Source organism: Acinetobacter sp. G11, assembly GCF_049808495.1.
GTDB lineage: Bacteria > Pseudomonadota > Gammaproteobacteria > Pseudomonadales > Moraxellaceae > Acinetobacter > Acinetobacter kookii.
In genome coordinates this window covers 1-57,671 of record NZ_JBNCAT010000010.1, presented here as the reverse complement: position 1 = coordinate 57,671, position 57,671 = coordinate 1, and the positions used below count along the sequence as shown (strand labels likewise).

Annotated in this window: 53 protein-coding genes and 1 rRNA gene (1 of these 54 running past the window's edge); 22 read left to right on the top strand and 32 right to left on the bottom strand. The window is 44.4% G+C overall.

Annotated features, from left to right (window positions below; genetic code table 11):
- The 17 genes from ACPUEY_RS06100 to tviB form a co-directional block, all read right to left on the bottom strand.
- Positions 1-250, bottom strand: partial view of an O-antigen ligase family protein gene (locus tag ACPUEY_RS06100; RefSeq protein ID WP_425121515.1) — the 5' end (the start) only. Its footprint begins 899 nt before the window's first position; only the first 250 of its 1,149 coding nucleotides appear in the window; the start codon lies at positions 248-250; the stop codon falls past the left edge of the window.
- 1 nt (position 251) lies between these two features.
- Positions 252-1,205, bottom strand: a complete 954-nt coding sequence (locus tag ACPUEY_RS06095) for a polysaccharide pyruvyl transferase family protein (protein WP_425121514.1) — start codon at positions 1,203-1,205, stop codon at positions 252-254.
- Positions 1,198-2,328, bottom strand: coding sequence for a hypothetical protein (locus ACPUEY_RS06090; protein ID WP_425121513.1), 1,131 nt, complete (start codon positions 2,326-2,328; stop codon positions 1,198-1,200). The genes ACPUEY_RS06095 and ACPUEY_RS06090 overlap by 8 nt, the downstream gene beginning before the upstream one ends.
- Positions 2,325-3,572 (bottom strand): UDP-N-acetyl-D-mannosamine dehydrogenase, encoded by a 1,248-nt coding sequence (gene wecC / locus ACPUEY_RS06085; RefSeq protein WP_425121512.1) that lies wholly within the window; start codon positions 3,570-3,572, stop codon positions 2,325-2,327. Before wecC ends, ACPUEY_RS06090 begins: the two co-directional genes overlap by 4 nt.
- An 18-nt stretch (positions 3,573-3,590) precedes the next feature.
- The gene (gene wecB, locus ACPUEY_RS06080) at positions 3,591-4,715 is read right to left on the bottom strand and encodes a non-hydrolyzing UDP-N-acetylglucosamine 2-epimerase (RefSeq protein WP_425121511.1); all 1,125 of its coding nucleotides are present in this window, start codon (positions 4,713-4,715) and stop codon (positions 3,591-3,593) included.
- A 179-nt stretch (positions 4,716-4,894) separates the two neighbouring features.
- On the bottom strand, positions 4,895-6,742 hold the full coding sequence (locus tag ACPUEY_RS06075) for a polysaccharide biosynthesis protein (RefSeq protein ID WP_425121510.1): 1,848 nt from the start codon (positions 6,740-6,742) through the stop codon (positions 4,895-4,897).
- Between the two features lie 63 nt (positions 6,743-6,805).
- Positions 6,806-7,975 (bottom strand): DegT/DnrJ/EryC1/StrS family aminotransferase, encoded by a 1,170-nt coding sequence (locus ACPUEY_RS06070; RefSeq protein WP_425121509.1) that lies wholly within the window; start codon positions 7,973-7,975, stop codon positions 6,806-6,808.
- Positions 7,976-7,997: 22 nt separating this feature from the next.
- The gene (locus tag ACPUEY_RS06065; protein WP_092820086.1) at positions 7,998-8,654 is read right to left on the bottom strand and encodes a NeuD/PglB/VioB family sugar acetyltransferase; all 657 of its coding nucleotides are present in this window, start codon (positions 8,652-8,654) and stop codon (positions 7,998-8,000) included.
- Positions 8,647-9,255, bottom strand: coding sequence for a sugar transferase (locus ACPUEY_RS06060; protein WP_425121508.1), 609 nt, complete (start codon positions 9,253-9,255; stop codon positions 8,647-8,649). The genes ACPUEY_RS06065 and ACPUEY_RS06060 overlap by 8 nt, the downstream gene beginning before the upstream one ends.
- On the bottom strand, positions 9,255-10,394 hold the full coding sequence (locus tag ACPUEY_RS06055) for a glycosyltransferase family 4 protein (protein ID WP_425121507.1): 1,140 nt from the start codon (positions 10,392-10,394) through the stop codon (positions 9,255-9,257). Before ACPUEY_RS06055 ends, ACPUEY_RS06060 begins: the two co-directional genes overlap by 1 nt.
- Positions 10,391-11,491 (bottom strand): glycosyltransferase, encoded by a 1,101-nt coding sequence (locus ACPUEY_RS06050; protein WP_425121506.1) that lies wholly within the window; start codon positions 11,489-11,491, stop codon positions 10,391-10,393. The genes ACPUEY_RS06055 and ACPUEY_RS06050 overlap by 4 nt, the downstream gene beginning before the upstream one ends.
- A complete protein-coding gene (locus tag ACPUEY_RS06045) occupies positions 11,488-12,606 on the bottom strand; it encodes a glycosyltransferase (RefSeq protein WP_425121505.1) in 1,119 nt (372 codons plus the stop codon). Before ACPUEY_RS06045 ends, ACPUEY_RS06050 begins: the two co-directional genes overlap by 4 nt.
- A gap of 24 nt (positions 12,607-12,630) precedes the next feature.
- Complete coding sequence (locus ACPUEY_RS06040) at positions 12,631-13,179, bottom strand: acyltransferase (RefSeq protein ID WP_092820092.1); 549 nt, start codon at positions 13,177-13,179, stop codon at positions 12,631-12,633.
- Positions 13,180-13,272: 93 nt separating this feature from the next.
- A complete protein-coding gene (locus ACPUEY_RS06035; RefSeq protein ID WP_425121528.1) occupies positions 13,273-13,860 on the bottom strand; it encodes an acyltransferase in 588 nt (195 codons plus the stop codon).
- Positions 13,860-15,032 carry a lipopolysaccharide biosynthesis protein gene (locus ACPUEY_RS06030; RefSeq protein WP_425121504.1) on the bottom strand — a complete coding sequence of 391 codons (1,173 nt, stop codon included), beginning with the start codon at positions 15,030-15,032 and terminating at the stop codon, positions 13,860-13,862. Before ACPUEY_RS06030 ends, ACPUEY_RS06035 begins: the two co-directional genes overlap by 1 nt.
- Positions 15,029-16,054, bottom strand: a complete 1,026-nt coding sequence (locus ACPUEY_RS06025; protein ID WP_425121503.1) for an NAD-dependent epimerase/dehydratase family protein — start codon at positions 16,052-16,054, stop codon at positions 15,029-15,031. Before ACPUEY_RS06025 ends, ACPUEY_RS06030 begins: the two co-directional genes overlap by 4 nt.
- A 20-nt stretch (positions 16,055-16,074) precedes the next feature.
- Positions 16,075-17,352 carry a Vi polysaccharide biosynthesis UDP-N-acetylglucosamine C-6 dehydrogenase TviB gene (gene tviB / locus ACPUEY_RS06020; protein ID WP_425121502.1) on the bottom strand — a complete coding sequence of 426 codons (1,278 nt, stop codon included), beginning with the start codon at positions 17,350-17,352 and terminating at the stop codon, positions 16,075-16,077.
- Between the two features lie 412 nt (positions 17,353-17,764).
- Between tviB and ACPUEY_RS06015 the strand changes: the two genes are divergently transcribed.
- The 12 genes from ACPUEY_RS06015 to ahr all read left to right on the top strand — a co-directional run bounded on the left by ACPUEY_RS06015 (position 17,765) and on the right by ahr (position 28,407).
- On the top strand, positions 17,765-18,844 hold the full coding sequence (locus ACPUEY_RS06015) for a polysaccharide biosynthesis/export family protein (RefSeq protein WP_425121527.1): 1,080 nt from the start codon (positions 17,765-17,767) through the stop codon (positions 18,842-18,844).
- Entirely contained in the window at positions 18,844-19,272 is a 429-nt protein-coding gene (locus ACPUEY_RS06010) for a low molecular weight protein-tyrosine-phosphatase (RefSeq protein WP_425121501.1), read from the top strand. Before ACPUEY_RS06015 ends, ACPUEY_RS06010 begins: the two co-directional genes overlap by 1 nt.
- A gap of 18 nt (positions 19,273-19,290) precedes the next feature.
- Positions 19,291-21,477, top strand: coding sequence for a polysaccharide biosynthesis tyrosine autokinase (locus ACPUEY_RS06005; RefSeq protein ID WP_425121500.1), 2,187 nt, complete (start codon positions 19,291-19,293; stop codon positions 21,475-21,477).
- Between the two features lie 271 nt (positions 21,478-21,748).
- Positions 21,749-22,453, top strand: coding sequence for an FKBP-type peptidyl-prolyl cis-trans isomerase (locus ACPUEY_RS06000; RefSeq protein WP_092820100.1), 705 nt, complete (start codon positions 21,749-21,751; stop codon positions 22,451-22,453).
- A 49-nt stretch (positions 22,454-22,502) separates the two neighbouring features.
- Positions 22,503-23,204, top strand: coding sequence for an FKBP-type peptidyl-prolyl cis-trans isomerase (locus ACPUEY_RS05995; RefSeq protein ID WP_092820101.1), 702 nt, complete (start codon positions 22,503-22,505; stop codon positions 23,202-23,204).
- A 362-nt stretch (positions 23,205-23,566) separates the two neighbouring features.
- Positions 23,567-24,307 carry a dienelactone hydrolase family protein gene (locus tag ACPUEY_RS05990; protein ID WP_425121499.1) on the top strand — a complete coding sequence of 247 codons (741 nt, stop codon included), beginning with the start codon at positions 23,567-23,569 and terminating at the stop codon, positions 24,305-24,307.
- Between the two features lie 69 nt (positions 24,308-24,376).
- The gene (locus ACPUEY_RS05985) at positions 24,377-24,739 is read left to right on the top strand and encodes an HIT family protein (protein ID WP_092820103.1); all 363 of its coding nucleotides are present in this window, start codon (positions 24,377-24,379) and stop codon (positions 24,737-24,739) included.
- A gap of 123 nt (positions 24,740-24,862) precedes the next feature.
- Positions 24,863-25,897 carry an A/G-specific adenine glycosylase gene (gene mutY, locus ACPUEY_RS05980; protein WP_425121498.1) on the top strand — a complete coding sequence of 345 codons (1,035 nt, stop codon included), beginning with the start codon at positions 24,863-24,865 and terminating at the stop codon, positions 25,895-25,897.
- A 61-nt stretch (positions 25,898-25,958) separates the two neighbouring features.
- Positions 25,959-26,498 (top strand): M23 family metallopeptidase, encoded by a 540-nt coding sequence (locus ACPUEY_RS05975; protein WP_425121497.1) that lies wholly within the window; start codon positions 25,959-25,961, stop codon positions 26,496-26,498.
- 17 nt (positions 26,499-26,515) lie between these two features.
- Positions 26,516-26,761: a hypothetical protein gene (locus ACPUEY_RS05970; protein ID WP_092820106.1), complete on the top strand. Its 246-nt coding sequence runs from the start codon at positions 26,516-26,518 to the stop codon at positions 26,759-26,761.
- A 20-nt stretch (positions 26,762-26,781) separates the two neighbouring features.
- Positions 26,782-27,366, top strand: coding sequence for a DNA-3-methyladenine glycosylase I (locus tag ACPUEY_RS05965; RefSeq protein WP_425121496.1), 585 nt, complete (start codon positions 26,782-26,784; stop codon positions 27,364-27,366).
- A gap of 18 nt (positions 27,367-27,384) precedes the next feature.
- Positions 27,385-28,407 (top strand): NADPH-dependent aldehyde reductase Ahr, encoded by a 1,023-nt coding sequence (ahr, locus tag ACPUEY_RS05960; protein ID WP_425121494.1) that lies wholly within the window; start codon positions 27,385-27,387, stop codon positions 28,405-28,407.
- Positions 28,408-28,505: 98 nt separating this feature from the next.
- Here the strand turns inward: ahr and ACPUEY_RS05955 are convergent, their stop codons facing one another.
- The 3 genes from ACPUEY_RS05955 to dapB form a co-directional block, all read right to left on the bottom strand.
- Entirely contained in the window at positions 28,506-29,396 is an 891-nt protein-coding gene (locus ACPUEY_RS05955) for a LysR substrate-binding domain-containing protein (RefSeq protein ID WP_425121492.1), read from the bottom strand.
- Positions 29,397-29,662: 266 nt separating this feature from the next.
- Positions 29,663-30,307 carry an START domain-containing protein gene (locus ACPUEY_RS05950; protein WP_425121491.1) on the bottom strand — a complete coding sequence of 215 codons (645 nt, stop codon included), beginning with the start codon at positions 30,305-30,307 and terminating at the stop codon, positions 29,663-29,665.
- Positions 30,308-30,367: 60 nt separating this feature from the next.
- Positions 30,368-31,189: a 4-hydroxy-tetrahydrodipicolinate reductase gene (dapB, locus tag ACPUEY_RS05945; RefSeq protein ID WP_425121490.1), complete on the bottom strand. Its 822-nt coding sequence runs from the start codon at positions 31,187-31,189 to the stop codon at positions 30,368-30,370.
- Between the two features lie 280 nt (positions 31,190-31,469).
- On the opposite strand from dapB, the gene ACPUEY_RS05940 reads away from it, so the two are divergent.
- Positions 31,470-31,718 (top strand): hypothetical protein, encoded by a 249-nt coding sequence (locus ACPUEY_RS05940; RefSeq protein ID WP_425121489.1) that lies wholly within the window; start codon positions 31,470-31,472, stop codon positions 31,716-31,718.
- A gap of 68 nt (positions 31,719-31,786) precedes the next feature.
- Here the strand turns inward: ACPUEY_RS05940 and dnaJ are convergent, their stop codons facing one another.
- From dnaJ to ACPUEY_RS05920, 4 genes are all read right to left on the bottom strand, one after another.
- Entirely contained in the window at positions 31,787-32,899 is a 1,113-nt protein-coding gene (gene dnaJ, locus ACPUEY_RS05935) for a molecular chaperone DnaJ (RefSeq protein ID WP_425121488.1), read from the bottom strand.
- Positions 32,900-33,006: 107 nt separating this feature from the next.
- Positions 33,007-33,384, bottom strand: a complete 378-nt coding sequence (locus ACPUEY_RS05930; RefSeq protein ID WP_092820114.1) for a hypothetical protein — start codon at positions 33,382-33,384, stop codon at positions 33,007-33,009.
- 133 nt (positions 33,385-33,517) lie between these two features.
- Positions 33,518-36,667 carry an efflux RND transporter permease subunit gene (locus ACPUEY_RS05925; protein WP_425121487.1) on the bottom strand — a complete coding sequence of 1,050 codons (3,150 nt, stop codon included), beginning with the start codon at positions 36,665-36,667 and terminating at the stop codon, positions 33,518-33,520.
- Positions 36,664-37,782: an efflux RND transporter periplasmic adaptor subunit gene (locus tag ACPUEY_RS05920; RefSeq protein ID WP_425121486.1), complete on the bottom strand. Its 1,119-nt coding sequence runs from the start codon at positions 37,780-37,782 to the stop codon at positions 36,664-36,666. The genes ACPUEY_RS05925 and ACPUEY_RS05920 overlap by 4 nt, the downstream gene beginning before the upstream one ends.
- Positions 37,783-37,928: 146 nt before the next feature.
- On the opposite strand from ACPUEY_RS05920, the gene ACPUEY_RS05915 reads away from it, so the two are divergent.
- The 4 genes from ACPUEY_RS05915 (at position 37,929) to ACPUEY_RS05900 (ending at position 43,991) form a co-directional block, all read left to right on the top strand.
- Positions 37,929-38,576 carry a TetR/AcrR family transcriptional regulator gene (locus ACPUEY_RS05915; RefSeq protein WP_425121485.1) on the top strand — a complete coding sequence of 216 codons (648 nt, stop codon included), beginning with the start codon at positions 37,929-37,931 and terminating at the stop codon, positions 38,574-38,576.
- Between the two features lie 124 nt (positions 38,577-38,700).
- A complete protein-coding gene (gene ppc, locus ACPUEY_RS05910; protein WP_425121484.1) occupies positions 38,701-41,385 on the top strand; it encodes a phosphoenolpyruvate carboxylase in 2,685 nt (894 codons plus the stop codon).
- Positions 41,386-41,682: 297 nt separating this feature from the next.
- Complete coding sequence (locus ACPUEY_RS05905; RefSeq protein WP_092820117.1) at positions 41,683-42,984, top strand: solute carrier family 23 protein; 1,302 nt, start codon at positions 41,683-41,685, stop codon at positions 42,982-42,984.
- A gap of 104 nt (positions 42,985-43,088) precedes the next feature.
- Positions 43,089-43,991: a LysR family transcriptional regulator gene (locus tag ACPUEY_RS05900; protein WP_425121483.1), complete on the top strand. Its 903-nt coding sequence runs from the start codon at positions 43,089-43,091 to the stop codon at positions 43,989-43,991.
- A 32-nt stretch (positions 43,992-44,023) separates the two neighbouring features.
- Here ACPUEY_RS05900 and ACPUEY_RS05895 read toward each other — a convergent pair whose 3' ends face one another.
- On the bottom strand, positions 44,024-44,761 hold the full coding sequence (locus tag ACPUEY_RS05895) for a sulfite exporter TauE/SafE family protein (protein WP_425121482.1): 738 nt from the start codon (positions 44,759-44,761) through the stop codon (positions 44,024-44,026).
- A gap of 530 nt (positions 44,762-45,291) precedes the next feature.
- Here ACPUEY_RS05895 and ACPUEY_RS05890 point away from each other — a divergent pair.
- Positions 45,292-45,753, top strand: a complete 462-nt coding sequence (locus ACPUEY_RS05890; RefSeq protein ID WP_425121481.1) for a hypothetical protein — start codon at positions 45,292-45,294, stop codon at positions 45,751-45,753.
- A gap of 67 nt (positions 45,754-45,820) precedes the next feature.
- On the opposite strand, the gene ACPUEY_RS05885 is transcribed toward ACPUEY_RS05890, so the two are convergent.
- The 4 genes from ACPUEY_RS05885 to ilvD (ACPUEY_RS05870) form a co-directional block, all read right to left on the bottom strand.
- Positions 45,821-46,108, bottom strand: coding sequence for a chorismate mutase (locus tag ACPUEY_RS05885; RefSeq protein WP_092820121.1), 288 nt, complete (start codon positions 46,106-46,108; stop codon positions 45,821-45,823).
- Positions 46,089-47,399 (bottom strand): hypothetical protein, encoded by a 1,311-nt coding sequence (locus ACPUEY_RS05880; RefSeq protein WP_425121480.1) that lies wholly within the window; start codon positions 47,397-47,399, stop codon positions 46,089-46,091. The genes ACPUEY_RS05885 and ACPUEY_RS05880 overlap by 20 nt, the downstream gene beginning before the upstream one ends.
- Positions 47,400-47,468: 69 nt before the next feature.
- Positions 47,469-49,154, bottom strand: coding sequence for a dihydroxy-acid dehydratase (gene ilvD / locus ACPUEY_RS05875; protein ID WP_131273555.1), 1,686 nt, complete (start codon positions 49,152-49,154; stop codon positions 47,469-47,471).
- A gap of 367 nt (positions 49,155-49,521) precedes the next feature.
- Positions 49,522-51,351 carry a dihydroxy-acid dehydratase gene (gene ilvD / locus ACPUEY_RS05870; protein WP_425121479.1) on the bottom strand — a complete coding sequence of 610 codons (1,830 nt, stop codon included), beginning with the start codon at positions 51,349-51,351 and terminating at the stop codon, positions 49,522-49,524.
- 383 nt (positions 51,352-51,734) lie between these two features.
- Between ilvD (ACPUEY_RS05870) and fmt the strand changes: the two genes are divergently transcribed.
- The 3 genes from fmt to ACPUEY_RS05855 are packed head-to-tail and all read left to right on the top strand — an operon-like array spanning position 51,735 to position 54,135.
- Entirely contained in the window at positions 51,735-52,694 is a 960-nt protein-coding gene (gene fmt, locus ACPUEY_RS05865; protein WP_425121478.1) for a methionyl-tRNA formyltransferase, read from the top strand.
- Entirely contained in the window at positions 52,694-54,001 is a 1,308-nt protein-coding gene (rsmB, locus tag ACPUEY_RS05860; protein WP_425121477.1) for a 16S rRNA (cytosine(967)-C(5))-methyltransferase RsmB, read from the top strand. Before fmt ends, rsmB begins: the two co-directional genes overlap by 1 nt.
- Entirely contained in the window at positions 53,977-54,135 is a 159-nt protein-coding gene (locus ACPUEY_RS05855) for a hypothetical protein (RefSeq protein WP_165493287.1), read from the top strand. The genes rsmB and ACPUEY_RS05855 overlap by 25 nt, the downstream gene beginning before the upstream one ends.
- A 72-nt stretch (positions 54,136-54,207) precedes the next feature.
- Here the strand turns inward: ACPUEY_RS05855 and ACPUEY_RS05850 are convergent, their stop codons facing one another.
- Both ACPUEY_RS05850 and ACPUEY_RS05845 read right to left on the bottom strand, forming a co-directional pair.
- A complete protein-coding gene (locus ACPUEY_RS05850) occupies positions 54,208-54,351 on the bottom strand; it encodes a methionine/alanine import family NSS transporter small subunit (protein WP_086197760.1) in 144 nt (47 codons plus the stop codon).
- Between the two features lie 10 nt (positions 54,352-54,361).
- The gene (locus ACPUEY_RS05845; RefSeq protein ID WP_131273558.1) at positions 54,362-55,840 is read right to left on the bottom strand and encodes a sodium-dependent transporter; all 1,479 of its coding nucleotides are present in this window, start codon (positions 55,838-55,840) and stop codon (positions 54,362-54,364) included.
- A gap of 616 nt (positions 55,841-56,456) precedes the next feature.
- On the opposite strand from ACPUEY_RS05845, the gene ACPUEY_RS05840 reads away from it, so the two are divergent.
- Entirely contained in the window at positions 56,457-57,149 is a 693-nt protein-coding gene (locus ACPUEY_RS05840; RefSeq protein WP_425121476.1) for a TIGR04219 family outer membrane beta-barrel protein, read from the top strand.
- 419 nt (positions 57,150-57,568) lie between these two features.
- Here the strand turns inward: ACPUEY_RS05840 and rrf are convergent.
- Positions 57,569-57,671 (bottom strand): 5S ribosomal RNA (gene rrf / locus ACPUEY_RS05835); the annotation flags it as partial.

The following is a 57,671-nucleotide window of genomic DNA, read 5'->3' as shown; positions in this document are numbered from 1 at the left end:
ATAATAATGCAATAATCCATTCTTTTGTTAAATTGACTCCGCTTAGTACAAATATAAAAATAATATAGCAGAATAATAAAAAACTTTCTTTATCATATTTTATTTTAAAATTATTTTTTATAGCTTCAATAAAAACTATACCAAACATAATAAAACTTAAAATATGATATAAGTATAAACCACTTGTAAAACCTCCTACCTGAATCAAAGGCAAGGGTACTAAGAGAGCTATAAAAATAAGATGCAACATATTAAATTTCAAATATTTCATTAATTTGCAAAGTCATATTATCTGAAAAAATATCATAAATAATATTTTTATTGATTAATTGTGGCTTTACATTTCCCACATTAGATAGTTTAAACTTTGTTACCATAATATCATCTAAAATAGTTGTTCTAGAATCATCATTGCCAAAATAGATAATTTTTTTGTTAAAAGCTATACTAGGTAATAAACCATGTAAACGACCAGTAACTACCATCTCTGCATTTAAAAAATAAGATAGATATTTTTGAATATCCCCATCATAATCAACTAATGGGAAATTCCATCCTAGACTTTTTATAATGTTATAATCTTTAATTTCATGACAAATTCCTACAATCCTATATCTTTTGGATAACTGGTGAGCTACTTTTATTTGTTCTTTAATATTTTCTCTTGAAAATGAAAACAAACAGTAATCATCATTCTGATTACTATATTTGATATCAGATTCATCTAAAAAAAGAGTTGGACATCCAACATATCTTGCTTGAATATTATTTTTTACTAATTGTTTAAATGTAAAGGAATCTCTACACCCCACGCTTCCTATCATTTTTTTTACAATTGTAAGATCTGCTTTAGCTTTTTTATTGGTATTTAAAACCTTACCAAAATAAATTTTTTTATAATCAAAAAAAACATCATTCCAAATTGATCCGGCTAAACCTTTTATTATAACTTTGTCATTAAGTTTGTTTAAAATCTTATTTTGGCCATTTGTATACATAGTGCAACCTGGCACCAATACAAAATCATATTCAATAGAATTTAACTTTGAATTAATATCATGTTCATAGTAAAAACTATCAAACCTATATACTTCTTCATATTTATCTTTAATTAACTTTTGTGTAGCAAATTCAATAATATGATTTCCATAATTTTGACATTTTTCATTAAAATCTGCATATATAACTTTTTTTTTGTTAATCATTACTAACTCCTTTCTTTAAAAGATAATTTACTAAATAAACACGAACAAGCATTGAAAATATATAAGTTAATAACGTATATGATATACTTTCAATAAAAGTTAATTCTATAAAAAAGCCTACAAATGAAAATATTAGGAAAATTATTGCCGCATAAAAACTTAAAACATTCATGTTATAAATATTTTGCATATTTCCAATTATTAATATTAAAACATACACAATATTAATAAACACAATTAGACAGAATGCCATAACATTATAAGGCAAATAACTATACAAAAATATAGAAATATTTGCTATAAAAATTAAAAATATCGATATAAATATTATACCAATTATTTTAGTATAATATTTACTGTACTTAATCATAATTTTTTGAAAATTAGTTACTAAAAAAATAATTAACCCCCTCAATGAGTTGATTACTTGTGAAAATAAACCTAAATAACCAGCTGATGAAGTAGTCATTATTTTTGATAAATCTAATTGCAAATTACTTGATACAAATATAAAAGGCATCGATCCGATAGCTATGAAAAATAATTCTTTTAATCTTATAATTATATTCGATAAATTAATCTTTTTTAATTCCAATTTTATTGTAGATTTTTTATATATATAAAGCTGCTCGATCAATTGTAAAATAAAAAACAAATAAACCTTTCTATAAAAAATAAGTAATAAAAAAAAGGTAATCATTTTTATGATATTAGCTTTCACCAAAATATTGGTACTTTCTTTTATTTTATCTAAATTAATCATTAACCCCTGATAAAAAGAGTTTAAATTAGTAATTAATATCAAGACTAAGCTAATAATTAAAATAAGATTATTATCAATATTTTTTAATACCGAGTACACATATATATAAATTATTGTTATAATGTTTATAATAACCATAGAAAAGTAATTTATTGTAATATCATATTTATCTTTACTTAAACTTGATTTACTTTTTATACCTGAACCAAGCAGTAACCCCATCATATTTAAGGAAAGATATGTTAAAATTATTGCCCACTCTTCGGCTCCAACAATAAAAAACAAAATTAAACTTACAAAAAGGTTGGAAAATAACATCCAACCTTTTTTTAATAATAATTTTACAATTATATTAATCATACAAATTTCAAAATAAATTTATCATTCTTTAATTCAATTTTTGAGAACTCACGATGTTTAACCAAAATCAAATGAATATCTGCATTCTCACGCTCATTAAAATCAATTAATTTTACATTAGTTGGTAATTTTGCTGGCAACTCAGAAATATTCGGTTCAATCGCTAAAATATTTAAACCTTGTTCAGCCAATTTCTTCGTAATTTCTAAAGCAGGGCTTTCACGCAGGTCATCAATATCTGGTTTAAACGCCAGTCCATAACAAGCAACGGTTACATCTTTAATGGTTTTTTCCGGGTTTTCCTGTAAAAACTCGGCAATTTTAATTTTCACCTGATTAATCACCCATTCAGGCTTCGAATCATTTACTTCACGGGCAGTACGAATCAAACGTGCCTGTTCAGGGGTTTTCGCTACAATAAACCAAGGATCAACTGCAATACAGTGCCCGCCTACACCCGGACCCGGCTGTAAAATATTGACACGTGGGTGACGGTTTGCCAAAGCAATCAGCTCCCACACATTAATATCGAGCTTGTCACAAATCACCGATAATTCATTGGCAAAGGCAATGTTTACATCACGGAAAGAGTTTTCTGTGAGCTTACACATTTCAGCTGTACGTGCATTGGTTTCAATGCAACCGCCTTGCACAAATGTTTTATATAAATTACTTGCTGCTGTTGAACTCAGCTGATTCATGCCGCCAATAATTCGGTCATTACTAATCAGCTCTTGTAAAACTTTACCTGGCAGCACACGTTCAGGACAGTGCGCTACTAAAATATCTGCTGCTTCACCTGCCTGCTCAGGGAATGTTAGGTCAGGACGTGCTTCAGCCAACCATGCCGCCATTTGTTCGGTTGCACCTACCGGTGAAGTTGACTCGAGAATAACTAAATTACCCGGTTTTAAATAAGGTGCTAAGGCTTTAGAAGCTGCTTCAATATATTTAAGATCGGGCTGATAATCATCTTTAAACGGTGTCGGTACAGCAACAATATAAGCATCTGCTTCAACCGGTTTTGTGCGTGCAGATAACATGCCTTTTGCAACAACCACTTTCACCAACGCATCCAAATCTGGCTCAACAATATGTACCTTACCTTGGTTAATCATATCGACAGCATGCTGATTGACATCTACACCTGTAACTTTAATGCCATGCGCAGCAAAAGTCGCTGCTGTAGGCAGACCAATATACCCTAAGCCAATAACACAAATATGTTTAAATTGATTATTCATAATACTTCTTACACTTACTCAATTATTTTCTAAAAATTCAATAATTTGCTGACATGCAGTTCCATCACCATAGGGGTTGTGGGCTTCTGCCATTTGTTTATACAGTTCGGTATTTACTAATAAATCCGTTACAGATTTTTCAATTAGGTCTGCATCCGTTCCTACCAGTTTAACCGTACCCGCCTCTACAGCTTCAGGACGTTCAGTGGTATCTCGCATAACCAATACCGGCTTGCCTAATGAAGGTGCTTCTTCCTGAATACCGCCAGAGTCGGTCAAAATTAAATAACTGCGATTCATTAAATATACAAATGGCAGATAATCCTGCGGTGCAATTAAATGAATATTTGAAATCCCGGATAGAAGCTCGTTTACAGGCTTTTGCACATTTGGATTTAAATGCACCGGATATACAATCTGTACATCTGAATATTTTTGAGCAATATTTGCCAATGCCTGACAAATATTCAAGAAACCTTGACCAAAGTTTTCGCGACGGTGGCCGGTAACTAAAATCAATTTTTTGCTTTCATCTAAAAAGCTGAATTGGGCTTTAAAATCAGCAATAATTTTGTGATCAGTTTCTACTTTTTCTTTCACCTTTAATAAAGCATCAATTACAGTATTTCCTGTAATTGTTATATTTTCCGGATTAATATTTTCTTTTATTAAATTATTATAAGAGGACTGTGTAGGTGCAAAATGATAATTTGCCAATGCTCCCGTTAACTTACGGTTTGCTTCTTCCGGCCACGGCGAATAAATATCGCCAGTGCGTAATCCGGCTTCAACATGACCAATCTTCACCTTATGATAATAAGCAGCCAGGGATGCTGCAAATGTGGTTGCGGTGTCGCCATGCACCAGTACTACATCTGGTAACCATTCTTCAAAAACTGCTTCCAAACCCTTTAGAACACCAGAAGTCACATCGGAAAGCGTTTGGCCCGGTTTCATTAAGTTTAAATCAAAATCGGGAGTTAAATTAAATAGTTCAAGAACTTGATCCAACATTTGACGATGTTGGCCCGTTACACAAACCTTTGTTTCGAAGCTTTCATTATTTTCTTTTAACTGCAACGCCAAAGGCGCCATTTTAATTGCTTCGGGCCGTGTACCAAAAACAAGTAGAACTTTTTTCACGTAAAATCCCTATCTAAATTATAGTAAAAATAAGATTTAATTAAGGTCAACATTCTAGCAATATTAATGATTATTTTAAATAAAAGATTTTGTTTACTTTTTTTACCACGACTTTATTTATGGGACTACGGGACTAAAAAATATAATGATGCCCAGCACTAAAATAACCGCATTCATACTTAGCGATTAAAACCAGCAACATATTTATTTAATAACGTATATAGCAATTTTGTTTCAGCATTTTCTCTACTAAGCATATTCAAATGATCAAAAACGTTTAAAATCTCTTGCCATGAATAATATTTTTCATATGATTTTAAAATCCGCTCATGATCGGTCTTTTCTACATTTTCCTGATCAATCAACAACTCTTCATACAACTTCTCGCCCGGACGCAATCCGGTAAACTGAATTTCAATATCACCCAGGCCATTTTCATCGATGGGACGGAAACCGCTTAAACGAATCATCTGTTTGGCCAAATCGACAATTTTTACCGGCTCTCCCATATCCAGCAAAAATACGTCACCACCCGTACCCATCGCCCCTGCCTGAATCACCAGCTGGGCTGCTTCAGGAATGGTCATAAAGTAACGGGTCACCTCCGGATGGGTCACCGTGACCGGTCCGCCTTGGGCAATCTGCTTTTTAAACAAGGGAACCACTGAACCCGATGAGCCCAATACATTGCCAAAACGTACTATACTGATTTGTGTTTGCGGTTTTGTTGCGGCCAAACCCTGACAGTACAGTTCTGCCATCCGTTTAGACGCCCCCATGACATTGGTCGGGCGCACGGCTTTATCGGTGGAAATTAAAACAAAGGTTTCCACACCCTGCTTCACGGCTGCATCGACACTGCGTGCAGTACCAATCGAGGTGTTATAAATGCCTTCAAACGGATTGGCTTCCACCAATGGCACATGCTTATAGGCTGCGGCATGATAAACCGTTTGTACCTGATACTCGGCAATAATGCGTTCTAATTTGGCCTGATTGGTGACAGAACCCAGAACAGGAACAACCTGGATACCCGAATTTTGCAGTTCACGGTCAATCGAATACAGGGCAAACTCTGACATTTCAAACAAAACAAGAAGCTTGGGCTGATGTTTGACAATCTGACGGCACAGTTCCGAACCAATCGAGCCCCCTGCCCCGGTCACCATCACCACCTTGTTTTTAATGTTTTTTTCTAGAAGTTCCGGCTTTGGCGGTACAGGATCACGACCCAGCAAGTCGATAATATCTACCTCACGGATATCGGAAACCTGCACCTGCCCCCCGACCAGTTGGGTCACGCCCGGCAATTCCATGATTTTGACATCAGCCAGCTCAAAGAATTCAATCATCTCTTTTTTACGCGCCCGGCTGACCGAAGGCATAGCCAGCAAGATTTCTTCAATATGAAATTTGCCTAATTTACCCAAGGCTTTTTTTGGCGCATAAATTTTTAAACCGCTGAGTGACTGACCATGCAGCGAGGCTTTATCATCAATAAAACAAATCGGCAGATAATCATCCGATCGATGCAGGGCAGCCGCGATCTGTTGACCTGCAAGCCCTGCGCCATAAATGGCCACCCGCTTACGGTTCTGTTTTTTGGCAAAAGTGCGCAGCGTGGCATAACGAATCACCGCGCGGCTCCACCACATGTAAGAGAACAGCACAAAGCCGTACATGAGTGGAATACTCATGGGAATAAATGCCAGATTGAGTTTTTTTATGGCATATAAACCCACAATCTGGATAAAGGTCGCAATGGATAGACGCAGCAAATAGTCTTCGTTAAAGGAACGGACAATGGCGCTATAAATACCCAATAAGGTAAAAATCAGAACACCAAAAACGCCGACATAGACATACCAGAAATCAAGCCCCTGCATGACTGCAACGTTTGGTGTTGCCAAACGGATGGCATAGACCAGCCACATGATCACAGGCAAAACACAGATATCCATCGCCACCAACACAATTTGTTTTTGGCGACGCGGCAAAGATGCTAAATATCGGATGATGTCTTTCACTAAGGGCTCTAAATCGCTAAAAGTCAGAAAACTGAATGGCGCATATTATACGCCCATTCCGCTTTAAATATCTGCCATCACCGTCTGAATTGCAGCCACGGTTTTTTGCATGCTCTGTTCAGACAAGGTGGGGTGTACCAGGAACATCAGGCTGCTTTCACCCAAAGCTTGCGCATTGTGCAAACGCTGTTCAGGACGCCAAGGTGTATGCTCAAATGCCTTTTCCAAATACACTTCCGAACATGAACCGCTAAAACACGGCACACCCAAGGCATTAATTTCCGCCATGATACGGTCTCGTGACCAGCCTTCAGGCAATGCATCGGTATTCACTTGCACATAACATTTATAAGCGGCATGCACATAGTCACTTGACGGTTGAGCAACGGTGAAATAGGGACTATTGGCAAATGCATTTTGAATTTTATGCATATTTTCAAGGCGTTTGGCTGTCCATTCCGGCATCTGTTTCAGCTGGAGTCGTCCAATGACCGCCTGCATTTCCATCATGCGCCAGTTGGTGCCAAAGGAGTCATGCAACCAGCGGAATCCCGGTGGATGCTGCGTGTTGTAAACACTGTCAAAGTTTTTGCCGTGATCTTTATAGGACCACATTTTTTTCCAAAGTGCTTCATCATTGGTGGTGACCATACCACCTTCACCGCCCGTGGTCATGATCTTGTCCTGACAGAAGGACCATGCGCCAATATGGCCAATCGAGCCTGCTGATTTGCCTTTATACATTGCACCATGCGCCTGGGCACAGTCTTCAATAACATAAAGGCCTTTTTCCTCGGCCAATTGCATGATCGGGTCCATATCGCACATCCAGCCGGCCAAATGTACACAGATAATGGCTTTAGTGTTTGGTGTAAGAACGGCTTCAATGCTACGGCGTGAAATGTTTTGCGAGTCCAGTTCAACATCGGCAAAAACCGGATTGGCCCCGGCTGTCACAATTGAACTTGCCGAAGCTAAAAAGGTGCGTGAGGTGACAATCACATCATCACCCTGACCAATGCCCAGTGCTTTTAAAGCCAGATCCAGCGCTACGGTGCCATTCGCCACAGCCACGGCATAATCCGTTCCGGCAAATTGTGCAAATTCCTTCTCAAATTCACGACATTCCTGACCGGTCCAGTAATTCACTTTATTGGACAAAAGGACTTTTGAAACCGCATCTGCCTCTGCTTGCGTGAAACTTGGCCACGGCTCAAATGCACTGTTTAACATGGAATTTTCCTAGCTTTAAATTCTATCTGGATTCAACGATACGTGCCGGATTACCCACCACGGTAACGCCAGCCGGTACACTTTTGGTCACCACGGCGCCCATACCAACAATCGCACCACGACCGATAACCAGAGGTTGTTCAGGTGTGCCCTGCTTGATCATGGCACCCGCACCAATGTAGGCGTGGTCTTGAATATGAATATTGCCGTTGCATTTTACCCCTGGCGCAAAGGTAACGAAATCCCCAATCACGCAATCATGCTCGACATAGCTGTATAAATTGGCGTGGAAGCATTTTCCAATTTTAATATTCGAGGTAATAGTCACAAATGGACTCAGGGCTGCACCAGCTGCAATCTGGGCATCATCCATCAGCACCACATTATCTGCCATAACTGACCAGAGCTGAATACCATCCGCTTCCAGGCGATTGGCGATTTTTTCACGCACCTGGCTATTGGCAATGGCAATCAGCACCTGTTTCTGCGCAGCAGGTTCAGCCAGAAAGCTGGCATAGTTCATGGCACGATGAGCATTGACCGTGGTGATGGCAGTCTGTGCATCATCAATAAACACAATTTCAGATGGGTCCTGTTCACGGGCCAGTTGCTGCCGCGCCACCGGCATCAGGCTACGCCCACAGCCCGAAGCCCCATATATGGCATAGAGTTTAGTCATTTTTCTGTTCCCGTGTGCCGGTAAATTTTGTCATGGTTGCCTCGCCTTCGGCACTGATGTCATCCTTGGCCAGCACTTTTTTTACGGTTTTCAGCATAATTTTAAAGTCCAGCCACAGCGACTGATTTTCCACATACCAGGTATCCAGCTTGAATTTTTCTTCCCAGCTGATGGCATTACGCCCATTCACCTGTGCATGTCCGGTCATGCCGGGACGCACATTATGGCGCTTGGCCTGCTGGCTATTGTATAAAGGCAGATATTCCATTAACAGTGGCCGTGGTCCAACGATACTCATCTCACCTTTAATCACATTCCACAGTTCCGGCATTTCATCCAGACTGGTGGCACGCAGCATTTGACCAAAGGGCGTTAAACGTTCACTGTCGGGTAATGGATTTTCGTTTTCATCCACTGCATCTTTCATGCTGCGAAACTTGATCATTTCAAAGGGTTTGCCATGCAGACCCGGACGCACCTGACGGAACAGCACCGGTGAGCCTAAGTTTTTACGCACCTTATAGGCCACAAACAGATATAACGGAGACAGCAGCAGCAAGGCCGTCGAGGCAATCACAATATCTAAAGCGCGTTTTAGCATCAGATCAGCTCCATTTCCGTCATCATGTGTTTATTCACTTGATGCACATCATATTTATTGAGTGCCATTTCACGGGAACGCTGTCCCATATAGGCAATCAGCTGGGGATCTTCAATAAAGTACTGCATGCTCTGCACCAGATCATCGACCGATTTGACCGCCACCAGATAGCCATTTACGCCATTGCTCACCGTTTCACGGCAGCCCGGAGCATCGGTGGTAATAATGGCTCGACCCATCGCCATGGCTTCCAGCACGGTACGCGGGGTTCCTTCCCGGTAAGAAGGCAATACATAGACCGAACTTGCCGCGATGGCCGGACGGACATCACTCAGTTTACCCCAAAACTTGAGGGTATGATCCGCTACCCAGCGATCCAGCTCGGCTTGTGAAATTGCAGAAGGATTGTCATCAATCCAGCCGACCAGATGAAATTCCGTTTCAGGATATTTCGCTTTGACAATGCGCGCCGCTTCGGCATATTCACGCACACCTTTATCACCGAGCAAACGGGCAATCAGCAAGAAAGAAGCTTTCACCTGCCCGTCTTCATTGCGCGGTAAAGGCATGAGCTCAAAATCCTGTACATTCACCCCTGAACCATTGACCACTACAGTCGGCTTGCTTGAATCCAGCAAATGCATCTGCTGAAACAGCTTTAAATCGTCCGGATTCTGGAAAAACACTTTATGGGCATGTTTTAAAGCCTGGGCATACAAGCCATGCACCAGTTTTTGAAAAAAGCTGCGTTTGCCCGATTCTATATTTTGAAAGGCATAACCCAATCCGGTAATCAAGGCAAAACGCTGCGGCACCCGTGCCAGCCATGCCGCCAAGGTGCCGTAAATCACAGGTTTAATGGTATAGCTCAGTACCATATCCGGCTGAATCTGGCGGATCATCTGATACAGGGTTTGCAGCAGCTTAAGATCGGCCAGTGGATTGGTGCCTGCGCGCTGCATGGGAATGCCATGCACCTGATAGCCCAACTGCTGCAACTGCTTTAATTCATCGGGAAAATCCGTCAGGTCCGGTGAAAACACATGAATTTCATAACCCTGAGCATGGATCGCTTCCAACAGTTTGCCCCTAAAATTCAAGGCTGAAGGCAGATAGCTACAAATCATCAAAAACTTCATGCACCTTGTCTCCACATGTCCAGATACTGCTGACTCACGCTTTCAATACTAAAATGTTGTTCCACCCGTGCACGGCTGGCTTGTTTCAACTGTAATTTTTCCGCCTGGCTGGAATGGACATAATCCAAAATGGCATTGGCCAACGCCTCCGGATCACGTGGCGGCACAATGGCACCCAGCTCATCAACTATATATTTAGCATCGCCGACATCGGTACTGATACAGGGCAGACCGGATGCCATCGCTTCGACCAGCACATTGGGAAAGCCTTCGGTAATCGAGGTCATCAAAAAGGCATCCACCGACTGATAAAATGCCGGCATGTCGGAAACCTGATCGAGCAGATGCACTTTGTTTTTATCTAGCCCAAATTGCTCAAACAGGGCTTTGACTTCGGGATTCTCTAAGCTTGCCCCACTGCCGGCAATTTTAAAAATAATCGGCTGATCTTTCAGTTTTGCCAGAGTCGCAAATAAATAGGGATAGCCTTTTGCGGTGTGATAACGCCCTGCAAAACCAATCACCAACGGCTCATGTAAATCAGGATTGGGCTGAAACTTATCTAAAAACACACCATTGGCAATCACTTGGGCATTGTTATTTTTCAGGCCAAAGCGTTGATGCTGTTGCAAAGATGAATGCGCGCAATAAATCACGCCTTGGGGCTGCGCGGCCAGAACTTTGCTCATGACCAGGGCGACTTTGGTACTCAGCGATTCTTCTTTGGGAGAGGCCAGCGAATGATGAATGCCCCAAAAAATCTCGGGTTTTGAACTGAGACCGATGCAACTTAAACTGGTCAATACATTGGCATGGTACATCCAGCATTGCACCGTTTTTGGCGCAATGGACTTGAGCAAATGCCGCAGCTTAGCAATCGTCCCCAGTGTATTCAGCCCGTTCCAGCCCAATGCATAATAAGACTGGCATTGCGCCAGGGTTTCGGCATACACCTCCGATGTTTTCATCAGTGCGATAATCACATGCGCATACTGGTCGCGGGTCTGCTGAATCAGGCGTGCCAGCATCATCTCTGCCCCGCCCACTCCGGCAAAATTGGTAATCACATGTACCATGACTGGTTTCGGCTGATTCATGCGGAGCGCTCCATCAGCTGCAGATAACGCTGTTGCACGGTATGTTTATGGAATTGCAGACAATGTGCAGCTAATTCAGTGTCATCATACGTGACATATTTACCGAAAATCGCCTGCTGCATCGCCGCAGTCATGCCCGCCTGATCATTACATTCCACCAGCAAGCCAAATTTAGCCTCCGCCAAAATTTCCTTTGGACCGCTCGGGCAATTGGTGCTCACCACTTTAATTTTCGAGGCCAAAGCCTGAATCAGCACCCCGGGCAAGCCTTCCCAATTAGAACTCAAGACAAACAGTTCCGCATATTTAAAATAGGCATAGGGATTAGGATCAAAGCCGGGCAGGTCGACCACAACGCTTAGGCTTAAGTCATGAATCAATTGCTCTAGTTCACCGCGTAATTCCCCTTCTCCCAGAATAATCAAGCGGGTTTCCGGGTGCTGTTGATACAAGGCATGGAAAGAACGAATCAAAAAACCAAAATTTTTTGCTTCGGTTAAACGCCCGACTGCCAGAATGACTTTATGTTCTGGCTGAAAGAAACGATGCTCAACCGCGACCTGCAATTTTTCAGCATAGGTCTCGTCAATCACCGGGTTATAAATGGTGACTAAATTGTTCTTGGAATAGGCATAATATTCACGAAAATCATCCAGCACGCCATTGGACACACAGACCACCTGACTGGCAGCTGGATAGGTCATTTTGACCAGGGTTTTCAGCAGCCACTTTGCCAAGCCCTGCAATTTCAAATTTTTTGAAGGGGTGGAAACCTCGCGTAAAATCAACCGGACCTGACTTTTGGCTAAACGTCTGGCCAGGGCAGCAATAATATTCGTATGGGTCTGGGTCGCCACCAGCACATCATAATCCACCGCCTGCAACAGTTTTTTCAGTGGGAAAATGGCATTGGCAACACGGCCACAGTTTAAATCAATCAATTGAATCTGCGGATCAACCTCGGGCAGGAGTTTACCTTTTACTCCGCTGATGTCACAGACCACCACATCCACTTTGCGTCCCTGCTGGACCAGGTTGTTGGCCAACTGAATCACGGTACGTTCTGCCCCACCACCCCCTAAGCTCGGCAAAAAAAACATGATTTTATTGAGCATAACAATACCTAAAAATGGAAGAAATTAATCGGTGCTTTTAGAAGCTTGCAGAGCCATTGCACGTTGCACACGCTGCTGATAATCATGGATGCCGGCCAGTTCTGAATCGCTGGCACAGCTGGCTTGAATCTTGGCAGCGTAGTCCGCAAAACTTGAAACCACCTTGGCGGGCACACCTATCGCCACACTGTTGTCCGGAATATCTTTGGTCACTACCGAACCGGCACCAATCACCACATTGGAACCAATCTTCACCCCCGGCATAACAATCGTATTGACCCCGATAAACACATGCGAACCGACCTGAATCGGGGCAAAGCGTTGATAGCGTTTGCCGTGCTGGTCTTTGACCAGACAGGTACTGCCATCATGAGTGATGAATTTCACCCCGGAAGTTACCGTAACATGATCGCCAATAGCAATCAGAAAGGGTTCCGAGCCCCAGCTTTTAATATAAATTCGGCAATGTTCACCTACGCTGACCCCTTTTTTCCGCGCATAAGCCACACTGCCTTTGGCCATAAAATAGACCAGGTCAAAGAGTGTATTGAAGACGGATTTTATCAATGCCATGCGCATGACCTTTAGAGCAGCAAAACAAAAAATGCGAGAAGTGGGCTATTTTACGCCTAAATTGGCTTCAGGCATATAATTGCATTGCCAGGCTTATTTGATTTTTCTGGCAGGAATGCCGACATATATTCCCGGCTCGGCAAGCGTTTTGGAAACCAGACTGCACGCTCCAATTACACTGTTGTCCGGAATATTGACGCCATCCAGAACCGTCACCCGGGCACCCAGCCAGATATTTTCACCCAGACTGACCCCCTGCTTGGTAATCTGGTCTTTCACCAAGATATCCGGATCATCAAATTTATGGTTACTGGCAATAATGATACTTTGCGTGCCAATACGGGTATTGTCGCCAATGCTGACTCCACCGCAGCCATTGATAAATGACTTGGAATTGATGCTGACATCCTGACCAATACTGATATTGCCACCAAAACATTTGATATAACAACTTTCACCAATAAAGCTGTTGTCGGCAATGCTGAGCGTTGCGCCTGGTTCCACAATCAGGCTGACCTGATCGCCGATATAGACGTTTTTACCCATACGCACCTGACCTGCAATTTCAAGCGTAGTGCCTTTGCCAAAATATTTAAACCGGGTAGCAAAGGCCTGATTATAAAGCACTTTGCGGCATTGTGCAGTGAACCAGTTCATGAGTTTTAAAGCTTTAAAAAACATCACTTTTTGCTACTCCACACAGAGAATAAAATGGCAAAGTTATAAAAAATCAGGGCAACCGGTACGGCAAGCAGCATATAGATTTTATTTTCTACCAGTAGATACAGGCCGAAAAATAAAACGAATTTAATCAATAACTCAATAATCTGCAATCTAAACAGCACATGGCTACTACGCTGTGCTATCAGGAAGGCCGAACTGGGCGGATTACAAAAAATGGCCCAATAGCCCAAGGCCAAAACCTGGAAATAGGTAGAGATGCCGACCCAGTCTTGGCCAAATACCCATAAATACAGGGATTCTGGCAGCACAAAAAACACGGCAAACAGCGGCAGAGACAGCAGACTCAGCAGTACACTGCTTTTCAGGGCTTCCTGAGTATTTTCCAGATATTTAAATTTGCGGATAAAAAACTGGCGAATGGTTTGCGACATTAAATTAATCGGCACCCGCAAAGTCCGCTCCACAATGGCATAGAAGCCCATCGCCTGCACACCGACAAAATGCGAAACCACATAATAAGGCAAGTTATGCGAAAAGCTGTTCAGCAAGGCATGTGGCGTATTGGAATAAATAAAATCCTGATAGTGCTTAAATGCCTGCCAACTGACCTGATAAAGCTGATTTTTTACAATATAAATCAATATAAACAGCAGCATCAGCACTGAACTGACACTGTAACTGTTGACCAGGCTGATGCTCATCAACAAGGGCAAGCCCAGCTGTACCAGCACCACAATCAGGCTACGCAAAATATTCAGTCCGGCACAGAAATATTCGGCATGCGCGGCAAATTTATAATTATAGATAGTTTGAATCAGGGTATTGGCCAACACACCGCTACAAATGGCAACCACCACAGCCGCATTAAAAATAAAACTTAAGATGATGGCACTGACCGCCACAATAGCTGTGGAGAACATCGTCCCTTCAAAGATCAGGCTTTTTTTGTCCTGCTCTTCCGCGACCAGTAAGGCTTGATCGAGACGCAAATTGGCAATGGTCGATAAAACGCTGACCACAGCCAATGCGATGCCATATTCACCAAAATCCTGCACCGAATAAAGACGCGTTAAAAAAGGAAGTGCGATAAATGTAATTATCGCACCTACCAATAAACTCGACGTGATTAAGCCAATCGACTGATATTTGGCGAAAATACGCGCAATCATGTCAGATTTTTAACGTACCAGCGCATGGCCAGCTGAATACCGGCATCAATTCGAAACTCAGGTGCATAACCCAGGGCTTGTTCAATTTTGGCAATGCTGGCTTGGGAGTGACGTACATCTCCGGCACGGAAGTCACGGTATACGGCATCTTTCGTATAGTTCACGCCGTTTTCAGCCAATGCAGCCTGAATCGCACGATACAAGTCATTCAAGGTGGTACGGTCACCCACTGCGACGTTATAGACCTGATTTTTTGCGGCATCATCGGCTGTGGTCGCTGCCAGAATGTTGGCTTGGACCGTATTATCGATAAAGCAGAAATCACGGCTGGTTTCGCCATCACCATTAATGAATACATCATCACCGGCAATCATGGCTGCGGTCCATTTCGGAATCACCGCCGCATAGGCTCCGTTCGGATCCTGACGCTGGCCAAACACATTAAAGTAGCGCAAACCAATCGCTTTAAAGCCATAAGTTTTAGCAAAAACATCGGCATAGAGCTCATTGACATACTTGGTCACGGCATAAGGCGACAAAGGCTTACCAATGTTTTCTTCCACTTTCGGCAATGCCGGATGGTCGCCATAGGTTGAGCTGCTGGCTGCATAGGTAAAGCTGGAAACTTTGGCATCACGTGCCGCAGTCAGCATGTTCAGGAAACCGCTGATATTGGTTTCATTGGTGGTGATCGGGTCGGCAATTGATCGTGGTACTGAGCCTAGAGCTGCTTCATGCAAGACATAATCCACACCGGCACAGGCTTTTTGGCAATCTTCCAGATTGCGGATATCGCCTTCATAGAAGGTGAATTTCGCCCATTGCGCCGCACTGACCAATGACTGTACTTCATCTAAGTTATGTTGATGACCGGTAGCGAAGTTATCCAGACCGACAACCGTTTGATCGAGTTTCAACAGTGTTTCTAACAGATTGGAGCCAATAAAACCGGCAACCCCTGTGACCAGCCAGATTTTAGGGCTCTGCTTTAATTGCTCGCATACTGTCCGATGTTGGCTCATCTTTATAATATCCTTATCAATTATAAACGAAGATCAGATTCAGACTGTGCAAGTACATATTTCAAATCATATAAAACATGTTCTGCTTTGCCCAAGGCACGAATTTTCTCTACGCCCATCTCTTTAAACTGATGATGTGCCACCGCCAGAATGATGGCGTCATAGCTGTGGTCTGTTAATGTCGAAACAGGCTGAATCCCATATTCATGCTCGGCCTCGGCACAATCTACCCATGGATCATAAACATCTACATTCACGTGATATTCTTTCAGCTCATTGACAATGTCGATGATGCGGGTGTTACGGATATCGGGACAGTTTTCTTTAAAACTTAAGCCCAGAATCAGCACCTTGGCATCTTCCACCTGAATGCGTTTTTTCAGCATGCCTTTCACCAGCTGAGTGACCACATAGGCGCCCATGCCATCATTCAGACGGCGCCCGGCCAAAATAATTTCAGGGTGATAACCAATCGCTTGCGCTTTATGGGTGAGATAGTACGGATCCACCCCGATACAGTGCCCGCCGACCAGACCCGGACGAAACGGCAGGAAGTTCCATTTCGTGCCTGCAGCCTCAAGCACCGCTTCAGTATCAATCCCCATTTTATTGAAGATCAAGGCCAGCTCGTTAATCAGCGCAATATTGACATCCCGCTGGGTATTTTCAATCACTTTTGCCGCTTCAGCCACTTTAATGCTGGTGGCTTTATGCGTTCCGGCTTCAATAATCAGGTTATAGACCTGATCGACAAAATCAGCGACTTCAGGCGTAGAACCTGAAGTGATTTTAAGAATATTGGTCACGCGGTGCAATTTGTCACCCGGATTAATGCGCTCTGGACTATAACCGGCAAAGAAATTCTGGTTGAATTTCAAGCCTGAAACTTTTTCCAGTTCTGGAATGCACACCTCTTCAGTGGCTCCCGGATAAACCGTTGACTCATAAACAACAATGTCGCCGTCTTTTAGCACTTTACCAATACTTTGCGAGGCTTTGACCAATGGCGTCAGATCCGGCTGTTTATATTCATCAATCGGGGTCGGCACCGTCACAATAAAGAAGTTGCAGTCTTTTAGATCTTCTAGATTTGCAGTATAGGTTAAATGAATAGATTGTTTTAATTCTTCAGGCGAGACCTCTAAGGTATGGTCTTGACCGCTTTTTAATTCATCAATACGCTTTTGATGAATATCGAAACCAACAACAGAAACCTGTTTTCCAAACTCTACAGCTAAGGGTAAACCTACATAACCTAGCCCAATAATTGCTATTTTCAGTTCAGAGAGTTGTAACATATAGAAGCCTATGCGAGCGATGAATTCTTGATCATCGTGACGTTGTAAATAGCATTATAATATAACAGAAATTGCAGTAATTTTAATTGTAAAATATTGTCTTTATAGGAGAGATCATTCAAACGGGCAATTTATGCCAATCTTAAAATCAGGGTTGATAAACGCCAAAAACATCACACAATAAATAAATTTAATTTTCTTGCTATTTCTTATTTAAAGATAACCCAGTAGTATTTCCACACCTATACCCAACATCTTACGATTCAACAACATCTTAAACTAGGTAACAAAACATTAATGGTATAAAATATTATTGTTCAAATTTCATTTATTGGACAAGTTACGCCCATATATTAATTTCAAATTATTTTTATAAACAGGATTTCGAGTGAGTTACTACCGTTATAGCGTTATGTTTGCACTGAGTTTAGGAATGACTGGTTGTGCAATCACTTCTGGTTTACAAACTTATGATTTACCTAGTGAAGGGGTTTATCAAACGGATTTGGGCACTCAAGTCAATGTAATCAAACTCACTCAAGAATCGCTGTTTGCCGTGCAGCCGGCTGAAATTAATATTCGTCAGGATTATGCCCATTTATTTAATACTTCCCATAAAAATTATAAATTGAGTCCCGGAGATATTCTTTCTATTTATCTTTGGGCCTATCCTGAAATTACTCCACCTACCAATACAATTAATAATGAACAAGCCGTTCAGGCCAACGGTTATCAAATTGACCAAAATGGCTACATCCAGTTTCCCATGATTGGACGTTATAAAGCCGCAGGAAAGTCATTGACTCAGGTCAACCAGGAGTTACGTAGCCAACTTTCCCATTATTTAAAAACCCCGGATGTGATTGCCCGGGTATTGTCTTATCAAGGTCAACGCTTTTCGGTACAAGGCAATGTGATGAAAGGCGGACAATTTGCGCTTAGCGATCAACCTGTCAGCGTATATACGGCTTTAGGTATGGCAGGTGGGGTGAATTCCCAGCAAGGGGATAATGCTTCTATTACGCTGGTCAGACAAGGTCGTAGCTATCAGCTCAATAGTATTGAGCTGGAAAAAGCCGGACTGTCCTTACATAACCTGCTGCTCCAACCCAATGACACTTTATATGTCAATTCACGTGAAAACCAAAAAGTTTATGTGATGGGTGAATCGGGTAAAAACCAATCCCTGCCAATGCGCGATCAAGGCATGAGTTTAAGTGATGTTTTAGGTGAAAGTTTAGGTTTAAATCCGCTGTCTGCGAGCCGAAGTAAGATTTATGTCGTCCGTAGCAATGCCGGGGATAGCTCTACAGAAGTTTATCAACTGGATTTAACCAGTATTGCCGATTTTGGTTTAGCCAATAAGTTCAAGATGCGTAGCAATGATATTGTCTATGTCGATGCTTCTGGTCTAGCTCGTTGGCAACGCGTAGTGAACCAAATTATCCCATTCTCGAATGCACTTTATAATTTGGATCGCCTGGGGCAATAATGCAAATTCAGAATATCCTTGTGGTTTGTGTAGGTAATATCTGTCGTAGTCCGATGGCGGAATATTTCTTAAAACAGCAGTATCCGCAACTGCATATTGAGTCTGCGGGTATTTCCGGTTTAGTCGGCCACGCTGCAGATCAAAAGGCCTGTCTTTGCATGCAGCGCCTAGGCATTGATATGAGTCCTCATATTGCCAAAAAGCTGAACGCTGACCTGATTAAAAAGGCCGATCTGATTTTAGTCATGAGTCAAAATCAGCAAAAGTATTTAGAGCAAACCTGGCCTTTTGCGAAAGGAAAAACTTTCCGCCTGGGTCACTGGCAAGGCAAAAATGTTCCTGATCCCTTTCAGCATGAGCAATTGGTCTTTGATGAAACCTGTCAGTTAATACAAGATTGTATTAGCGACTGGACACAACATATTTAACTTTTTGATAGCAAGATTATGAGCCAAAATACTAATACCGAAGACACTATTGATTTAAAAGAATTATTCTTTTCACTGATTGCTCAATGGAAACTTATTGCACTCTGCATCATTTTAAGTCTGGCTTGCGCACTACTATATTTAAGAACCACTCCTGATACCTATTCAGTTGATGCCTTGGTACAAGTCGAAGAAAGCAAGGGGACTTCTGCCGCATTATTGGGTGATTTATCCAATATGATTGAGCAGAAGCAACCAGCTCAGGCTGAAATTGAACTTTTGAAATCGCGATTAGTACTTGGCTCAGTCATTAAAAACTTAAATCTGGATTTAAAGATTTCCGGGACAGAAAACAGTTTTTTTGATCGCTTGTTAAATCCACACGATTATCAGACTCAATATCACAACAAATCTGTTCTATTTAAGGATGATGCCCAGTCATTTGATGTTCTCAAATTTGAAGTTCCGACTGACTACTTAGACAAGAATTTATTACTTAATTTTAATGGCAATAAATTCACCTTAACGGATCCAGAAACCGAACAAGTGGTTTTTACTGGACTGATCAACCAGGAGAGCCATCTCAGTTCAGAAGTCGGGACTTGGAAAGTGGCCATTTATACTCAAGACCAGCTGAAAGACAGTTATAATATTGCAAAAATGTCTTTACCTGCTGCCATGAGTTCAATCACAAATAACTATTCTGTGGCTGAAAAAGGTAAAATGACCGGTATCTTGGGTCTAAATTATCAAGGTCAAGACAAACAACATATCACCCAGGTTCTCAATTCAATTCTGGTTGCCTATAGCCACCAAAATATTGAACGCCGTTCTGCTGAAACTGCACAAACACTTAAATTCCTTGAAGAACAGTTACCTGAATTAAAGCAACAGCTGGATGTTGCTGAACGTGAATTCAACAAATTCCGTCAACAGTTTAATACGGTTGATGTGACCAAAGAATCCGAACTGTATTTAACCCAGAGCATTCAGCTGGAGACCTCTAAAGCTGAACTGGAGCAAAAACTGGCGGAAGCTTCTGCAAAATACACCAGCGAACATCCGGTGATGCAGCAAATGAATGCTCAACTTGGTGCTATTAATAATAAAATTGCCGAGCTGAATGGTACCTTAAAACAGCTGCCTGATTTGCAACGTCGTTATTTACAGCTTTACCGTGAGGTTGAAGTCAAACAGCAGCTGTATACTGCCCTGCTTAACTCATACCAGCAATTGCGTATTGCCAAAGCGGGCGAAATTGGCAATGTCCGGGTTGTCGATACAGCCGTTGAACCGGTTAAACCGATTGCGCCGAAGAAATTACAGATTCTGATTTTATCCATCTTTCTGGGCGGTTTTATTGGAACCTTACTGGCTTTATTACGCAATATGATGCGCTCAGGGATTAAAGATGCCGATCAAATTGAAAATGAACTGGATTTACCGGTCTATGCCACTGTTCCGCGTTCACCGATTCAAGAAAGTCGGATTAAGCTTCTGAAAAAGAAAAAGCATATTCCTATTTTAGCCGTTAAAAATAGTGATGATATTGCCATCGAAAGCTTACGCAGTATGCGTACTGCCATTCACTTTGCTTTAAGCGAAGCCAAAAACAATATCATCATGATTTCCGGCCCTGCTCCTGAAGTGGGTAAATCTTTTATTTCTGCAAACTTAGCGACGATTTTGGCGCAAAGTAATAAGCGGGTATTAATTATTGATGGTGATATGCGTCGTGGTTATTTACATAAGTATTTCAACCATGACAACCAATCCGGTTTGGCTGAATATTTAAATAGTCAACAAACACTTGAAAGTATTGTTAAATCTACTGACGTTCCCCACCTGGATGTAATTACTCGTGGCAAAAGCCCAGTGAATCCTTCAGAGCTTTTAAGTTCAGCAAAGTTCTCGGAACTTTTAGAACAAATTTCGCCCCGCTATGATCACGTTATTATCGATACCCCACCTGTACTGGCAGTAACAGACGGTATTATCATTTCACAATATGCGGGTGTAAATTTAGTCATCGCACGATATGCAAAATCACAGATGAAAGAACTGGAATTAACTGTCAATCGTTTTGAACAAGTCAATGTTAAGGTCAATGGCTTTATTCTGAATGATATTCAACGTGGCTCGGGCGCTTATGGCTATGGCTATAACTATACTTATGGTTATAAGGCCTCGAAAGATAATGATTAAATCTTTTTTATCGATATTGTTTAAAGCGGTGTAGGCTAAAAGCCAGTGGAAATCACTGGCTTTTGCTTTTGAGGCTTATTTTTATGGAAATAAAAAACAGATATTTTATTGTATGAGAAATGTTTTATATATTCAGACTGTTATAGAATAGTTGGGTTGATAAGAATATATTGGGTTTCTATACACCACGATTCGCTCGAAACGTGCTGGATAGAAAAGTCTGCTAAAATTAATGCAACTTTTTTAATATAAAATGATTTTGGGAAAACCTATGAGTAAAGCCTTACCCATCGCTGTCGCTGTTCTTTTAGGCGGTGCTGCACTTGTACCTGTTTATTATGCAACTCAAAACCCGGCTACTGTGACATCAAAAGCATCAAAAAATGCCTCTGCTGTTGAAAAAATCAGTTATGCGCTCGGTTATGAAGTCGCACATCAAACCCCGCCTGAATTAGACATTAACAGCTTTGTTACAGGTGTGCGTGAAGGACATGCTCGTAATAAACCGGCTTATACAGAACAAGAACTTCAACAAGCCTATCAGCAGTTCCAGAAAGAGATGCAACAGAAACAGCTGGATCAAGCCAAAACAGCTCAATCCTCAAGTGACAATTTCTTGGCTGAAAATGCGAAAAAACCGGGTGTGAAAACCACGGCTTCAGGCTTGCAGTACAAAATCACCAAAGAAGGTACCGGTAAACAGCCGACCGCAACTTCTGTTGTTACCGTTCATTACAAAGGCCAACTGGTCGATGGCAAGGTATTTGACAGCTCGATTGAACGTGGACAACCGATTGAATTCCCGCTCAATCAGGTCATTCCGGGTTGGACTGAAGGTCTACAACTGATGAAGGAAGGCGGTAAAGCTACCCTTTATATTCCTTCACAATTGGGCTACGGCGAACAAGGTGTTCCGGGCATGATTCCTGCCAATAGCACCCTGATTTTTGATGTTGAACTGATTAAAGTAAAATAAAAATTTTAAGGAGAGCTTTTGCTCTCCTTATTTATCTTGAGATAAGAAAATGAAAACATCTATAACACTCCTTTGTTTATGCATGTGTACCACGGCAAGTTTTGCAAAAACGGTGACCAATAGCAGCAGTTTAAAGGAACAGGTTGGTTACAGTTTCGGTTACTTAATGGGACGTAGCAATGCTGACTCGTTTAAAGATTTAGACTTGGAGGCTTTCATCCTGGGTCTAAAGACAGCCACGCAAGGCGGTAAATCTGCCCTGACCGATGAAGAAATGGCTCGTGTTTTGAACCAGCATAAAAAGCAGAGTGAAGCAAAACAGCTGATTGAATTAAAACAAAAGGCCGAAACCAATGCCAAAATTGGGGCGGAATTTTTAGCAGCCAATGCCAAAAAAGAAGGTGTTCAAAGCACCAAATCCGGTTTGCAATATCAGATTTTAAAACAGGGTACAGGAAAATCACCGAAGGCCAATTCCGTGGTTAAAGTCAATTATGAAGGTCGGCTCATTGATGGAACCGTGTTTGACAGTTCAATCGCCCGGAACCAGCCAGCGGAATTTCAGGTCAGCCAGGTGATTCAAGGCTGGACGGAAGGCTTACAGCTGATGAAAGAAGGGGCCAAATACCGCTTTTTCATTCCGGCACAGCTGGGCTACGGTCAAATTGGTTCCGGCGATGTGATTGAACCGAATAGCACCTTGATTTTTGATGTCGAACTGCTTGAAGTATTGCCTAAATCCAGCAAGTAATCGATCAGCCCCTGTTTCATGTAAAAATAGCGAGTGAGTTAACCTGAAACTCCCCCCACAGTTAGGGCTGCTCGCCATTTTTAACATGGATGAGATGCATTAGCCCATATTGCACTTCATGCTGGCAGAGGTCATTCTTTTGAAATCCTGCCAATCTATTTTCTCTTTTGCCACACCCTAGAAATAAGATTAACCCTATATTTATTCAATATTTAGATACATATCCTGGTTAATTAAAAGCATGTTTCAATTTATGCAGAATAGTTGCTGCCAAAACTGAACGATCTTGTACAATCATTAAAGAAAATTCATTTCTATCTTTTTAATTCATACATTTTTTATTTATTACAAGGATCAAATCCATGGCTCTCAGCATTAAAACTCGCGAAATTCAGTACACCGCGCCAGACGGAACCCAGTTGATTGGATATTTTGCCGCACCTGAATCAGAAAAACCGCTCGCGGGCATTATTGTTGCGCCAGAATGGTGGGGACGAAACGATTACACTGAACAACGCGCGCGTGAGCTGGCCGAACATGGTTATGCTGCTTTTGCCATTGATATGTACGGGGATAAAAAAGTCACCACGGCTGTGCCTCAAGCCAGCGAATGGATGATGCAAACCTTTGAAGATCCGGAAACAATTGTGACTCGTGCGTCCGCAGGTTTGGCCACATTAGCTGCGCAAGAAGAAGTAAATGCAGATAAACTGGCAGCTATAGGCTTCTGTTATGGCGGCAAGGTGGTGCTGGATCTGGCACGTTCCGGTGCCGATTTAAAAGCGGTCGTGACCTTCCATGGCAACTTGACCCCGAAAACCCCTGCACAACCCGGACAGGTGAAAGCAGAAATTCTGGTGCTCCACGGAGAACTGGACAGCATGGTCAGCCTGGATGATGTAGCTCGCTTTAAAGAAGAGATGCATGCTGCTCAAGTCGAGCATGAAGTGATCATTTTTGAAGGCGCCAAACATGGCTTTAGCAACCCGCTTGCAGATGAGCGTGCCAAAGCCAATGGTATTGATCTGGGCTATAACGCAGCAGCTGAGCAGCAAGGCTTATCTACCATGTATGAATTATTTAAAACGCGACTTGGTGAATAACAATGAAGGTAAAGATGGCCCTGCTATTTTTACCCATCCAGTGATGGATCATTTAGAGAGGATACAATAATGACGACAAACAATTGTGTATATTGCAATTTTGATGAATATGACATCATTGATAAGAATGATTTCGGTGTAATTTTGCCCGAGCCAAATGCTTTATCTCAAGGTCACTCGGTTATTGTTCCCCTGCGCCATGTCAGCTCTTTTTTTGATATCACCGACAAAGAACGTAAAAGTCTGATGTCCCTGCTTGAGCTTGCCCGTAATGAGTTGAAGCTACGTTATCATCCTGCCGGCTTTCATATTGGCTTTAATGATGGTGCGGTGTTTGGTCAGGCTGATGAACATCTGCATATTCACATCATTCCACGCTATGAAGGTCAGACATTGAAGCTTGATGAGCGTTGGGGCATGATCAGCGATTAAAAATGGATTGTGCGTTATCACTCAAAAAATGATGCTTCGGCATCATTTTTTTTGCTTCGGACAACACCGCAGTACTGGGCAATTTTCGTTATACTATTCATCTATTCCCACGCTACGGTTCACATGTCACAGTTTTCTTTTGCCGATGCCCTGCTTTCCTGGTTTGACGTTCATGGCCGTCATGATTTGCCCTGGCAAGTCGCGGATGATCCCTACAAGGTCTGGGTTTCTGAAATTATGCTGCAGCAAACTCAAGTGAAAACCGTGCTGCAATATTTCGAGCGTTTTATCGAACGCTTTCCGACGGTAGCAGATTTGGGACAGGCCAGTTGGGATGATGTAGCCCCGTATTGGGCAGGTCTGGGGTATTATGCCCGCGCCCGAAATTTGCATAAAGCGGCGGGAATGGTGGCTCGTCGAGGTCATTTTCCAGCGACATTAGAAGAATGGATCGAACTTCCCGGAATTGGCCCATCCACTGCCGGGGCACTGATGTCCCTCGGTTTGCGTCAGTACGGCGTAATTATGGATGGCAATGTCAAACGGGTATTGGCGCGTTTCTTTGCCATTGAAGATGACCTGTCCAAACCGGTGCATGAACGTGCCATGTGGCAACTGGCAGAACAGTTGTGCCCGGTTGAGCGCAATCATGACTATACCCAGGCAATTATGGATCTGGGAGCAACTATCTGTACGCCGAAAAAACCGCTCTGTTTATATTGCCCGATGCAACAGCACTGCAAGGCCCATCAACAGGGACTGGAAATCGAGCTGCCGTTTAAAAAAGCCAAAAAACCTGTTCCGCTAAAATCAGCGCAAGTTTTGCTGATTCAGTCTGATGATCAATGGTTATGGCAACAACGCCCCAATAGTGGCTTATGGGGTGGTTTGTGGTGCCTGCCGATTATTGAAAATCCTGCCGAATTTGAACAACTGTGCCAATCTTTAGGTTTAAAAAAAGTGATTCAACGGGCGCAAATCACGCACAGTTTTACTCACTTTACCTGGCAACTGGAAGCCCTCTGCTTTGCAGTCGATCCTGACCAGCAGGAACATCTGGCAATCGAACTGAATGGCACATGGTTAGACCCCGAAACTGCAACGGCTATGGGGCTGCCCACCGCAATGAAAAAATTGATCTCTGCAGTAAATTTATGAGATAGTCAGGCACTGTAGTTCGAATAATTTCATATAGATTAGAATGAAAAAAGGATGAACAGTGCTACGTTTTATTTCAACCTTATTGTTGGGTTTTAGCATTTTGTGGATTGCGGCATGTACCTCGACACCGCATAAACCATCTTCCCCGCTTCCCCCGGCTCAGGTGCAAAAGCTGAAAAGTATGCAGCTGAACTCGTCATTGCCTATTCCGGTAAAAAATATCAAAGCCAGACAGCTAAAGGATACCTGGGGAGCTTCGCGCAGTCATGGCCGCACCCACGAAGGCATTGATATTATGGCTCCACGTGGAACAAAAGTACTGAGTGCCACAGAAGGTCTCATTGCCGACTTACGCAATAACAATTTGGGTGGTAAAGTGGTTTGGATTCTGGGACCGGGTGGAACCTGGCATTACTATGCCCATCTTGATGAGCATAAACGCGGCCTAAGTGTCGGCGATTATGTCAAAAAAGGTGATCTGATTGGTTATGTCGGCAATACCGGCAATGCACGCCATACGGCACCGCATTTACACTATGGCATTTACCTCGAGGGTAAGGGTCGTGGTGTGGTCAATCCCTATCCTTATTTACGTTAATTTTTTAGGAACTATTCATGTCAGAAGCGTTGATCAATCGTTTGGTCGAATTTGCTGAATCAGGCAATCAACAAAAAATTGTGTTGGCGGGACAAACCCATCAAGGCTGGGTGATGGAAATTACCGAAGAAGCGCTTTTGATCAGCACCGGTTTTGCAGAAAAAACGGGTAAAGACATGTGGATTCAGTTCACTGACTTACCGCAAGCCGAACTGTATTACTGGGATAACCAGCACGATCAATGGACTGAATTTAAGCTATAAGTGCTTAAGGAGCATCAGAAATGTCGATTCAACGCTGTGGCTGGTGCTCGAATGATCCAATGTATATGGCCTACCATGATCATGAGTGGGGCAAAGCCAGTCATGATGAGGCGCATTTATTTGAAATGCTGTGCCTGGAAGGACAGCAGGCCGGTTTGTCCTGGATTACCGTGCTGAGAAAGCGTGAAGCTTACCGTGAACATTTCTTTCAATTTCCGATTGCCAAGATCGCCCAGTTCAGTGATGCAGAGCTGGAAAATAAACTCCAGGATGCTGGCCTGATCCGGCACATCGGCAAGCTCAAAGCCATTCGTGACAATGCCATTGCCTGGCAGCATTTAAGCCAAGCACTAAAACCACAACAGAGCAATGTTAGCGACTGGTTATGGAGCTTTGTTGAATATCAAACCCTATACAATGATGTGCCCAATTATCGTCAGGCACCGGCCCAAACCGACATCAGTCTTGCACTCTCAAAAGCTTTAAAAAAGAAAGGTTTTAAATTTGTAGGACCCACCACCTGTTATGCCTTTATGCAGGCGGTGGGTATGGTCGATGACCATGAAAACCATTGCTCTTTTAAAACAGGTTCATCATTAAAATGATCAGGAAAGGATTTTGCCATGAGTAATAATATTATCCATGCCTATGCAGCCATGCAGGCAGGTGCAGCACTTGAACCCTATCAGTTTGATGCCGGAGAGCTGCAGCCGCATCAGGTTGAAGTTAAAGTTGAATACTGCGGTTTATGCCATTCCGACATTTCAGTGATCAATAATGACTGGAAATCTTCAGTTTATCCCGTGGTGGCCGGACATGAAATTATCGGTACCATTGTACAGCTGGGTTCAGAAGCCAAAGGCCTGAAAGTGGGACAGCACGTGGGCATCGGCTGGACAGCAGAAAGTTGCCAGTATTGCGATCCCTGCGTATCGGGTCAGCAAGTGCTGTGTAGCGGTGAAAAAACAGCGACCATTGTAGGCCATGCCGGTGGATTTGCCGACAAAGTCCGTGCTGGCTGGCAATGGGTGATTTCCCTGCCCGAAGATCTGGATCCGGAAAGTGCCGGTCCGTTACTTTGTGGCGGCATAACCGTATTTGATCCGATTCTCAAACACCAGATTCAGGCCATACATCATGTGGGTGTAATCGGGATTGGCGGCTTAGGTCATATGGCAATCAAACTGCTAAAAGCCTGGGGCTGTGAAATTACCGCCTTTACTTCAAATTTGGACAAGACCGAAGAGCTGAAAGCCATGGGCGCTGACCATGTGGTGAATAGCCGTGACCTTCAGACCATTAAATCGCAACGCGGCAAGTTTGATTTATTACTCAGCACCGTCAACGTGACCTTGGACTGGCAGGCTTACCTTGCTACTCTTGCGCCAAACGGTACCGTGCATATGCTGGGGCTTCCCCTGGAGCCCATGCAGATCTCAGCCGGCACATTGATTGGCGGTGCAAAATCCGTGACCGGTTCTCCTACAGGCTCCCCTGCGGCACTACGCCAATTACTGAAGTTTGCAGCGCGTAAAAATATCGCACCGCAAATTGAAGTTTTTCCAATGTCACAGCTCAATCAAGCCATTGAACATCTCCATTCGGGTCAGGCCCGTTACCGGATTGTACTCAAAGCAGATTTCTAGTTCATTTTTCAATTTAATTTTCACTTAAATCCAATCTGCCAAGAGCTATAGCGCTTGGCAGATTTTTATTCATTCTGACAACTTGGTCTTTAAATCGCTTATAAATATACAGCCAGTTTTTGTGCCAGAAATTCGATAAATAAGCGCACCCTTTTCGGCAGATGTTCTTGTCGATAGTACACTGCATGGATGTTCTGATAATGCAGACGAATTTGGTCTTCAAATAAGGCCTTCAGGCGACCGGCCTGTAAATCATCTTCGACCAAAAAGCGCGACAAACAGGTTATTCCCAAGCCTTGTAGAGCCAGTTGCCGGACCGTTTCTCCATTGGAGGCTTTTATTTGGGGATGAACCGTCAAATCTTCACCATTCAACTGAACCGGCCAGGTATTTAAATGCGTCGGCTGACTAAAACCCAGTAAAGTATGCTGGGATAAATCCGCTGGAGATTGCGGTACTCCATGTTGTTCCAAATAAAGAGGATTCGCCACAATGTACAGGCGGCTGCGGCATAATAACTTGGCATGTAAACTTGAATCGTGCAGCTCTCCAAACCGGATTGCGACATCGGTTTTATGCTCCAGTAAATCAATCACCTGATCATGATTATTCAGTTCAATTTCAATATTGGGATATTGCTGCATAAACTCCTGCATCAGCGGCACAATGACATGCAAGATAAAAGGGGTCGCAGAATCTATCCGAATCCGTCCCGAAGTATCGCTATCAGATTTCAGCAAGGCATCTTCGGCTTCGGCCAAATCGTTTAAAATTTTACGGGCTTTTTCCAGAAACAGTTGCCCTTCCTGGGTCAGTTTCAACTTGCGTGTGGTACGTTCCAGCAAGGTCACATTGAGCTTATTCTCCAGACGTTGCAAAGCCCGACTCACCCCGGATGTGGTTTGTCCCAGACGCTCGGCTGCCATCACAATCGAGCCACTATCGACAATAGTCACAAAAGCGTGGAGTTCTTCAATGGTCGATTTCATCTTCCACTCATGTATTGATTATTCATCAATAATATTGTGCAAAGTAATGTATTTTTTAACAACAATAAACCTTTAAAATCACGTTCATCTTCAAAATTTAAAGATTGCATAAATCCAGCAATCCATCGCTTGCATTGGCATTCAATAGTTACGGACCAGCCACCTTTGCCCTAGTTCCACTGCTGTAAAGCAGGAGATGATCTATCCTGTTCATAAAATATATTTAGAAAAAAGTCCGCACAATGCGGACTTTTTATTTTTCTGTTTTAACGTAATGCTTCAGGCAACAGCGGAATACTCGAGGGTTTGGCCAGTTCAGCTTTCATCTTCTGCAGCATCTGATAAGGCTGCTGCTGTACAAACATATTCACAAAGGTTAAAGGAATAGAACCTTCAGGGTTGGCATAACCATACGTGGAAACTTTGACTTTGTTATTGGCTAATTTCTGAAAAGTCCAATCGCCTTCATAATGGGTCAAACGTACATAATTCGGATTTTTGGCATACGCTTTATCAACCGCTTTATTTTTAATGGTGATCATGCCTTGAGCATCTTTCATCATTTTGCCTTGCACCACCAAATCACGGTCTTTCAACGGAAATGGAAAATCCAGTACCATATACAATAAAAATTCGCCTTTTTTATCATCGCGCGATAGCACTTTCACGCTGCCCATATACGGCACCCATTTCACCGCATGGTCGACATCCAGAATCAGACCAACGGCCTTTTCAAAAGGCGTATCGTAAGTAGTTTCAGCTTTATATAAAAATACCGGGTTCTGGCTGTTTTGATAGGTCCAGACCTTAATATTATTTTTGTTAATACTGAGTTTGGCATTATCCACAGGTTTAGCTTGCGCAGTAGCAAGCATTGCTACTGCACAGGCCATCAATATCACTTTTTTCATTCCATTGTGCTTCTTATTTTAATTTTGCTAGATATTGTTATAAATGATTTTAACGATTTTTTATACTTGAATATCGTTAAAACCCAGTACATCTTTCATGTCATATTTACGGGCTTCACGTCCCACTACCCAAGCTGCGGCACGAACAGCACCCGCGGCAAAGTTCATACGGTTGGTTGCTTTATGGGTAATTTCAACACGTTCGCCTTCGCCAATAAACATTACCGTATGTTCACCGACAATATCGCCACCACGAATGGTTTCAAAACCAATGGTTTGGCGATCACGTGGACCAGTATGACCTTCACGGCCATAAACTGCCACTTCTTTCAGATTGCGTCCCAAAGTATCAGCAATCGCTTCACCCATCATCAGTGCCGTACCTGATGGTGCATCGACTTTATGACGGTGATGCGCTTCAATCACTTCAATATCCACTGTGTCGCCAAACACTTTAGAGGCAAGTTCCAACAGCTTGATGGAAACGTTCACGCCAACTGAATAGTTTGCCGCATAGACTACAGGGGTTTGCGTTGCGCTGTCATCTAGAAATGCTTTTTGTTCGTCATTCATACCCGTAGTACCAATGACAATGGCCACGCCGGCTTCACGGCACAATTTCAAATGCTGTGCAGTCGCGACAGGTGCCGTGAAATCAATCACCACGTCACAGTCTTTTAATACGTCTTGTAAATTGCCAACAACCTTGACCCCAACTGGACCAATACCGGCAAGCTCGCCTGCATCTGCACCAATCAGGCTGCTTTCAGGGCGTTCAACTGCTGCTGCGAGCTGATAGCCGGCTTCTTTCACGGCTTGAATAAGGATGCGTCCCATACGACCGCCTGCACCTAATACACCAATGCGTGGAGCTGCTGACATAACATATTCCCAATGTTGATTCTAAATTGTTGTTACTATATCAAAACTCTGTACCGAGACTAAGTTTCAGCCTGAAATTTTTTATTTAAAAAAGAGAAACCGGTCATGACGAATGTTTATGCCAAAGCAAGATGCAATGGCTCAACCCCGACTGGTTGCTGTATTGAAAGTTCAGCGTTAAAAATAAATGATTTTGCTGCTGATTTTCATCTCCCTGTAAACATCACTGCGCAGACTACGCGACACGAGTGATAAAAAGATGAATTATAAGGAGATCAGCATGCATTCGAAAAAAATCGCGTTAACCGTTTTGATGGCAACCATCGTCAGCACAGCGTGGGCAGAACCGGCAATCCAAGCGGGAGATACTTTGGAAAGCTTATCGCAAGTCAAAATAAATATTCGTACCCATAGCGCTACACCGGCTCAAGCTGAAAATAATCCGGCAGTGACCAAGCAAGAACCGGCTGGCGAAGCAGTAACGCAATCGGTAGATGTCGAAGCGATTGACAAACCGATCGTCGAATAAGGGCTTAAATGGCTATAAAAAAAGGGGGAATATCAATATCCCCCCTTTTTTTCAAAATGTGTCTGAAATCAATCAAACAGACCGAAGAACGACTTTTTCTTAGGCGATGATTTATTGTCATCACCATCCATCGTTTCTTGCAATTCTTTTAACAATTCACGTTGACGCGCAGTCAAGTTCACTGGTGTTTCGACCACTACGCGGCAAAGCAAGTCACCCTGCATGCTGGTACGTACCGGTTTAACTCCTTTACCACGCAAGCGGAACAGTTTGCCGGTTTGAGTTCCCTCAGGAATTTTTAGGCTGACACGGCCATCCAGAGTTGGAATCTGGATTTCTTTACCCAAGGCAGCATCGGCAATAGATACCGGCACATCCATATACAGGTCTGCACCGTCACGCTGGAAGATGTCATGCTCGCGCACCACCACTTCTACGTATAAGTCACCGGATTGACCATCACGAATCGCTTCACCTTTACCGCTTAAACGTACGCGGTCACCGTTGTCCACCCCTGCAGGAATGGTCACTTCAAGGGTTTGCTGACGGTCTTTTACGCCTGAACCATGACAGGTGTTACATGGGTTCTTGATGATTTTGCCTTGACCGCGACAGGTGCTACAAGTCTGCTGAACAGAGAAGAAACCTTGCTGCATGCGCACTTGACCTGCACCATGACAGGTTTTACAGGTTTCAACATCGTTCGGGTTTTTAGAACCCTTACCGTCACAGGCCTCACACGGTGCCGGTGCAGTAAAAGTAATGGTTTTTTTCACGCCCTTGACCGCTTCTTCAAGGGTCAATTCCATCACATAACGCAGGTCCGATCCGCGACGTGCACGTTGCTGGCCACGGCCGCCACCGCCACCGAATGCGCCACCAAAGATGTCGCCAAACTGACTAAAGATGTCTTCTGCGCTGAAACCACCACCAAAGCCACCACCGCCCATACCGCCTTCAAAAGCGTTATGTCCCATACGGTCATACATGCTGCGTTTTTCGCTGTCCGATAAAATTTCATAAGCTTCGGCAGCTTCTTTAAATTTTTCTTCAGCTTCAGGGTTGTCCGGGTTACGGTCTGGATGATATTTCATCGCCAACTTACGGTAGGCTTTTTTAATTTCATCATCACTAGCGGTTTTAGCGACGCCCAAAACCTCATAATAATCACGTTTAGCCATGTCTGGCGATGCTCCTCACGGAATTTTATTTAATACTTAACTGTGGAGTGAAATTGGGGACGGAAACAAATTTTACAAGGGAAACAGAGGAAAAAAGTTTATTCGGATTAAAATACGGCTTTATTTTTGAAAAAACGGGAAATTCCTTTTAGCCAGGCATTCAACAAAAATAAAAAGGCAATCAGCGCGAAAATCACGCCTGTAACAGTACAGCCTTTTACCCAGACTGCACTATCCCAATAAAAGAAAATCAGCGGAATAAACCAGAGGGCCGCAAAACACACCAGAATCATATAAATCACAATATTACGCATGATCCAGAGGGCTTGAGCCTGAAGCCAGACCTCCACTTCATTTACTTGTGTGACTTTGCGCGCAAACCAGTAAGCAAATATGCCGCTAATCACAGTAAATAAGGCCAAAAACATCAAGACATAAGAAATCGCAATAGAACGGCGAAGTCGGCTTAAGTTGTCTTGCTTCATGTGCGTTTTAACCCCATTTACCACATCTTTAGATTTTTAATATGCAGTAAATTGCTTTATAGAAATGTGTACGAATATTAGGTGCTACTATATTGAAATTTTCAATATTTCGCACCTGCTTATTGTCAAAAAATTACACCGTTTGGCTATTTTTTTTCACTTTAAACCATTGTGCATACAATGCTGGTAAAAAGAACAAGGTGAGAACCGTGGCCACAATCAAACCGCCCATAATGGCGACAGCCATCGGACCAAAGAAAATACTGCGTGATAATGGAATCATCGCCAGTACGGCGGCCAGGGCGGTCAGCACAATCGGGCGGCAACGACGTACGGTTGCCTCAATAATGGCATTCCAGGGATCATGTCCAGCCTGAATGTCCTGTTCAATCTGGTCAATCAGGATTAAAGAATTGCGCATGATCATGCCCGACAGGGCAATGGTTCCCAGCATCGCGACAAAACCAAAGGGTTTATTCAGCAACAATAGGAACAGGACCACCCCAATCAGGCCCAAAGGTGCCGTCAAAAACACGATAAACGCGCGGGACATGCTCTTGAGCTGAATCATCAGCAAGGTCATCACCACCGCCAGGAAGAACGGCATACCGGCATTGACCGAGTTTTGTCCACGCGCCGACTCTTCGACCGTACCGCCTACTTCAACCAGATAACCGCCTGGCAATTCGGCACGCAGCTGATCCATTTTATCGGCCAGTTCCCCGACCACGGTTGCAGGCTGCAATTTGGTCCGTATATCGGCACGCACGGTAATGGTCGGCAAACGGTTACGATGCCAGATCAGACCATCTTCAAATTTATATTCAATTTTGGCAATTTGCGCCAGAGGTACAGAACCGCCATTGGCCGTCGGTACGGCCAGACTGGATAAGGACTCTACATTGACCCGTTCGTTCCGATCTCCACGCAAACGGATTTCAATCAGTTCACGTTTTTCACGATACTGGTTAATCACGGCACCACTGATGGAGCTGTTCAGGAATTGCGACAAATCTAAAGTCGATACCCCCATTTGACGGGCGCGATCCTGGTCAATCTTCAGCTGGATGACCTTGCTCGGTTCGCCCCAGTCCAGATGAACGTTGGTGGTATTCGGATTCTCTGCAATGACGGCGGAAACCTTATGTGCCCACTGACGCACCAGATTCAGGTCTTCCCCGGAAACACGGTACTGCAAGGGATAACCGACAGGCGGGCCATTTTCCAGCAGCGAGACCCGGGTACGCACATCTGGCAGCAATTTACGGATTTCCTGATCCAGAGATTTGCGGATTTCATCGCGGTCATCCAGGGACGAAGCCAAGACCACAAACTGGGCAAAACTGGCCTGTGGCAGCTGCTGGTCCAGCGGCAAGTAGAAACGGGTGGAACCCGTGCCGACATAGGCCACATAATTGTCGATGCCCTGTTTGGTCGACAGGAATTTTTCCACTTTCTTCACGGCATTTTCTGTGGCGGTGAGGGATGCACCTTCTTCCAGTTTTAAATCGACCAGAATTTCGGCACGGTTGGATGGTGGAAAAAATTGCTGCGGCACCAGTTTAAACATCAGCACCGACAACACAAAAATACCCACCGTGGTCGCAATCACGGTTTTACGGTAAGTAATACACTGACTCACCCAGCCTCTAAATTTTTGATAGAACTTGGTTTGATAAGGGTCATGATGCTCACCGGCATGATGCAGCACAGCTGGCGGTTCGGGTTGCCTACGTAGGCGCGCCCATAAGCGCTGATACCACGGTGCTTTTTGCAGCAGGTCTTGATTAAAATCTGGCAGCAGTTTATCGCCCAGATAGGGGACAAAAAGCACCGCCGCAAACCACGACACCACCAGGGCAATCGTCACCACCTGGAAAATGGAACGGGTATATTCACCGGTACTGGAGGCAGCAGTGGCAATCGGTAAAAAGCCGGCTGCGGTAATCAGGGTGCCGGTCAGCATTGGAAAAGCCGTGGTTTTCCAGGCAAATCCTGCCGCCTCCAGCCGGCTATAGCCCAGCTCCATTTTCACGGCCATCATTTCAATGGCAATAATGGCGTCGTCCACCAATAAACCGAGCGCCAGAATTAAGGCTCCAAGTGAAATTTTATGCAGCCCGACATCAAACAGATTCATGCCGGCAAAGGTCATGGCCAGCACCAGCGGAATGGAAAATGCCACCACCAGACCGGTACGGAAACCCAGTGAAAAGAAGCTGACCAGCAGGACAATAATCACTGCTTCTGCCAGCACTTTCATGAATTCATTCACGCTGCGTTTGACCGCAACCGGTTGATCGGACACTTTTTTCAGTTCCATCCCCAAGGGCAAAGATTTTTGCAGATGGGCAAATTCAGCCTCTAAATTTTTACCTAAAGCCAGAATGTCGCCACCTTTGCGCATGGATACGGCAATGCCAATCCCGTTTTCGCCCATAAAGCGCATGCGTGGCTGGGCCGGCTCGCTGAAACCGCGATAGATCTCGGCAACATCGCCCAGCTGAATGGTTTTTTCTGCCACCAAAAGTGGCATCTGCTTGAGTTCATCGACACTTTGCAGCTGGCCGCTGACCCGCATTTGAATGCGGTCGGTCCCGGTTTCAAAGAAACCGGCACTGGCTACGGTATTTTGCTGTTGCAGGGCTTGCTGAATCGCCGTGACCGGAATGCCGAGCTGTGCCGCCTTGGTATTGGACAGTTCAATCCAGATTTTCTGGTCTTGCAGCCCCACCAGATTGACCTTGCCGACATCCTTGACACGTTGCAGTTGCAGTTGCAGACGGTCGGCATATTCCTTCAATATGGCATAGTCATAATCTTTGCCGGTCAGGACATAGATATTTCCGAAGGTATCGCCAAATTCATCATTAAAAAACGGCCCTTGTACCCCACTCGGAAGTTGATGCTGGATGTCACCGATTTTTTTGCGCACCTGATACCAGACATTGGGAATCTGGTTGGAACGCAGCGAATCCTTGGCGACAAACGTCACCAGTGATTCACCGGGGCGCGAATAGGCCATGATGCGTTCGTAATTGCCGGTACTCATCAGTTCTTTTTCGATGCGATCCGTCACCTGCAAGGACACTTCCTGTGCGGTTGCGCCCGGCCAATAGGTCTGGATCACCATCACCTTAAAGGTAAACGGCGGATCTTCACTTTGTGCCAGCTTGGAATAGGAAACAATGCCGACAATGCCGAGCAGCAGCATGAAATAAAGGATCAGGCCTTTATTTTTCAGGGCCCATTCCGACAGGTTAAAGTTCGTGCCTAAATTCATGATGCAGCTCCTGACTGGATGTTCACGGCACGATTTTCCCGGTCAATCGGCTGGATTTTCTGTTTTTCACGCAATAAGTGCACACCGCCAATCACCACATAATCTTGCGGATTCAGACCGGACAATACCGGCACACTGTCACGGCCATAGGCCCCCAGGGTCACCGCCACCTTATGGATGGTCTGATCCGGTTTCACCACCCAGACATAGGCCTGCTGGCCATTGGCCGAAACACTGGACAACGGCACGCTGAGTACATTGTTTTGGCTATTGTTAAAAAATACCCGGGCACTCTGGCCCAGCTGAATGGCAGCGTTGCCTTCACGCAAGGCCACCTTGACACTAAAGGTCCGCGACTGATCGGCTGCCGGAGAAATTTCACGCACATAGCCTGCAAATTTATCTTCCGGCTTGGACCATAAGGTCACCCACGCTGCCTGACCGACTTTAATCTCTGAAATGGCCTGCTCAGGCACCCCGATTACCACTTCACGGTCACCGGCAATTGCCATCTGGTACGCGGCTTGCCCTGCCGCAACCACCTGCCCGACTTCAATATTGCGTGCGGTAATCACCCCGTTTTTATTGGCAATCAGCTGGTTATAACCGGTCTGGTTACTCGTCACCTGATAATTGGATTGCGCTTGCTTTAAAGCGGACATCGCTGATTTATACTGGTTATCCACCGCATCATATTGCGAACGGCTTACGGCATTCATGGGTAGCAGTTGCTGAAAGCGCTGCCGTTCATCTGCGGCAATTTTTGCTGCCGACTGGGCACTTTCCAGTTGAGCTTTTGCTGCATTAAGCTGCAGCTGGGCATCTTTCACATCCAGTTTTGCCAGTACCTGCCCCACTTTGACCTGATCGCCCACATCGACATAACGTTCGATAATCTGTCCGCCCACCCGGAAAGCCAAAGCCGTTTGCTGGCGCGCCTGCACATCTCCGGCATAGCTTTTCTGTTCATTATGAGTACTGTTCGGCTGAGTCACCATCACAAACGGGACCTGTTCTGTTTCGGTTGCCTCCGTGCTGCAGCCCAATAAAGTCACACTGCAAATAATCATCATGCTGACCAGGGCGGTTTTTACTGCAATCTTTACTGTGCTCATGAAGTTCGCTCTTATCTCAAAATGTTTTTTAGGGCAAAATAAGCAATATCTTAAATTGATCATTTTTTAATTAATATACTGCCTGGTACAGTAATTATAATAATCAGGTCAAAGCAATGACCTTTTTCATTTTTTTGGAAAAAATTGTGCAAATAAATGTTGGTCGTCCCAAGGACTTAGAAAAACGTCAGCGTATTTTAAATGCGGCAAAAAGCTTATTTTTGAAGTGTGGCTATCAGGGTTCCAGCATGAACCAGATTGCCCAGGAAGCCGGTGTCACCAAACTGACGGTCTACAATCACTTTCAGGATAAAGCCAATTTATTTGTCTGTGCCATTGTTGCAACATGCGAAGAATTACTTAGTGCTCGCCCCTTAAACCTGCAAGCCGACAGTAATTTTTATCAGGAATTTGTGCATGCCTGCGAACTGGCGCTCAATATCACCAACTTGCCGGAAGCCATCAAACTGGAACGCTTATTGGTGGAACTGGCGGCGGAACAAAATCCACTGGCACAAAAATTTTATCAGGCGTCTCACCTGCGCATGATTGCCGTGTGGGAAAACTTCTTTCAACAGGCGATTGATCTGGGTTTTGTTCAAGCTGAAAACTTAAAAACACTCACCATGCTGATCGTGTCTTTATTGTTTGGCATGCGCCATCATGAAGTGCTGCTTGGGGTGCGGGAAGTTCCGACTGCAGAAGAGAAACAGCAGATTATCCTGAACAGTATTGAAATCTTTATGCTGAAATATCAAAAAAAAACCTTAAAATCTGTAATTCCATTTTCCTGACTGCACAAACAGCACCTCAATTGCCAGTTTTAGCAACAAAAGATACCGACTTTTGTCTGCCCCCTACTTGGAATGTCATCGAATCGGGGTATATTCAAAAGAGTAGCCTAGGAGAATGAAAAAAATGATTCAACAAATTGATGCTCCACTGCGTGAGGATGTACGCTTACTTGGGAACCTACTGGGAGAAACCCTCAAGGAACATGCAGGACAAGATTTGTTTAATCAGGTGGAGCAGATTCGTGCGCTGTCCAAAGGTGCACGTGATGGGCAGGTGGAAGCCGAAAAACAGCTTGAACAACTTTTTTTAAGTCTGGAAGATGATGAAATTCTTCCGCTCACCCGGGCATTCACTCACTTTCTGAATTTTGCCAATATTGCCGAACAATACAATGTGGTACGCAGTCGCCGTAAGAGTGAATTCGATGAAAATGCACCTTCCCCTAATCCGCTTGATCATCTGTTCCAGAAATTTAAAGATCACGAAATTTCAGCCGACACCCTATTCCAGCAAATCTGTGAACTGAAAATTGAACTGGTGTTGACTGCACATCCGACTGAAGTCAGCCGTCGTACCTTAATTCAAAAATATGACGATATTAATGACTGTCTGTTTAAGTCTGATCAACAAAAACTGACCCCACGTGAACGCAAGGCCGTACTGGCAGAACTCAAACAGCTGATTTGTTCCGCCTGGCAGACTGATGAAATCCGCCAGCACCGCCCGACCCCAGTCGATGAAGCAAAATGGGGCTTTACCACGATTGAGCAAACCCTGTGGAATGCTGTTCCCAAGTTCATTCGTGAACTGGATGAAATGGTTGAAGATCACTGTGGCCAGCGTTTACCCTTAACCGTTGCACCGGTGCGTTTTGCCTCCTGGATGGGCGGTGACCGTGATGGCAACCCGAATGTTACGCATAACATTACCCAGGAAGTACTGTGGCTGTCGCGCTGGAAAGCGGCGGATTTATATCTGCGTGATATGGAAGACCTGCGCTGGGAACTGTCGATTCAGAATGCCAGTGATGAACTGTTACAGGCACTGGGTCATAACCACCCCGAACCCTACCGTGAATATCTGCGTGACACTCGCGAACGCCTTAAAGCCACCCGTCACTGGCTGGCGCAAAAACTGCAAGGGCAAGATGCCGATGATAGCCAGGTCATTAAAAGCAAAGATGAATTATTACAACCTTTATTGCTGAGCTACCGCTCACTGATTGCCTGCAACCTGCCTGAAATTGCCAATGGCAAACTGCTGGACTTTATCCATCGCGTCAACTGCTTTGGCATTGAACTGCTGAAACTGGATATCCGTCAGGAATCCGGTCGCCATCGTCAGGCCATTTCTGCCATTACTGAATATCTGGGTCTGGGCAATTTTGAAACCTGGACCGAACAGGCACGCCAAAATTTCCTGTTGCAGGAATTGCAAAGCAAACGTCCGTTGTTGCCTAAACATCTGAATGAACCGAAACAAAGCCTGATTGAACATCCGGATGTGCAGGAAGTGTTTGCCACCATGCGTACGCTGGCTGAACAGCCTGAAGAAAGCCTGGGGGCTTATATTATTTCCATGGCGGAATATCCGAGTGATGTACTCGCGGTCTTACTGCTGCAAAAAGAAGCTGGCATCAAGCATCCGCTGCGTGTGGTGCCGTTATTTGAAACCCTGAAAGACCTGGACGGCGCAGCCGCAACCATGAACACCCTGTTTAATATGCATTGGTACAAACAGCATATTCAGGGCAAGCATGAGGTAATGATTGGCTATTCGGATTCTGCCAAAGATGCCGGATTCATGTCAGCCAACTGGGCACAATACCGTGCGCAGGAAGAACTGACGGCTGTTGCAAAAAAACATGCCGTGCAACTCACCCTGTTCCATGGGCGTGGCGGTTCGATCAGCCGGGGGGGTGCACCCACCCAGCAAGCGCTGTTTTCACAACCGCCAGGTTCGATTTCCGGTGCCATCCGCGTGACCGAACAGGGCGAAATGATCCGCTTCAAGTTTGGTCTGGAAGGCATTGCACTGCAAAACCTGGAAATTTATACCGCAGCCACATTAGAGGCAACCTTGTTGCCGCCACCGGTGCCTAAAGAAGAATGGCGTCAGTTGATGCATACCATGACCGATTTATCGGTACAGGTCTACCGTCAAACCGTGCGTGAAAATCCGCATTTTGTGAAATACCTGCGTACGGTTACACCGGAACTCGAATTGCAAATGCTGCCGCTCGGTTCACGGCCGGCCAAACGCAAGGTCAGCGGCGGGATTGAATCTTTACGTGCCATTCCCTGGGTATTTGCCTGGACCCAAATCCGTTTGATGCTTCCGGCATGGCTGGGCACTGGAGCAGCCATTAACCAGATGATTGATCAGGGGCAAAAACAGCTGCTGGATGAGATGCTGCAACAATGGCCATATTTCCAGACCCTGATTGACATGCTGGAAATGGTCCTTTCTAAAGCCGATAGCCATGTAGCACTCTATTACGAATCACATTTGACCGATGATGAAGATTTAAAAGTTCTCGGCAACGAACTGCGTCAACGCTTAAAAGATGCGGTACAAACCTTGCTGGCTCTGAAAGGTGAATCTCAACTGCTGAGTAGCAATGAAGTGCTGGACCAGTCTATGCGGGTACGCAAACCGTATTTATTGCCGCTGCATTTACTCCAGGCGGAACTGATGAAACGCCGCCGTCGCTATCTGGCAGAACGTCAGGCAGAACATACCCCAGTCGATCATGCCTTAATGGTAAGTATTGCCGGGATTGCGGCCGGACTGCGTAATACCGGTTAAATTCTGATTTTCCATAGAAAAAGCACATTTCCGTAATGTGCTTTTTTTAACCTTATGGTCAAAAGCTTCCCATTATTTTTTATAAATAAAACAAAAAATATTTATAAATTGATCAAGACATCTTCATACCTATTAACTATTGATTTAGCATTATTTTTAAATAATTAAACTTTTACCACATGGTAAAAACAATTGAAAAGTCATAGCGTTAGTTTAAACAAAATTTTGTTTCAATGATTAAATCTTCCAAAAAAGAAGCGTATGATGTGCACAATTTGTTTTTAGAGTGCTCAAAAAATGTCCAATTGGTTTCCCAAATGGCGCCCGTATGAAGGCAGCATCGATGCACGTCCTGTAGGTACCAATGAATATCTGCCACCTGCACAGAGTGTTGTATTAGGGGTACAGCATGCCTTTGCTATGTTTGGTGCGACGGTACTTGCACCCTTCCTGATGGGTTTTGATCCGAACCTGGCCATTTTAATGTCAGGGATCTGTACCATTCTGTTTTTCCTGATGACCGGGGGACGTGTACCGAGTTATCTGGGATCCAGCTTTGCCTTTATTGGGGTGGTGATTGCGGCAACAGGTTATGCCGCTTCGGGTACGGGCGCACCCAATGCCAATCTGGCCCTGGCTGCTGGCGGTATTATGGCCTGTGGTGTGCTGTATGCCATTTTTGGCTTTATTGTGATGGCTACCGGCACCAAATGGATTGAAAAACTCATGCCTCCTGTAGTGACCGGCGCTGTGGTCATGATCATTGGCCTGAATTTGGCACCGGTGACGGTTAAAGGCGTGGCGGGGAATAACTTCAATATGTGGATGTCACTGGTTACCGTGATGTGCATGGGCTCGATTGCAGTATTTACCAAAGGCCTGCTGCAACGTCTGCTGTTATTGATCGGTTTATTGCTGGCTTACCTGATTTATTACATTGTTTCCAATGTGATGGGACTTGGCACGCCCATTAATTTCGCTCCAATTCAGCAAGCAGCCTGGTTTGGTCTGCCAACTTTCCATTCGCCGGTATTTGATGCCAATGCCATGCTGATTATTGCGCCGATTGCCCTGATTTTAGTGGCTGAAAACTTGGGGCATATCAAGGCAGTAGGTGCCATGACTGGTGAAAACCTTGATCCGCATATTGGCAAAGCCTTTGTTGCCGATGGTCTTGCAACCACTTTATCGGGTGGTGTCGGTGCGCCGGGGATGACCACTTATGGTGAAAATATTGGCGTGATGGCAGTGACTCGTGTCTACTCAACCATCATCTTTGTTTTTGCCGGTGTATTTGCAGTTTTCCTGGGACTTTCACCAAAATTTGGTGCCATTATCCATACCATTCCGACTGCCATCTTAACCGGTGCATCGATTGTGGTGTTCGGTTTAATTACCATTGCGGGGGCAAAAATCTGGATTGAAAACAAGGTGGATTTCTCTAAAAACAAAAACCTGATGGTGGCTGCGGTAACCATTATTTTAGGCACCGGTGACTTTGCCCTGCAATTTGGCAGCTTTAATCTGGGGGGTATTGGTACCGCTACGTTTGCAGCCTTAATCCTGAACTGGTTCTTTAGCCTGGGCGATAAATCATAAAGATAACTACATATTTTCAGGCAGCCGCAAGGCTGCTTTTTTTATGTTTGCGGCTAAGGAAATTTTAGTATGATGGTTCAAATTTCACCGAGCAGACTCAGCAGATGCGTCTCGACTTTTTTGATTTGCAACTTTTCCTGAATATTGTAGATACGGGTAGTTTGACCAAGGGTGCAGAACGCTCGGCGATTTCCCTGCAAGCCGCCAGTGAGCGGATTAAAAAAATTGAACAGCAGTTTGCTGTGCATTTATTTATCCGACATGCTTCCGGAGTCAAGCTCACCCTTGCTGGACAGGTGTTTGCCTCGCAGGCGCAGATGCTGGTTCACCAGGCTCAACAATTACAACAACAGATGCTGCCCTTCTCTACAGGTTCGCAAAGTGAAATGACGCTGTGGTGTAATTCCTCTGCACAAAGTGAATATCTGCCCCTGCTTTTGCCCTCTTATTTGCTTGAAAACCCCAATATCCAGATTGAGCTAAAAGAAGCGGAAAGTAACGACATTATTCAGGCTCTGGAAAATGGCAGCGCCCAGCTCGGCTTGATTTCAGGTTTTTTTAATTCAAAAAAGTTACAGACCCTGGAGTTTTCCGATGATCCTCTGGTATTGATTTGCCCCATGGGTCATGAGCTACAGCAACAATCGACCCTGCAATTAGCCGATGTGCTGAATTACCCCTTTGTGGGCTTAATGCAATATCATTCCTTGCAGCAATCGATTGAAACCCAGGCCAAATTACTGGGCTGTGCAATTCAGTACCGTTTACGCTTACCCAATTTTGCTGCGATTGCTCAGGTCGTTGCCAATGGCGTCGGGATCGCCATTATGCCGAAACGCGCAGCTAACCGTTTACAGGCGGTTTATCCTTTTCTGCAAATTGAACTGACTGGAGACTGGGCCAATCGCAAGCTGTTATTGGCAGCAAAAAACTTTGATGCCCTGCCAGTCGCTTATCAACATTTCAGCCAGTTTTTAGTTTCCCATACATCCAGATTGCCGAGTTAAAAACTTTTACTTAGCTGGCTTTATTGCTGACCTTAAAGCAGACCCCACTGATGCAGCACCATATAACCACCAAAAATGACCAGCCCACAAAAGAATACTCTGCGAAATTTTTGTTCGGGAATGCGATAGCGAATTTTGGTTCCCACCCACATTCCCACCAAGGCTGGAAGCAAGGCAATAAATGACATCTTATAGTCCATAGGAATATTTTCCACCGGATGCTGATGCAGAAATACCGCCAGACAAATCGTGGAGATGGTAAAGGCCAAACCGAGCGACTGCACCAGATCATCACGCTTGAGATGCAACGATTGCAAGTAAGGTACTACAGGAATAACCACTACACCGGTAGCGACTGTGAGTGCCCCGCCCAAATAACCCATCATCGGAGATAACCATTTTTCATGCGCGGCCAGATTGGGCATGTTCTTGGCAAATAGACCGTACAAGCCATACAAGGCCAGCATTCCGCCGAGCAGCGCCTCACTCTGAAACTCGCCATGTCCCAGGGTGGGAAAAATGCTCCAGATAGAACCCACCACAATGCCCAGCAACAGCGGCCAAAAGCGACCAACCAGTTTCAGCACCTGACCTTCGGCAAACAGTTGCCAGAAATTGGTGACCATTGACGGTACGATCAACAAGGTGGCTGCCTGAAAGGGACTGATAAAAATCGTCAGCAAGCCCATGGAAACCGCAGGCAACCCCAGTCCAAGGGTGCCTTTAATCATGCCTGCAATGGCAAACACCCCAATCACAAAGCCAATCATATTCAACACCCGTTAAATTTTAAGCCGATCATAGGTGACTCAGAGTGCTTTAAAAATCACTATTTTCCAGAGTAAGCCTCAAGAAAAAGTTGAGGCTTTCAAGGCACAGGACTGTTAAAAAAAGGACTCTAAATATGACAAAATGTTAATTATTGATTAACAATTAGGCGATTAATTGCATGTTTACATAAAAATTACATCAATTAATAACATATTATTAAGTTTGTCTTAACTGTATGATTTATGAGCTATCTTAAATTCAATTTCTACCTGGATGTAGGCAATTTCAACGCTTTTTTTACTTAAAACTGCTCTTTTTTTAGACTAAAACGGGTGGATATTTAAACAAAAGCTCTTTAAAGTACGCGCTTCGCATGAATAGGCTATGTAATAACATAGCATTTTCACTATTGAGAGTTAGAGAAAAAATATTCGGGTTTTAGTTCTGAAGAATGCTGTCTATTTTTTCTAAAAGTAATTGAAGATAAGGTAGAGATTTAAGAATGATTTATGATGGACATCATAGCAATATGATTAACACTGCAGATCAGAATACTGCGGTAATCTCCCAGAATTTCCAGAAACATCAGGCAGGTTCAGGCACTAAAAATTCCAAAAATAAAGGCATTCCCTATCTGGATGTGCGTAAATTCACGCAAAAGTTACATAGTATTTCCTCGGCGACCAGTACCAAAAAATGTGCTCGAAGCATCCGGATTGCATTACAGTCTGCTGGGGCTCGGATTTTAAATCATCCTGTCGCAGCTGCGGATTGGGGAAATACTCTACAGACAATTGGCTATAAAAAAATCAATCCCTCTTTTGATAATCCAAAAGAAGGCGATATTTATATTATCCACAGAACCCAAAAGCACATTTATGGCCATATTGCTGCCTATACCGGCCGTCAATGGGTGTCTGATTTCAGGCAAAAAAGCCATGCCGTCTATAAGAATGATCAGGTTCGCTATACTTATTACCGCCTGGCGTAATAGATAGACTTCAGCCCTAAGACACCTGTTCAGGTGTCTTACTTTTTATAGACGTTAACAGGGAAAATTAAGGGCGAAATTCTCGCAATTCACGCTGAATAAAACGCTGGATCATTTCACGATATAAGTGTTCCACCAGATCCGGATCGGTGCCCAGGTCCAGTGCCTGTGCTCGTACTTTCTGAATGACCTGTTCTACCCGTTCAGGTGATTGTACGTCCTGTACAGTTCGCTTAAAACGCGCAGCCTGATCGACATAAAATTGACGGGTAGCAATCATTTCAATGAGTGCGGTATCAATGGCATCAATCTGTGCACGGGCTTGTTCTAAAGACTCACATTTCTCTTTCTTCATCTTTGCTGTCATCATTTTCACTTTTATATTGGTCTTCTAAAACATTACTAAAAATACTTTCGATCATCCAGACCCGGTACAGGCTATTAAACACATAACTTTGGCCATCAATGCGCAGTTCGAGCACAGGAAAATCGGGCTGAGACTTCATTTCACAGAGTATGTCATTTTCTTTTAATTTGGCAGCAATATCTTCAGTGCTCAGTTCATTGATCTCTAAATCACGCTTGATCTGGTCAAAATGCGACCTGAATGACAGGTCTTTGCCTTTGGTCCAGACTGCTTGCAAAATGCTGTACATGGCTTCCACACGCTGCTCTTCAGGCACGCTATAAAACAGTTTCGCCATCTCATAAGTTGCTTGCTGGGTAGGACGACAAAACGGGGTAAATTTTACTTCGGTACGTTTGGACAAACGGGTCGCCAGCCCCCAGTCAAACAGGTCTCGTCCGTGATAAGATAGCGGGTAAACATTGAGGTGAATATTATAAAAATTAGCCAGCTCTTCTTTAATATAGGCCAATAATAGCCAGGAAATCGGATCTTCCAGGGCAATATACAAATCCAGTTCCGGATCCAGCGCCTGAATTTCATTCAGTTCTTCTGCGTCACTGATCAGATGTTCGCGCCATTCGATATGGTTAATCAGGAAGATGGGATTATCGGTCAGCAATTTCTGTTGTTTTAGACGGCGGGTCAGACGCAGCAGATCATCCACCGCATGATATTTGCGTCCACCAAATTCAAAGTAACTGACCAGCACTTCGGCATCGTTAAAAATCCGTTCCGGAAAGTTTTGCGCTGGATGATGGCGGCTAGCCATGGCATGCAAGGTACGCAATTTGCCATACTGTTTTTGCCACAGCATGTGGAACACGTCTTCAAGTAAATACAGGAAATCTTGACCGCGTAACGGCGTATTGCGAAGGATGGTTTCTGCTTGAGCGATGGCCTTAAGCGGCGGTTGTTCTGGGGTTTCATGGAAACTAAAGCGATGCTGTTTGGACAGAATTTTGGCATCGTTCAGGCAGTAATTTTGCCACTCCATTTTTGACATGTTATTGGGAGGTTCTGCCGTTCGGCTGGAAATGATCACCTTTAAGGGTTTGATCTCATCACTCAAGATTTCTTCAAGTTCAGGTAACTGCTGTGCAGCCAGATAGCTATAGACATCATCCAGACGCAAGTGGATGGTTAAACCCTGCTCCGTAGATAATTCCACCTGACGAGTCGGCTTTTGGTAAAACCAACTCGATCGAAGTGGATCAAACCAACGGCGTAACAGTGACATGAGATCAGCCTCGAAAAAAAACCCTTGTGTGCTACAAGGGTTTATAACAATTTGTTAGGTAATGATCAATTATACATCTAAATTTAGATCGGTCACTGCCCCTTTTTCCGCACCTGTGGTCAATTTGGCAAACTTCGCCAAAGCACCATAGCGATAATTCGGTTCAGGCTTGACCCAGGCCGCTTTACGCGCTGCCAGTTCTTCATCGGAAATATGCAGCGTCATCTCACGGGTTTCGGCATTAATGGAAATTTTATCGCCATTTTTCACCAGACCAATCGGTCCGCCTTCATAGGCTTCAGGGGTCACATGACCAATCACAAAGCCATGGCTGCCTCCTGAAAAACGGCCATCGGTGAGTAATGCCACCGATTTTCCTAAACCTTTACCAATAATGGCCGAGGTCGGTTTCAGCATTTCCGGCATGCCGGGTCCGCCTTTCGGTCCTTCACCACGAATCACCACCACTTCGCCTTCCTGCACTTCACCATCCAGAATACCGCGCATGGCACCAATTTCACCTTCAAACACGCGTGCCGGACCTTCAAAATACAGCCCTTCTTTACCGGTAATTTTTGCTACCGCACCGGTCGGTGACAGGTTGCCTTTTAGCACCACCAGATGCGAGTCTTTTTTAATCGGGGCATCAAAGGGCAGAATAATTTGCTGACCTTCCGGATAATCCTCGACATCCGCCAGGTTTTCCGCCAGGGTTTTACCGGTGACAGTCATACAGGAACCGTCCAGCATGCCGGCATCCAGCATGCGTTTCATCAGCGGCTGAATCCCGCCAATCGCAATCAGTTCCGACATCAGGTATTTACCGGATGGACGCACATCCGCCACCACCGGAATGTCCTTGCCAATGCGCACAAAATCATCCAGGGTCAGTTCCACCCCGGCCGTATGTGCCATCGCCAGTAAATGCAGCACGCCATTGGTCGAACCACCCAGTGCAATCAGCACTTTAATGGAATTTTCAAACGCCGCCTTGGTCATGATGTCACGCGGTTTAATGTCCAGACGTAACAGATTCATCACCGCTTCACCGGCACGCAGACAGTCGATTTTTTTCTCTTCAGATACCGCTTCCTGCGCCGATGAGCCCGGCAGGCTCATGCCAAGTGCTTCAATGGCAGATGCCATCGAGTTGGCAGTATACATGCCGCCACAGGAGCCTGGCCCCGGCAGTGCGACTTCTTCAATCTGCTTGACCTGAATTTCGTTGATTTCACCCTTGGCATGCTGGCCTACGGCTTCAAATACGGAAATCATGTCAGTATGACCAGCACCCGGTTTAATGGTTCCGCCATAAATAAACAGGCCCGGACGGTTTAAACGTGCCAGTCCCATAATGCAGCCCGGCATGTTCTTGTCACAGCCGCCAATCGCAATCACCCCGTCATAGGCCTGACAACCCACCACCGCTTCAATGGAGTCGGCAATAATTTCACGGGACAGCAAGGAATATTTCATGCCTTCGGTACCATTCGAGATCCCGTCTGAAATGGTAATGGTATTGAAGATAATGCCCTTGCCATTTGCGGCATTCACGCCTTTTTCCACTTCACGCGCCAAGCCATCAATGTGCATATTGCACGGCGTGACATTGGCCCAGGTGGAGGCAATGCCAATAAAAGGACGGCTAAAGTCGGCATCTTTAAAACCGGTGGCACGCATCATGGAACGTGCCGGTGCATTTTCAATCCCTTCATAAACGGGTGCTGAATGTTCGCGGATATTGTCTTTACTCATTGGTTTCTTCCTTGGCGATGACCGATTTTCAGCTTCAGTCTTTGGCAATTTATTCTAAGATCATTGTATAGAAATACCACTCGTGAAGAAAACATATACTCCAGATAAACTCATATCAGATTGAATATTCAAGAACTTAAAATATTAATCGTGACAGGTGACAGGATGTCACCTGTTGTGCTGTGGTATAGGGATATACCATCAGCACAACAGAGGCTTTTTGTTACTTTTGAGCCTTCAAAAGTAAAACATCGTCTACGCAATGCTATTGCAAGAGCACAAAGTAAAATGCGACCGTGCTATTTTCAATAATCAATAAAAAAGCACCCCATCTGGAGTGCTTTCTAAAATTTGTAAAAACTACAAATTAAATTTCACGTACCGCACCTTTCGCCGCACTGGTGGTATGCATGGCATAGGCTTTCAGGGCTTTGGAAATTTTACGTGGACGCTCTTCCACTGGATGCCAGCCTTTGGCTTCTTGCGCTTCACGGCGAGCTGCCATGGTGGCTTCATCTACAGCCAGGTTGATGCTACGGTTTGGAATATCGATTTCGATTAAATCGCCATCTTCAACCAGACCAATGGCACCGCCCTCAGCCGCTTCAGGTGATACGTGACCAATCGACAGACCTGATGAACCGCCAGAGAAACGGCCGTCAGTCAGCAAGGCACATTCCTTACCCAAACCTTTCGATTTCAGGTAACTGGTTGGGTACAGCATTTCCTGCATGCCCGGACCGCCACGTGGACCTTCGTAACGAATCACCACGACATCACCGGCTTTAATTTCGTTGCCCAGGATCGCCTCTACCGCAGAATCCTGGCTTTCAAATACGCGAGCAGTACCGTTGAATTTCAGAATCGAGTCATCTACACCGGCAGTTTTGACGATACAGCCATCCAGCGCGATGTTACCGTAAAGCACAGCCAGACCACCGTCTTTCGAGAAGGCATGTTCTGCATTACGGATCACGCCATTTTCACGGTCGCCATCTAAACGTGAGTAGTAACGGTCTTGTGAGAAAGCCGTTTGCGTTGGTACACCGCCCGGTGCTGAACGGAAGAACTGGTAAACTTCTTCATTTTCAGTACGGATGATGTCCCATTTGTCCAAAGCATCTTTCAGGGTTGCTTCGTGGACAGTACCGACTGAGGTATCCAGCAAACCGGCACGATCCAGCTCACCCAGAATTGACATAATGCCGCCGGCACGGTGCACATCTTCCATATGCACATCATTTTTCGCCGGAGCAACTTTACACAGTACCGGCACTTTACGGGACAAACGGTCGATATCATCCATGGTGAAATCAACGCCTGCTTCATTGGCAGCTGCCAGCAAGTGCAGCACGGTATTGGTTGAACCGCCCATGGCGATGTCCAGCGTCATGGCATTTTCATAGGATGCTTTGGTCACCATTGAACGTGGCAGTACGCTGTAATCGTCCTGTTCATAATGGCGTTTAGCCAGTTCAACAATTAACGAGCCTGCACGTTCAAACAGTTTTTTACGGTTTGCGTGAGTTGCCAGTGTCGAACCATTACCCGGTAAAGACAGACCCAATGCTTCAGTCAGGCAGTTCATCGAGTTGGCAGTGAACATGCCTGAACATGAACCACAGGTTGGGCAGGCAGAACGTTCGTATTCAGCCACTTCTTCGTCGGTATAGTTGTCATCTGCCGCCACGATCATGGCATCGATCAGGTCGATGGCTTTGTCGTTACCGCGGATTTTCACTTTACCCGCTTCCATTGGACCGCCAGACACGAATACCACCGGAATGTTCAGGCGCATCGCAGCCATCAGCATTCCCGGGGTGATTTTGTCACAGTTGGAAATACACACCATGGCATCGGCACAGTGCGCACTGACCATGTATTCAACCGAGTCAGCAATCAGGTCACGTGAAGGCAGTGAATACAGCATGCCGTCATGACCCATCGCGATGCCGTCATCGACGGCAATGGTGTTGAATTCTTTCGCCACACCGCCTGATGCTTCAATTTGACGAGCCACGAGTTGACCAAGGTCTTTTAAATGAACGTGACCTGGAACAAATTGCGTGAATGAGTTGACGACGGCAATAATTGGCTTGCCGAAGTCTTCATCTTTCATCCCAGTTGCGCGCCATAAGCCACGCGCACCCGCCATGTTTCTTCCGTGTGTCGATGTTTTTGAACGATAGTCAGGCATTGTGTTATTCCAACAAAGTTTGTGCTTGAGTTGAATGAGCTCATTCACTCTGGCGAAATCTTACAGATCGAGAGCATGAAATCAGTCGAATTTCGAACCTATCATACACCAAGCCATTGTTTTTCAAGATGGCATTTTCATCTTAGATATGGGCAGATGGGTCTATAAATTGAACTTCGTGATTTGACGACAAAAATCTTTAACTGAAATCTACTATACCGCCATCCCCGGCCAGACAATGCAAAACTTTCATGAATAATTTTTAAATTTTGCATAAGTTTTTTTTATAAAAATAGGCTTCTTCCGTCTGTATTCAGACTCAATTTAGGTGAATAAATGCTTTTGCCTTATAATAGGCGTCACGTTTATTTGGAAGCTTTTGTGTGAAAATCATCTTTGCGGGTACACCAGAATTTGCCGCCACTGCATTGGCTGCACTGCTTAAAACCGAACATGACATTGTTGCGGTCTATACTCAACCGGACCGCAAAGCTGGACGAGGACAAAAACTCACGGCTTCTGCTGTAAAGCAGCTGGCTTTAGCCAATAATATTCCGGTCTACCAGCCGCTTCATTTTAAATCTTCGACTGAAGAAGGTCTGGCCGCACAAGCCGAACTGGCTGCGTTAAATGCCGACGTGATGGTGGTGGCCGCTTATGGGTTAATTCTGCCGCAAGTGGTTCTGGATACGCCTAAATATGGTTGCCTGAACATCCATGGTTCACTGTTGCCACGCTGGCGTGGTGCAGCGCCAATTCAGCGTGCCATTGCCACAGGCGATACTGAAACTGGCGTGACCATTATGAAAATGGCGGCGGGTCTGGACACCGGCGACATGATGTTTAAAACCATCTGCCCGATTGAAGCCGGCGACACCTCTGCAACGTTGCATGACAAACTTGCCGAACAGGGTGCAAGCGCGATTGCGGCTGTTTTAGCATCGGAAGAAAAACTGCAACACTACCTGGCGACCCGTGAAGTGCAAGACGAAGCCTCGACTGTCTATGCGCACAAGCTCAGCAAGGCTGAAGCAGAAATTGACTGGTCTATGGATGCCGTACAGATTGACCGCAATATCCGTGCCTTCAATCCGTGGCCAGTGGCATTTATCGTCCTCGACGAGAAAAACAACTTGCGGGTGTGGAATTCCAAGTTATCTCATGCCACTGCGGAAAATGCGCAACCGGGTGAAATCATTGCCATTGATAAAGATGGCGTTCATGTGGCCTGTGCCAATCAAACGGTCATTATCCTGACCTCGCTACAATGGCCAGGTGGCAAACCGCTGAATGCCACGCAAATTCTGCAAACCCAAAAATTGACTATTGGACAAATTTTATAATGAAGCAATCTCCCAACGCCTCAGCCAAAAACCTTAATTTACGTGCTCAGGTGGTGAAGACCTTACTGGCTGTCCAAAATGGTCAATCGCTGGCCTCGGTGTTAAATCAACACATGAATATTGTGTCAGATAAAGACCGCGCGCTTTATCATGAACTGGTTTTGGGTTGCTTACGTCAGTGGCATGCCCTGAAACAGGTAACTTTACCGCTGTTGGCCAAACCGCTTGAAAATGCTGTGGTTGAAACCTGTTTATATGTCGGTTTATATCAATTGCTATGTACCCGTGTGGCTGCACATGCCGCGATTTCTGAAACGGTAGAAGCCAGCAAACAATTGGGCATGGAAAGTTTAAGCAGCGTGGTCAATGCGATTTTACGCCGTGCCACCCGTGAATCTGAACAATTCTATGATGTCTTGGAAAATGCCGCTAACTTGCCAAGCTGGTTAACGAAACGTCTAAAGAAAGATTGGGGCGATCAATTCGCACAGCTCAGCTATGAGCTGAAACAGGTTGCGCCACTGACTTTACGTGTTAACACACACCAGGTCAGCCGGGATGAATATCTGGATATTCTGGAAGATGAAGGCATTGAGGCACATGCCTGCGCATGGTCAGATGTCGGTATCGTTCTGGATCAAAATCTACAGATTCCAAGCCTGCCGGGTTTTGAAGCCGGCGGCTTTTCAGTACAGGATGAACATGCCCAGCTGTGTGCCACTTTATTGCCGAACTTGAATGGCAAAATGGTGATCGATGCCTGTGCAGCACCGGGCGGCAAAACTGCGCATATTTTAGAGAAATATCAGCCGAAAAAACTGATTGCCCTTGATCAGGATGAAAAGCGCTTAAAACGTGTGTCTGAAAATCTGGAACGTTTGGTTCTCGATGGCAAAAATGTCGAAATTGTCGCCGCAGATGCCGTGACGTGGACGGCCCCTGAACAAGCCGATTGTATTGTGCTGGATGCACCCTGTTCAGCCATTGGCGTGATGCGTCGTCATCCAGACATCCGTTTACTACGTCAATCAACTGATATTGCCAAAACCGTCCAACTTCAAAAACAGATTTTGGACAACATGTGGCAGCAACTCAAAGTCGGTGGCACCTTGCTTTACATCACCTGCTCCATTTTAAAGGCAGAAAATGAACAGCAAATGGTTGAATTCTTTGCTACGCATGCCGATGCCAAAGAAGTGAAAATTGAAGCCGACTGGGGCATTGAACAGATTCACGGTCGCCAATTGCTACCACAAGTGGGTCGTGGTGATGGTTTCTTCTATTGCCGTATCCAGAAAACGGCTTAACCGATGTAATGAAAAGAGGTGGCTTAGAGCCACGTGTTTTTATTGGTGTGCCCCGTCCTGCCAGAAAGGTCATTGCACATGCGATCCAGACCTGGTCCTGCAAAATGGTGTGCACCTCTGATGCTGCATTTTAAAAGCAAGAAAGTCATTATCGTTTAAGATAATGACTTTCATTGATCACAGTATGAACTGAAGTCTTTGCAGATTTAAAGCGTGTGCTGATCTTTGACTTCTTCCAGCACTTCATCCAGTTCCTCAGGATGTTTCATCAAGTGCAGAATGGACAAGACCAGTCCGCCCCACAAAAACAGCATGGAAATAATCATCATAACGATTGCAGAAGTATTCATCTTTATTCTCCTAGCGGTCTTTGACGCGAGCCAAAATAAAAGCAATGACAGCACAGAAAATCACGCAGCCCCAGCCAAACAGCCACTGCATGCTTACACTATAATCACCATAGCCTTTTAATAACAAGTTATAAATGGTCATGGTTAAGGTGACCAACAAAATCAACGAGGTAATCACGGTCAGGGTAAAGTCCCAGCCTTTGCCCAAATGTACCGTTGAAATAGCATTGACGTGATTCCGGATTTCAGCCAGTGCAGAACGCTTGAACCAGGCAATACAGATAATCGACAGCAATGCACCGCCGATAATGCCAATGTTATTGATGAAATGGTCAATAATATCCACCAGTTTAATCGAGTTCACGCTGGAGAATAAAACAATCGATACCAAGGCACTACCACCACCAACAATGGTGACCGCTTTCTTACGGCCCCATTTCAGCTTGTCCATCATGGCAGAAATCGGAACTTCCAAAATACTCACCATCGATGATATGCCGGCCACAAATAAGGACGAGAAGAACAGGATACCAAACAGGTCGGCACCCGCACCCAGGCTGGAAATAATTTTAGGGAATGCAATAAATGCCAGACCAATACCGCCACTCACCACATCCTGAACATTGCTGTTCGCAGCATAAGCCATAAAGCCCAGCGCAGAGAAAATCCCGATACCGGCCAAAATTTCCGTAGAAGCATTAGCAAAGCCCACAATTAAACCCGAACCGGTTAAATTGGTTTTTGGCTTTAAGTAAGAAGCATAAGTCACCATGATCCCGAAACCGACGGACAGCGAGAAGAAGGTATGACCATAGGCAGCCAACCACACCTTGTAATCCATCATGGCAGACCAGTTTGGAGTAAAGAAGGCATTTAAGCCATCGACCGCTCCCGGTAAACGCAGTGCCTGAATCACAAGAATGGTGAATAAAACAAACAGTAATGGCATGAAAATCTTGTTGGAAAGTTCAACGCCCTTTTTCACCCCACCGTATAAAATGATTAAGGTGAGTGCCCAAATTCCTGCCAATGGCCAGAAAATATGGCTCACAAAACGCGGATCAAAACCGGTCGCTTCGCTGGTTTGTAAATAGGTTTTAAAGAAGAAACCTTCCGGATCATTGCCCCACATCTGACCTATGGAGAAGTACACGTAACTGCCTGCCCAGGTCAAAACGCTGGCATAATACAAACCAATAATGATACATACACTGACTTGCCACCATCCCAAGGTTTCACCACCACGAAACAGTTTACGGTAGGCTTTTGGCGGTGAACTATTGCTTCTATGCCCGACCGCATAATCGAGGAATAACAGCGGTAGGCCTGCCGTAATTAAAGCAATCAAATAAGGAATAAGAAACGCGCCGCCGCCATTTTCATAAGCCACGTAGGGGAAACGCCAAATATTACCTAAACCGACAGCCGATCCGACAGCTGCAATAATAAAGCCGGATCGTGATGACCAGTTTTCACGAGAATCTGTCATAAAACACCTAAACCTTAGGTATCTTTAAATGCTGCTTGTTATCGGGTTTATATCGCAAGCATAAAAAGTACCTTTCAAAAATAATTCTTGTGTCTGATTTAGAGGTCACCTTTTGGGTGCAGTATTCTAAATGGCAAACAGATCAGTAAGGCTCAAATTTTGCTTAAAAATGTTGATCAATACTCATCCTTTATATGAATTTAACAATACTCACTTTTATAAAAATTTTCTGTAATTTATTTACCAAACATTTCATTTTTATAATCTGTTGAGTTTGAATGCTCATTTAATCGGCTGAATTTTAATCCTGCTTTATTATTCACCTATAAACTTCTGGGAATACATAAAGTACATATAAAAACCTCAAGTTATCTTAAGATGATTCAATCTGCTTATTTATGGTTGTGAAATAACGATTTAAAAATTAAATGCCACATGTCTTTTTCAACTCGTATGCTAAAGATAAGAGATAAACATTCTGTAATTTTGAGAAACAACAACAATGCAATTTTTAAGCATTCAATATATGATGCGCTATAAATTGGGTCTCAACTCATGCTATTTAACTCACAAAAAGATTTTTCAAAATAACGGATTAAACAACTTCAGGATTCTCATGCGATCATTCAAAATTCTTTGTCTAGCCCTTGGACTGGGCGTGTTCAGTTCCACCCAAGCCGATGTTATTGCGGTCAAAGGAAATATCGATTACTGGTACTACAGCACCGATTTAACCCAACCGGCATCTTCGCTACCACAAGCACAAATGGAAGATGATCAAGCGCTGACATTCTCGGTTGCGCTAGAACATCCGGTGCCATTGTTGCCCAATGCAAAAATCAAACATAGCCATTTACAGGCTGACAGCGATCAAAGTTTGGCGGGTGTAAAAAGCCATCAGGTCGACTTCACTTATACAGATTTCATTCTGTATTATGAAGTGCTGGACAATATTGTCGATGCAGATGTCGGCATTGGTGCCAAACGTTTAAGCGGAGATATTCTGCAAAACTATACCAACACCTTAGATGTGAGTAGCACGCTACCGATGCTTTATGCCCAGGCCGGGGTAAACCTGCCTTTTACCGGTTTAAGTGCAAGAGCTGAAGCCAGTTTTGCTGCACTGGATGATGAGCAAATTAGCGATGCTCAGGCGGAACTCAAATATAATTTCATTGATACCCTGTTACTCGACGTGGGTGCCCGAGTCGGTTATCGCATTCTGGACATCCAGCTGGAAGAAGGCTCAAATGCAGAAACCAAACTCAAATTTAAAGGCCCTTATCTTGGCATAGAAGCACATTTCTAAAGCACTCCTGTACGCTTTTGCTTACATGAACTGCAGAAAATGAAGGCTATGCATATGGCTGAGCTCAGATTATATTTAACTCATAGAGAAACAGGATGTTTCTAAAATAAGAAGAATAAAAGTAAAAACAGCAGGAAGCTGAGGTAGAACAGGAGTGATACCTTTAACCAATACGAAAAAGCCTCGACAGGATGTCTGGGCTTTTTTATGTCCGTGTATATGTATTTGTCTCTGATAAAAATAAAATGCCTATCAATGGTTAAGGTGACCCTAAATCTTAGCCAATCTTCAATTCACTAAATTCGTGTTGAATAAAATCCCCGCTGAACTCTACGAAACCCTTTTAAATCATTCTTCTTTTTAATAAAACTCCACGCATAAAAAAAGCCCCTGCACTTGGCAGGGGCTTTCGAATAATGAGCTGGCGATGACTTACTCTCACATGGGTAATCCCACACTACCATCAGCGCTAAGAGGTTTCACTTCTGAGTTCGGGAAGGGATCAGGTGGTTCACTCTTGCT

Excerpts from the sequence above, each read along its gene's own strand:
- ACPUEY_RS06095 (WP_425121514.1), bottom strand. The coding sequence starts at position 1,205 with ATGATTAACAAAAAAAAAGTTATATATGCAGATTTTAATGAAAAATGT.
- ACPUEY_RS06090 (WP_425121513.1), bottom strand. The coding sequence starts at position 2,328 with ATGATTAATATAATTGTAAAATTATTATTAAAAAAAGGTTGGATGTTA.
- wecC (WP_425121512.1), bottom strand. The coding sequence starts at position 3,572 with ATGAATAATCAATTTAAACATATTTGTGTTATTGGCTTAGGGTATATT.
- ACPUEY_RS06070 (WP_425121509.1), bottom strand. The coding sequence starts at position 7,975 with ATGTTAAACAGTGCATTTGAGCCGTGGCCAAGTTTCACGCAAGCAGAG.
- ACPUEY_RS06065 (WP_092820086.1), bottom strand. The coding sequence starts at position 8,654 with ATGACTAAACTCTATGCCATATATGGGGCTTCGGGCTGTGGGCGTAGC.
- ACPUEY_RS06060 (WP_425121508.1), bottom strand. The coding sequence starts at position 9,255 with ATGCTAAAACGCGCTTTAGATATTGTGATTGCCTCGACGGCCTTGCTG.
- ACPUEY_RS06055 (WP_425121507.1), bottom strand. The coding sequence starts at position 10,394 with ATGAAGTTTTTGATGATTTGTAGCTATCTGCCTTCAGCCTTGAATTTT.
- ACPUEY_RS06050 (WP_425121506.1), bottom strand. The coding sequence starts at position 11,491 with ATGAATCAGCCGAAACCAGTCATGGTACATGTGATTACCAATTTTGCC.
- ACPUEY_RS06045 (WP_425121505.1), bottom strand. The coding sequence starts at position 12,606 with ATGCTCAATAAAATCATGTTTTTTTTGCCGAGCTTAGGGGGTGGTGGG.
- ACPUEY_RS06040 (WP_092820092.1), bottom strand. The coding sequence starts at position 13,179 with ATGGCATTGATAAAATCCGTCTTCAATACACTCTTTGACCTGGTCTAT.
- ACPUEY_RS06035 (WP_425121528.1), bottom strand. The coding sequence starts at position 13,860 with ATGTTTTTTAAAGCTTTAAAACTCATGAACTGGTTCACTGCACAATGC.
- ACPUEY_RS06030 (WP_425121504.1), bottom strand. The coding sequence starts at position 15,032 with ATGATTGCGCGTATTTTCGCCAAATATCAGTCGATTGGCTTAATCACG.
- ACPUEY_RS06025 (WP_425121503.1), bottom strand. The coding sequence starts at position 16,054 with ATGAGCCAACATCGGACAGTATGCGAGCAATTAAAGCAGAGCCCTAAA.
- tviB (WP_425121502.1), bottom strand. The coding sequence starts at position 17,352 with ATGTTACAACTCTCTGAACTGAAAATAGCAATTATTGGGCTAGGTTAT.
- ACPUEY_RS06015 (WP_425121527.1), top strand. The coding sequence starts at position 17,765 with ATGTTTGCACTGAGTTTAGGAATGACTGGTTGTGCAATCACTTCTGGT.
- ACPUEY_RS06010 (WP_425121501.1), top strand. The coding sequence starts at position 18,844 with ATGCAAATTCAGAATATCCTTGTGGTTTGTGTAGGTAATATCTGTCGT.
- ACPUEY_RS06005 (WP_425121500.1), top strand. The coding sequence starts at position 19,291 with ATGAGCCAAAATACTAATACCGAAGACACTATTGATTTAAAAGAATTA.
- ACPUEY_RS06000 (WP_092820100.1), top strand. The coding sequence starts at position 21,749 with ATGAGTAAAGCCTTACCCATCGCTGTCGCTGTTCTTTTAGGCGGTGCT.
- ACPUEY_RS05995 (WP_092820101.1), top strand. The coding sequence starts at position 22,503 with ATGAAAACATCTATAACACTCCTTTGTTTATGCATGTGTACCACGGCA.
- ACPUEY_RS05990 (WP_425121499.1), top strand. The coding sequence starts at position 23,567 with ATGGCTCTCAGCATTAAAACTCGCGAAATTCAGTACACCGCGCCAGAC.
- ACPUEY_RS05985 (WP_092820103.1), top strand. The coding sequence starts at position 24,377 with ATGACGACAAACAATTGTGTATATTGCAATTTTGATGAATATGACATC.
- mutY (WP_425121498.1), top strand. The coding sequence starts at position 24,863 with ATGTCACAGTTTTCTTTTGCCGATGCCCTGCTTTCCTGGTTTGACGTT.
- ACPUEY_RS05970 (WP_092820106.1), top strand. The coding sequence starts at position 26,516 with ATGTCAGAAGCGTTGATCAATCGTTTGGTCGAATTTGCTGAATCAGGC.
- ACPUEY_RS05965 (WP_425121496.1), top strand. The coding sequence starts at position 26,782 with ATGTCGATTCAACGCTGTGGCTGGTGCTCGAATGATCCAATGTATATG.
- ahr (WP_425121494.1), top strand. The coding sequence starts at position 27,385 with ATGAGTAATAATATTATCCATGCCTATGCAGCCATGCAGGCAGGTGCA.
- ACPUEY_RS05955 (WP_425121492.1), bottom strand. The coding sequence starts at position 29,396 with ATGAAATCGACCATTGAAGAACTCCACGCTTTTGTGACTATTGTCGAT.
- ACPUEY_RS05950 (WP_425121491.1), bottom strand. The coding sequence starts at position 30,307 with ATGAAAAAAGTGATATTGATGGCCTGTGCAGTAGCAATGCTTGCTACT.
- dapB (WP_425121490.1), bottom strand. The coding sequence starts at position 31,189 with ATGTCAGCAGCTCCACGCATTGGTGTATTAGGTGCAGGCGGTCGTATG.
- ACPUEY_RS05940 (WP_425121489.1), top strand. The coding sequence starts at position 31,470 with ATGCATTCGAAAAAAATCGCGTTAACCGTTTTGATGGCAACCATCGTC.
- dnaJ (WP_425121488.1), bottom strand. The coding sequence starts at position 32,899 with ATGGCTAAACGTGATTATTATGAGGTTTTGGGCGTCGCTAAAACCGCT.
- ACPUEY_RS05930 (WP_092820114.1), bottom strand. The coding sequence starts at position 33,384 with ATGAAGCAAGACAACTTAAGCCGACTTCGCCGTTCTATTGCGATTTCT.
- ACPUEY_RS05925 (WP_425121487.1), bottom strand. The coding sequence starts at position 36,667 with ATGAATTTAGGCACGAACTTTAACCTGTCGGAATGGGCCCTGAAAAAT.
- ACPUEY_RS05920 (WP_425121486.1), bottom strand. The coding sequence starts at position 37,782 with ATGAGCACAGTAAAGATTGCAGTAAAAACCGCCCTGGTCAGCATGATG.
- ppc (WP_425121484.1), top strand. The coding sequence starts at position 38,701 with ATGATTCAACAAATTGATGCTCCACTGCGTGAGGATGTACGCTTACTT.
- ACPUEY_RS05905 (WP_092820117.1), top strand. The coding sequence starts at position 41,683 with ATGTCCAATTGGTTTCCCAAATGGCGCCCGTATGAAGGCAGCATCGAT.
- ACPUEY_RS05900 (WP_425121483.1), top strand. The coding sequence starts at position 43,089 with ATGCGTCTCGACTTTTTTGATTTGCAACTTTTCCTGAATATTGTAGAT.
- ACPUEY_RS05895 (WP_425121482.1), bottom strand. The coding sequence starts at position 44,761 with ATGATTGGCTTTGTGATTGGGGTGTTTGCCATTGCAGGCATGATTAAA.
- ACPUEY_RS05890 (WP_425121481.1), top strand. The coding sequence starts at position 45,292 with ATGATTAACACTGCAGATCAGAATACTGCGGTAATCTCCCAGAATTTC.
- ACPUEY_RS05885 (WP_092820121.1), bottom strand. The coding sequence starts at position 46,108 with ATGAAGAAAGAGAAATGTGAGTCTTTAGAACAAGCCCGTGCACAGATT.
- ACPUEY_RS05880 (WP_425121480.1), bottom strand. The coding sequence starts at position 47,399 with ATGTCACTGTTACGCCGTTGGTTTGATCCACTTCGATCGAGTTGGTTT.
- ilvD (WP_131273555.1), bottom strand. The coding sequence starts at position 49,154 with ATGAGTAAAGACAATATCCGCGAACATTCAGCACCCGTTTATGAAGGG.
- ilvD (WP_425121479.1), bottom strand. The coding sequence starts at position 51,351 with ATGCCTGACTATCGTTCAAAAACATCGACACACGGAAGAAACATGGCG.
- rsmB (WP_425121477.1), top strand. The coding sequence starts at position 52,694 with ATGAAGCAATCTCCCAACGCCTCAGCCAAAAACCTTAATTTACGTGCT.
- ACPUEY_RS05850 (WP_086197760.1), bottom strand. The coding sequence starts at position 54,351 with ATGAATACTTCTGCAATCGTTATGATGATTATTTCCATGCTGTTTTTG.
- ACPUEY_RS05845 (WP_131273558.1), bottom strand. The coding sequence starts at position 55,840 with ATGACAGATTCTCGTGAAAACTGGTCATCACGATCCGGCTTTATTATT.
- ACPUEY_RS05840 (WP_425121476.1), top strand. The coding sequence starts at position 56,457 with ATGCGATCATTCAAAATTCTTTGTCTAGCCCTTGGACTGGGCGTGTTC.